This is a genomic window from Pseudomonas sp., assembly GCF_036404235.1.
Taxonomy (GTDB): Bacteria; Pseudomonadota; Gammaproteobacteria; order Pseudomonadales; family Pseudomonadaceae; genus Aquipseudomonas.
In genome coordinates, this window is the sequence record NZ_DASWOT010000037.1 from 1 (window position 1) to 52,902 (window position 52,902).

Here is a 52,902-nt window from a genome sequence, read left to right on the forward strand (position 1 = left end):
GAAGGATTTGGAATAGGAACGGCGCGTTGGCTGCATGAAATACCCGCTTAAAAGGCTAGAACTGGTGCCCACTTAAATTTAAGGGCACACCATGTCTTGGCGTTGCGGGGCTGGGTAGATGACTTGGCCGGACGCATACGCTGCTGCGAACCGACCCGGCAAATAACCAGTTCGACCGCCCTCGACCGGATCAAGTTCTCGATCTGGTCGTTGTCGGTGGGCACAGCAGAATCTTGCAGGTAGCGCGTCTTCGCTGCCCCAGCGTTTCAGGCTGTAATCCAGAGCTTTGGCCGTGGCCACGTCCTCGGGCACAAGTTCACGCTGCGCCAGCATCCACTAATGCAGCTTTCCAGCGATGGGCACGGCTGTTTCCTGGCGAAATCGCCAATGGGGTCAGTCGCTCATTTCCTTGGTGTGTCGCTCGACTTCATACAGCCCGCCAATCGAGCCAAACGCCTGCTCCGCCAATTGGCTTTTATTAGCTACATGCCAGTCAAAGAACTAATAGCTAAAGCGCCCCTACATTTACTCGTCGGACTGCTCTTTCCGGCGCTTTTCTTCCAGAACACGCTCACCTTTTCTGAACGCATCTCGCATGTCCTTGGCATTTGGCTCCTTGTACACCTCCTGAGAGCTCCGGCTTTTTTGATGTAAAGCTTTCTGGATAACTGTTGGTGCAACCTCCCCCTCCTCCAGCCGATATCCGTAAGCATGACGATGACCATGCTCGCTCGTACCCACCCTCTTAGCATGCTGAAGCCCAATTCGCTCAACAGCAGCGATGTGCTGGCGGTTGAAATTTTTAACCGTTTCCGGCTCGCCTTCAGTGTTTGTAAAGGCGTATGGGTGAGAAGCCGTCAGTGGTGGGTTCACTCGGTGCTTCAAGTACATGAGGTAGCTTTCCATAAAAAGCTTGGCAGCAGTTAACGGAAAAAACGCAACCTCAATGTAGCCATCCGCTCCATTTTTAAGGAGTGGATTCTTCCATCCTGCATGCAAAGCAAGGTTTTTGCCAAGACGGTTGCGAGGCTCCATTCTGAATTTCCTATTCAGATAATCTCGGCGATTCGAGTAGCCCTCCTCGAACTCAACGCGGCCGTCAACTGGATGCCAAATTCGAACAATCAGCTCCTTGAGCTCAGGATCATAGATAATGTCAGACAAGTACAAGTGAAACGGCTCAGATTTCCTCAACCCGCCGTAATGCATGAGGATTGTGATTGCTTTACCTTTCCAATCGATAAAGTCATCTGGGCTCGCTTTCGGATCCGCACAGCTCCTTACCCAACCGTTTGTAAGTAGGTTGTGAATTTCCGACTCAGGAAAGCGCTTGGCGTCTCGCCCATGAGATTTTGAACGACGCGCTGCCTGAACCATGCGAGCCAAGGCATTCGCCTTTGCGGCATTTTCATAGTCGGGGAGATGATTCAAAAATGCATTGGACTTCTTGTGATAGTAGGCACACCAGTTCATTCGCTCTTCATCAGTGGTGGCTCTGACAAGCGGATTGGCACGCCTCGCTTTATAGGCAGGCTCTTCCGCAAGCCAGTCTGTATATGAGGTGATATGACCGAGCAAGGTATGCTCGACCTCAGCACTTTTCGGCAGCCAGTAGAGCCCGCTGGGGTCGGTCTGTGTTTCGACATTGATTGTCCCCATCCGCAGCGCCAACACGAAGCTATCCAATAAAGGCAGGGCCTTATCGAAGAGCCCCTCGTTTGCTCGGATGTAATCCAGAAGAAGCTTGATCGCGTAACGGCTACGCTCTCTCCAAGACGGGCTGAGCTTCTGTTTTCTGGAGGATGCAAGATAGCGCAGATGCGAAATGAGCACGCCGTCCTGAGTCCAGATGCCTGGAAGCTCAATCTCCCGCCCGGTGTCATCGTTGATGTAGCGGGTGTTGATGTTGAGGGCGAAGGCCATGCGTGAACTCTTCTGGGAAGGTACTGAACACCTCAAGTGTAGCTACGGAGCATGCGGGGTGAAAAGATCTGCAGCGAGATGAACCAGATTCGAGAGCCGAGTCCTAGGGCTGGGTCTGAGTCTGTTGCTCGCAAGCGCCAGGAGCGCGAATGCCTCCTGCCCCATCAAAAGACGATCTTAGATGGTAGCTATCTCACTGCCATCAACTGGTAGGCGAGTGGTGCTGCTACGGCTCACCATTTCTCGTTGCACACTCCATTCTGTGGGGAAGGCACCAAGCCTCAACCACAATGGCTTCTGGCTTCTGGCTTCTGGCTTCCGGCGCAAAAGGACTGATGCCATGAACGCTTCATACAAACGCTGATTGTGACCATTACAGAGGTGGCCACTCCAGGAGTGAGGCAAGCCACAGGGATGAAAAATTGGGTTGCTGATCGCAGTGACGGTAGGCGCAGGGAATCAGATTTGCCCTGTAGAGCGGGCTCTGGGCGCTTTAGTATTGAGTAGATAGTATGCGGTGATATTCATTTTCCTACTTGGAAAAAGCTGCCTCCTCTTGGACGTTTTGGGGTAATTCGGGGGTGAGGGAGTAGTGGGCTTGGGATATTAGTATTGAACTGGTACCGGTGATTATGGCGCGGCATGCAGCAGGCCGGAGGTCGACGGATCAAGCGCAGCCTGTCCATCGACGCCAGCGGTGTACGTTTCATGAGCGATGAAGCGGAGCAGAAGTTGACCCAAGTGCGCCTGCTCACCGATTACATCGGTCGCAAAAAAGCAGAACTCCATGCCTGGAACGAAGCGCAAGGTAATGTCGCGCAGGTCTCGGCCAATCGTCGTCGCATGACCAACCTGGGAACCTTTCGTGCATACGCGCAGGCTTACCTGAAAAGTCACCCGGACATTCATCCCGACATGACCTGCATGGTTCGGCAAATGGAAACCACCGCCCAAGGCGTACCGCTGGAGATCTATTGCTTTACCCGCACCACCGACTGGGCCGACTACGAGCGGGTTCAAGGGGATATTTTCGATTACCTGTTGGCGGTGCTGCCAGAGTTCGGTTTGAGTCTTTATCAACAGCCGAGCGGCACGGATCTGCGAGCGGGCCTGGCGAAGGCAGCGACACCTTAAAGGTCCGTTCCCGTTTCGTTGTGAACTGCCACGACAAAACGCAAACGGCCCCTAAAAAAACGCACTAACAAAAAGCCCAGCGTCCGCTGGGCTTTTGAAGTACAGCACAGGCACCCTGCACTTAGTAGCGTTGATACTGCGAGCCGAATTCTTTGCGATTTTCAGCAACGATCACGGTACTGGAAGATTTGCTATCGAAAGGTTTGACGCTGTCCTTAGCTGCTACTTTGGAGTCGATGACGCTAGTGCTCAAAGTATCGACGATAGCGCGTTGAAACGGTTTTTCAGGGCTGGCGAAGACCGCGGTAGAGGCCAGAACTGACAAAGCGAAACCAAATGCGATAGAAGTTTTCATGATCAGTTGCTCCAGTAATTTGGGGTTGAATCTTTTCGGTGGAGCGACTTTATGTGCTTGGCCGACGTTTGAAAAACCACTGTAGTGAATCATGGGTATCGATGCTGCTGATATCAGACAAGCGCCGCTCTAGCGCCTGTGTTTCGCAGCGTGCAGCACATCCAGCTGACGAAAAACCTTTGCAATTTGGCTCTCGAAGGGGGTGACAAAAGCCATTGACAGTCGACATAAAAAAACCCGATACCCCCCGCGCAAATAGAGGGATATCGGGCAGTGCATCCAGGAGCATTCAGATGCCAAAGGGAGTCGATGAACGCAAGCAGCATGACGCAGCGCGATTAACTTGCGATTAAGCCACTTGGGTCAGTTTGGCAACGGCTTGGTTGAGCCCTTTCTCGGAGAAGTCGCCGCCCATGTTCAAGCCTTCCGCGTGAATAAACGTGACATCGTATATACCGACAAATCCTAGTATCTGACGCAGATACGGCTCTTGGTGGTCAAGCGTGCTGCCCGCATAAATCCCGCCGCGAGCCGTGAGTACGTATGCGCGCTTGCCAATCAACAAACCTTGTGGCCCGGTCTGGCCGTACTTGAAGGTCAAGCCCGCGCGCAGCACATGGTCGAACCATGATTTCAGTGTGCTGGGGATGGCGAAGTTGTACATCGGCGCGGCCAGTACCAACACATCGGCGGCAACCAACTCTTGCGTCAGCTCATTGGAGCGATCCAGCGCGGACTGTTCGCCAGCGCTGCGTTGATCAGCCGGCTTCATCCAGCCGCCCAGCAGATTGAGATCCAGATGCGGCACTTGATCCACCGCCAGGTCGCGAACCGTGACCTCATCAGTCGGATGTGCATTGCGCCATTGACTGATGAATTGCTGGGTTAACTGGCGAGAGACGGAGTCTTGTTGACGAGCGCTGCTTTCAATGATAAGGACGCTGGACATGGGGTTCTCCACCGAGGAGGTGTGTAAGTCGATGGAGTGAAGATTATGCGCGGCTCTATCGATTAAAAAGCGTAAAAACCTGCTACTAAACATCCAATAAATTGTTTTATCCACGAGGGAGCAGTACGCTCCCTTTCAGTCCAGACGACGTTATTGAGGCTCGCACTTGAGCTTGATGTAGAGCTTGATGATTTCGCGGTTGAACTTTGCGGTGACGTCTGCGCTGCTCTTTGCCGCGACCTGAACCCGTCGCGTGCGCGGCGCTTCGGGACCGTTGCGAAATACCACGCTGCATTTAGCGGGGACGGTGCCGTAGTTGTTCAGCGTGATATTGCCAATGTCGTACGCGGTGTCGTGGCTGCTGTAATCGATCTGCACGCCGTTTAGGTCCTTGTCGACATCGATGGGATAAGCAAACGCGCTCAGCGGCAACATTGCCAGTAGCACACAACAGAATTCTTTCATTCGGCAGCCTCCATTAAGAGATGCCAGCTTAGGACAACAGGAACGAAAGATGAAAGCGCCCCGCGTGACCCTTGATCAATGGCGAACATTGCAGGCTGTGGTCGATCATGGCGGTTTTGCCCAGGCCGCCGAAGCGCTGCACCGTTCGCAGTCTTCGGTGAGTTACACCGTCGCGCGGATGCAGGAGCAGTTGGGTGTACCGCTGCTGCGCATCGATGGCCGCAAAGCCGTGCTGACCGAGGCAGGGGGAGTGCTGTTACGGCGCTCGCGGCAACTGGTTAAACAAGCCAGTCAGTTGGAGGATTTGGCCCATCACATGGAGCAGGGCTGGGAAGCCGAAGTGCGTCTGGTGGTCGATGCGGCCTACCCCAATGCTCGCTTGGTGCGGGCGTTGACGGCGTTTATGCCGCAGAGCCGTGGATGTCGCGTTCGTCTGCGCGAGGAAGTGTTGTCCGGCGTGGAAGATGTACTGCTCGAAGGGGTGGCCGACCTGGCCATCAGCAGCTTCAGCATTGCCGGGTATCTGGGGACCGAGATGAGTGCCGTCGAGTTCGTCGCCGTGGCCCACCCTGAACATGCGCTGCATCAAATGCACCGTGAGTTGAATTTTCAGGATCTGGAGAGCCAGTTGCAGGTGGTCATCCGCGACTCCGGCCGCAGCCAGCCTCGTGATGTCGGTTGGCTGGGTGCAGAGCAACGCTGGACCGTCGGGAGCCTGGCGACCGCCGCGACCTTCGTCAGCAGCGGCCTGGGATTCGCCTGGCTGCCAAAACACATCATCGAGCGCGAGCTCAAAGAAGGCGTGCTGAAGATCCTGCCGCTGGACAAAGGTGGCAGTCGTCATCCGCTGTTCTACCTTTACTCCAGCAAGGACAAACCGCTGGGCCCGGCGACGCAGATTCTCATCGAGCTGATCCAGACCTTCGACACCGCGCCGCTGGACGCACCGTTTATGGCGCAGCAACTGGCTTGATTGGCTGCGATTAGCGGGTGACACACCTTCAGCCCAGCACTGCTTCTCGCTCAAAACAAGGACGTACCCAGATGGCATTTTTCGAGCACGACGGTTGTTCACTGCATTACGAAGAATACGGCCATGGCGCGCCGGTATTGCTGGTGCATGGCCTTGGGTCCAGTTGCCAGGATTGGGAATACCAGATTCCGACGTTGTCGGCCCATTACCGGGTGATCGCTGTCGATGTGCGCGGCCACGGGCGCTCCGACAAACCCAAGGAGCGCTATAGCATCCCAGGCTTCAGCGCTGACATCCAAGCGTTGCTCGAACATTTACAGCTCGGTCCGGTTCACTTCGTCGGCCTGTCGATGGGCGGGATGATTGGCTTTCAACTGGCGGTCGATCATCCACATCTGCTCAAGAGCTTGACCATCGTCAATAGCGCTCCTGAAGTAAAAATCAAAACTGCCAACGATTTCTGGCAATACGCCAAACGCTGGACGCTCGCGCGGCTGTTCAGCATGGAAACCATTGGCAAAGGACTGGGCAAAAACCTGTTCCCCAAACCCGAGCAATCCGACCTGCGGCACAGGATCGCCAAACGCTGGGCGCAGAACGACAAACGTGCCTACCTCGCCAGTTTCGACGCGATTGTGGGCTGGGGGGTGCAAGGGCGGCTATCGCGTATCGATTGCCCTGTGCTGATCATCTCAGCCGACAACGACTACACCCCGGTCCAGTTGAAGGTCGATTACATCCAGTTGATCGGTGATGCTCACTTGCAGGTCATCGACAACTCCCGGCACGCGACGCCCCTGGATCAACCAGATGAATTCAACCGGATACTGATGGCCTTCCTCGCGGCTCATCCAGATTAAGTCGGCGAAGGCATGGCACGCTGTCAAAATCCGCGCAAACGTGCTTCTCTTACGTCCTGTTTTTTGCCGTCGAAAATCACTTTTCAGGACTTCTGCCTCATGCTGAAAAAAATTGCTCTCTGCGCCGCCGCTGTACTGTTCACCTCAAACCTGATGGCCGCCCCGGCCCCGCATGTGGTGCTGGACACCAGTTTCGGCCAGATAGAAATTGAGCTGGAACAGGACAAGGCGCCGGTCAGTACCAAGAACTTTCTCGGCTATGTGGACAGCAACTTCTATAACGGCACGATATTTCATCGTGTGATCCCGGGCTTCATGGTGCAAGGCGGTGGTTTTACGCCGCAGATGATGCAAAAAGACACCAAAGACCCGATCAAGAATGAAGCCAATAACGGTCTGCATAACGTGCGCGGCACCCTCGCCATGGCCCGTACGTCCGATGTGAACTCAGCCACCAGCCAGTTCTTCATCAACACCAACGACAACGCCATGCTCGACAACGGCGTGCGCGACTTCGGTTACGCGGTGTTCGGCAAGGTGGTCAAAGGCATGGACGTGGTGGACAACATTGTTCACGCACAGACCACCACCAAAAGCGGCATGCAAAATGTGCCCATCGATCCAATCCTGATCAAATCCGCAAAGCGCATTAACTGAAACCAAGCTTGGTGCGTCTGCCGCATGAAACCGGCCTGAGCCCATCGTGGTTTCATGCGGTCTGACCAGGTCTGCCCTCAGCAAGGAGAGCCCGCCTAACCCGCGGGTGTCATAGCCAATGTTCTATCGCCGTTTCGAACAACTGATCGATATCTTCCGCGAAGCCCCCACCGCCGCGCCGCCCAATAAAGTGCTGTCGTTCTACGTGTACTACCTGCGTCAGGTCTGGCCAAGCTTTGTGGCGTTGTTGATAGTCGGGCTGATCGGCGCATTGATCGAGGTGTCGTTGTTCAGTTACCTGAGCCGCATTATCGACCTGGCACAGGGCACACCGAACCCCAACTTCTTTCGTGAACATGCCACTGAACTGATCTGGATGGTGGTCGTTGCGCTGGTGTTGCGGCCTATCTTCGTTGGCCTGCACGACTTGCTGGTACACCAGACCATCAGCCCCGGCATGACCAGCATGATTCGCTGGCAAAACCACAGCTACGTGCTGAAACAGAGCCTGAACTTCTTCCAGAACGACTTCGCCGGGCGTATCGCCCAGCGCATCATGCAGACCGGCAATTCGCTGCGTGATTCTGCCGTGCAGGCCGTGGACGCGCTCTGGCATGTGCTGATCTATGCCATCAGTTCGCTGGTGTTGTTCGCCGAGGCTGATTGGCGGCTGATGATTCCGCTGTTGAGCTGGATCGCGGCTTACATCATTGCGCTGTGGTACTTCGTGCCGCGTGTGAAAGAACGCTCGGTCGTGTCGTCCGATGCCCGCTCCAAGCTGATGGGTCGCATCGTCGACGGCTACACCAACATCACCACCCTGAAGCTGTTCGCGCATACCAATTCCGAGCAGCAATACGCCCGCGAAGCGATCAGCGAACAGACCGAAAAAACTCAACTGGCCGGTCGTGTCATCACCTCGATGGACACCGTGATCACCACGCTCAACGGTATTTTGATCGTGTGGACTACTGGCCTTGCGCTGTGGCTGTGGAGCCAGTCGCTGATCTCGGTGGGCGCAATTGCACTGGCCACAGGTCTTGCGATCCGCATCGTCAACATGTCCGGCTGGATCATGTGGGTGGTCAACGGCATTTTCGAAAACATCGGCATGGTGCAGGACGGCTTGGAGAGTATTTCCCAGCCCGTCGGCGTCATCGACCGCGAAGCCGCGCCGACCCTGGAAGTGAAACACGGTGGCGTGAAATTCGAGAATCTGGACTTCCATTACGGTAAAGGCAGGGGCGTGATCGCAGGCCTGAACCTGGACATTAAACCGGGTGAAAAAATCGGTTTGATCGGTCCTTCCGGCGCAGGTAAATCGACGTTGGTAAACCTGCTGCTCAGGCTGTATGACGTACAAGGCGGCAGGATTCTGATCGATGATCAGGACATTTCCCACGTTGCTCAGGAAAGCCTGCGCTCGCACATCGGCATGATTACCCAGGATACCTCGCTGCTGCACCGATCGATTCGCGACAACCTGCTGTACGGCAAACCAGATGCCACGGACGCCGAGCTATGGGAAGCGATGCGCAAGGCCCGCGCTGATGAGTTCATTCCGTTGCTGACCGACTCCGAAGGACGCACCGGGCTTGATGCCCATGTCGGCGAACGCGGGGTGAAGTTGTCGGGTGGGCAGCGTCAGCGGATCGCGATTACTCGAGTGTTGCTCAAGGACGCGCCGATCCTGATCATGGACGAAGCGACCTCGGCGCTGGACTCCGAGGTTGAGGCAGCCATCCAGGAGAGCCTGGAAACCCTGATGCAAGGCAAGACCGTGATCGCCATCGCGCACCGGCTGTCGACCATAGCGCGGATGGATCGCCTAGTGGTCCTGGAAAACGGACAGATCGCCGAGACCGGCACCCATGCCGAGCTGCTGGCGCACAAAGGATTGTATGCGCGGCTGTGGGCGCATCAGACTGGCGGGTTTGTTGGGGTCGATTGAGAGGCAACCAGGTATCGAGGCGGCGGGTGTCCGGGGACTGATTTTATTTTTCGCACTTTTTCAAAAATCAATCTGGCCCTGCTCGGAGCAAGCAGGGCGACACCCATGATCGCATCCAAGCAAAGCCGGCAGAGTAAGCAGTAAGCCGGCCTCAGCGCTTCAATTCTTCCCATCGCCCAGCAGTCACTCGTTACCCTGCCCCAACGCGTCCACAATCGCGGTGCCTTGCGCTTTTTTATTGACGCTGCTGCCGACTGTGTCTGTCGAAAGACGGACGCTGCTGAGGGCCGCAAGGCGGTCATTGCCGGTGGTTTTAACGATGCCGCTGCCCCACTGTGCCGTGACAGTCGCCAGCCAGGCGAACAGGAACACGACTACCGCTTGCAAGGCCCACTTTCCGATGACTGACACGATGCTTCTCCTGGCTGAATGAGTTGGCACCAGTTTGACCCTCAAACTGTTGCAGTCAGGTTGCATTCAAGTTTCGAACCAATATCAGCTGACGAACTGTGAAACCTCAGCGATCCCGACCGAAGGCTGGTCAGGCAGGCTTTTACAAAGTGTACGGATAAATCCGTGATTAGCTGTAAAGGGGAAACGCGGCCAATCTGTGGCTAGATAGGCGCCCTTTTCTCACCCATAACAATAAGGCACGCTCCATCATGTCCTCTCGCGAAAACACCGGAATGTTCCTCGGCCTGATCGGGGTGGTGATCTTCAGCCTGACGCTGCCCATGACTCGCATCGTAGTGCAGGAGATTCATCCGCTGCTCAACGGTCTGGGTCGAGCCCTGCTGGCGGCGATCCCGGCAGCGGCGCTGTTGCTATGGCGGCGAGAAAAGTGGCCGACTTGGGCGCAGTTCAAAGCGCTGATGGTGGTGGCGCTGGGGGTGATCATCGGCTTCCCTGTGTTGTCGGCCTGGGCGATGAAAACCCTGCCTGCCTCTCACGGCGCTTTGGTCAACGGCCTACAGCCTTTGTTGGTGGCGATTTATGCGGCGTGGTTGTCCCACGAGCGCCCTTCAAAAGCATTCTGGGGATGTGCGGCATTGGGCAGTGCGCTGGTGCTGGCTTATGCACTGATCAGCGGTGCCGGCAATATCCAGACGGGCGATCTCTGGATGCTGGCGGCGGTGGCCATTGGTGGCTTGGGTTATGCCGAGGGTGGGCGACTGGCCAGGCAGATGGGCGGCTGGCAGGTGATCTGTTGGGCGCTGGTATTGTCGAGTCCGATTTTGCTCGGACCTGTCACCTACCTGGCCTCCCAACATCAAGGCCCTATTTCGACGGGCACCTGGTGGGCGTTCGGCTACGTGTCGATCTTCTCGCAATTCATCGGTTTCTTCGCCTGGTACGCGGGCCTGGCCATGGGCGGCATCGCACGGGTGAGTCAGATTCAGTTGGTGCAGATTTTCTTCACCATGGCCTTTTCAGCGCTGTTCTTCGGCGAGCACATTGACCCGATCACCTGGATATTTGCAGCAGGCGTCATCGTCACAGTGATGTTGGGACGCAAGACAGCGGTCATTGCGCCCAAGCCCCTCGGCACGACCCTTTAGATCAACGCGTCCGCCTGGAGCAGGGTTTCCAGGCACTGTTCCTGAATACCGTAGAAGGTTTTCAGTTCCTGGATTTTCATCAGCAATTGGGCCCGATCAACTGGTGAAGCGCGCTTGACGGCCAGAATCATCTTGTTTTTGTTGGTGTGTTCCAACGAGATGAATTCGAAGACTTTGGTCTCGTAGCCACAGGCTTCCAGCAGCAATGCACGCAAGGCATCGGTGACCATCTCGGCCTGTTGGCCCATGTGCAGACCGTATTGCAGCATCGGCTTAAGCAACGTCGGACTCTGGATCTGCAAGCGGATCTGTTTGTGACAGCACGGCGAGCACATGATGATCGACGCCCCGGAACGAATCCCAGTGTGGATCGCGTAGTCGGTGGCGATGTCACACGCGTGCAAAGCGATCATCACATCCAACGCGCTTGGCGCCACCGAACGTACATCACCGTGCTTGAACACCAGCCCTGGATGCTCAAGCTGCGCGGCTGCGTTGTTGCACAGCGTGACCATGTCCTCACGCAACTCGACGCCCGTCACGTTTCCTTGTGCCTGCAAGGTGTTGCGCAGGTAATCGTGAATGGCGAACGTCAGGTAGCCCTTGCCCGAACCGAAGTCGGCGACGGTGATCGGCTGATCAAGCTTGATTGGCGAAGACGCCAGGGCGTGGGAAAACACCTCGATGAACTTGTTGATCTGCTTCCACTTGCGTGACATGGCCGGGATCAACTCATGCTGTGTGTTGGTCACGCCCAGATCAGTCAGAAACGGGCGGGTCAACTCCAGATAGCGTTTTTTCTCGCGATCATGATCAGCCGAGGGTGCTTCGCGCTGCTGCTGGGCCTTGTTGCGAAACAGCGTGCTTTTGCCCTTTTTGCTGAACTCCAACTGCACTTCGTCAGTGAGTAAAAGCAAGTGCGCATTCTTGAACGATTCGGGCAACAAACCTGCGATCAGCGCCTGCGCTTCGTTCAGGGGGTGATTCTTGGTGATGTCGCGTGTCTTGTACCGGTAGACAAAGGACAAGCAGGGCTGATCCTTGACCGTCAGCGGCTTGATGATCACCCGTTGCAGCGCAGGCTCGGCCCCGACGTACTTGGCCAGCACCAGCTTGATCAGCGAGTTTTGCGTCAGGCAGGTCTCGAGCAAACTCAGAAACTGAGCACGGTGATCCGGCGCGGGCTGGGTATTGGGTGCAGTGGCGGACATCGGGTGGAGCCTCAAGGCGCTGAAAATACGAGGCCGGTATTTTAGGCGGGTTGAGCCGCCGGGGTTGATTTAATTGTTGGCCGACGATGCGCCATAGATCGGAATCATGCGCAAAACCCGCGCTGGAAGGATGAGCGGCTGGCCTTCACGCAGATCGCGATGCTCATCTAATGTGGTGGGCAAAGCCTCATTCCCTTTATCATGCCCGCCATGATCAAAGACCCCTTCGCAAGACTCGGCCTGGACCGGGAAGTTCTCACCGTCAGCCAACTCAATGGCCGCGCCCGTGTGCTGCTCGAAGATGTGTTCGCCAACATCTGGGTGGAGGGCGAGATCTCCAACCTTTCGCGCCCCGCCTCCGGCCACGTGTACTTCACCCTGAAAGACACGGGTGCCCAGGTGCGTTGTGCGCTGTTCCGGCAGAACGCGGCGCGGGTGCGCCAGGCGTTGAAGGATGGCCTGGCGGTCAAGGTGCGCGGTAAGGTGTCGCTGTTCGAAGGTCGCGGCGACTATCAACTGATTCTCGACACGGTCGAACCCGCAGGCGATGGCGCACTGCGCCTGGCCTTCGATGCGCTGAAGGAGAAACTCAGCGCCGAAGGCTTGTTCAGCGCCGAACGCAAAGTCGCGCTGCCACTGCATCCACAGCGTATCGGGATCATCAGTTCGCCGACCGGCGCAGTGATTCGCGACATCATCAGCGTATTCCGCCGTCGTGCGCCCAGCGTTGAACTGACCTTGATCCCCACCGCCGTGCAGGGCCGCGAAGCCATTGGGCAAATCGTGCGCGCGCTTAAACTGGCCGACGGCCGAGGTTTCGATGCGCTGATCCTGGCGCGCGGCGGCGGGTCGCTGGAGGATCTATGGTGCTTCAACGAGGAAGCCGTGGCGCGAGCGATTGACGCCTGCGTGACGCCGATTGTCAGCGCGGTGGGTCATGAGACCGATGTGTCGATCAGCGATTTTGTCGCCGACGTTCGCGCACCAACGCCCTCCGCCGCCGCAGAGTTGTTAGCGCCTGACTCCAGCGATCTGCAGCGTCGGGTAGACAGCCTGAAACGGCGCCTGATCAGCCGCATGCAAGACCGGCTGATGCGCGAGAAACTACGACTGGACGGGGTTTCCCGTCGTCTGCGTCACCCCGGCGAACGTCTGCGCCAGCGGGCCCAGCGCCTCGATGACCTGGACATGCGCATGCGTCGGGCCTTCGAGCAGCAAATGCACAAGCGCCAGGTGCGCATGGGTCATCTGCAAAGCCGATTGGCGGCGCAACATCCGGGACGTACGTTGGCATTCTTGCGTCAGCGCCTGGACGTGCTGGCCGAACGTCTGCCGAGGGCAATCAAAGACACGCTCAAGACCCGCCGCCTACAGCTGCAAAATCAGGTACAGACGTTGAATGTCGTCAGCCCGCTGGCAACACTGGGCCGTGGTTACAGCATCCTGCTGGACGAAAAAGGCCACGCGATCCGCCGTGCCGAGCAGACCAAGACCGGACAGCGCCTGACGGCAAAACTGGGTGACGGCGAGCTGTTGGTGCGCGTGGAAGACAACCATCTGACGCCCGTGACTTTCTCTTTACTGGATTGACCTATTGATGCCGGATTTTATCGTTCGATCGTTGATTACCACTGCGTTGGGTTTTTGCCTGGCGTTGCCTGCTTTCGCCGCCACGCAGCCGGACAGCTACATCACACGCGCGCTGGATAAACCGGTGCCCGGGGGAGTGGCCGTCGTCGACCTTGGTTCTGCTACCGACGCACCAAAAGCTTCTTATCAGGGCAAACCTGTGTTGGTGATCAAGGAGCAAGGCAATCGCTGGCTGGCGATCGTAGGGGTGCCGTTGACCGTCAAGCCGGGCAGCCAGCAACTGGTCGCCAAAGACGCGAGCGGTAGCCGTAATCTGGCGTTTGTCGTGGGCAGCAAGAAGTATCCAGAGCAACGCATTACCCTGAAAAACCAGCGTCAGGTGAACCCCAACCCGGACGACGTGAAACGCATCGAAGGCGAGCAGGTGGTACAGATTCAGGCCTATCGCAGCTTCAGCCCGGGAACGCCAAGCAACCTGTTACTGGACAAACCGGTGGATGGCCCGTTGTCGAGCAAATTCGGGGTGCGTCGGTTCTTCAATGGCGAAGAGCGCAACCCACACGCAGGGCTGGACTTTGCAGTACCTACCGGAACGCCTATCAAATCCCCGGCCGCGGGCAAAGTGATCCTGATCGGCAATTATTTCTTTAACGGTAATACCGTCGTCGTCGATCACGGTCAGGGCTTCATCAGCATGCTCTGCCACATGTCGAGGATCGACGTGAAAGTCGGTGATGTTGTGCCGCGTGGCGGGGTTGTGGGTCGTGTCGGTTCAACCGGACGTGCTACCGGGCCGCACTTGCATTGGAACGTTAGCCTAAACGATACCCGGGTTGATCCAGCTATTTTTATTGGTGCGTTTCAGCCCTGAGGTTCATGGCTACCGATCAAACAGCATCGCGGGCCATCGCGCTCTACAAAGGACATGACCATTGCCTACTAAGAGACCGCAGGCCCGCAATGACGTTAGCCCAGCAGCGGTCGATTCTGGATGCAAGCCGGAATTGTCAAATGCCCAACACACCGCGCAATAAATAAACAAAAATTCTGAAAAACCAGCTAATTAATCTCACTTATTGAAGATAAAAAAGAACTTCTCCCAATTTTTACCAACTGCTTGCCAGCTTTCACCTCATTGGTTACGGTTGACTCCATGAAAACGTCTCAGACCCTCATTCTATTGCGTCAACATCGTTGCCTCAGTCTCGTCAGTGCGCGACTGCCAGGCTGAATCGCAGTGCCTCGACCCTCGTCTTTCGTTTCAATCGGCTGGCCGCCTTTTCTCGGCCCTCAGTACAAAAAAGGATTGCTCACATGACCATGCTCAAAGATCCCTCGACGAAGTACCGCGCGTTTCCGGTTATCGACTTGCCTGACCGCACCTGGCCCTCCAAAGCCATCACCGAAGTGCCGATCTGGTGCAGTTCCGATCTGCGTGACGGTAACCAATCGTTGATCGAGCCCATGGATGCAGTCAAAAAGCTGCGTTTCTGGAAAACCCTGGTTCAGGTCGGCGTGAAGGAAATCGAAGCATCGTTCCCGGCCGCATCGCAAACCGACTTCGATTTCGTGCGCACCCTGATCGAAGATGGCCACATTCCGGACGACACCACCATTCAGGTGCTGACCCAAGGCCGTGAAGACCTGATTGCGCGCACCTTTGAGTCTCTGCGCGGCGCGAAGAAAGCCATCGTCCACCTGTACAACGCCACCTCCCCTTCCTTCCGCCGCATTGTCTTCAATCAGGACAAAGCCGGCGTGAAAGAAATCGCAGTCAGCGCCGCCAAGCTGTTCGTCAAATACGCCGCTCAACAGCCAGAAACCCAATGGCAGTTCGAATACTCGCCTGAAACCTTCAGTGCCACTGAACTGGAGTTCGCCAAGGAAGTATGCGATGCGGTGATTGAGGTCTGGAACGCGACGCCGCAGAACAAGGTCATTCTCAACCTGCCGGCCACCGTTGAAGTGGCGACACCGAATATCTACGCCGACCAGATCGAGTGGTTCAGCCGCAACATTAACCGTCGTGACAGTGTGATCATCAGCCTGCACACCCACAACGACCGGGGCACTGGTGTCGCTGCAACCGAGCTGGGCCTGATGGCCGGCGCGGATCGTGTCGAGGGTTGCCTGTTCGGCAATGGCGAGCGCACAGGTAATGTCGACCTGGTGACCGTGGCGCTGAACATGTACACCCAAGGCTTGAACCCACAGCTGGACTTCTCTGACATCGACGGCGTGCGCAAGGTCGTGGAAGAGTGCAACCAGATCCCGGTTCACCCTCGTCATCCATACGTCGGCGATTTGGTCCACACCGCATTCTCCGGCTCTCACCAGGATGCAATCCGCAAGGGTTTCGCTCAGCAGAAAGACGACGCTCTGTGGGAGGTGCCTTACCTGCCTATCGACCCAGCCGACATCGGGCGCAGCTACGAGGCGGTCATTCGGGTCAACAGCCAGTCAGGTAAAGGTGGCATCACTTACTTGCTCGAACAGGAATACGGCATCTCACTGCCGCGCCGCATGCAGATTGAGTTCAGCCAAGTGGTTCAGGGCGAGACCGACCGCCTGGGCCTGGAAATGAGCGCACAGGAAATTTATGCGTTGTTCAAGCGTGAATACCTGCAAGCCAACAAGCCGTATGCGCTGATCAGCCATCGCCTGCAAGAAGAGAACGGCACCAGCGCGGTAGATGCTGAAGTCAGCGTCAACGACGAAACCCAACGCTGGAAAGGCAAAGGTAATGGCGCGCTGGAAGCACTGGTGTCGAGCTTGCCAGTTGGCGTGGAAATCATGGATTACAACGAACACGCAATTGGCGCAGGCACTACGGCCAAAGCCGCTGCCTACATCGAGCTGCGGGTCAATGGTGATCGTGCGGTACATGGCGTCGGTATCGATGAAAACATCACCACCGCCAGCTTCCGCGCGTTGTTCAGTGCATTGAATCGCTCGCTGGTTCAAGCTGAAGCCAAGGCGGCATAACGCACCAATGCTGTAGATACCCTGTTCCCGGTCAAGCTCGGTTGATCGGCTGTAGGAGTGAACGTGTTCGCGAGGCGGTGTCTCAGGCGCACCGCGCTGGTCGCCTCGCCAACAAGTTGGCTCCTACAGATCAGCTGTAGGAGCGCGGTTTGCCTGTCACACCGCGTACACAGGTTTTACGACGGGTTCCCCGCCGGTCGCGGGACAAGCCCGCACCTACAAGTCGTCATCGCTAATGTTTTGACCAGACTTGTTCGCGAGGCGGTGTCTCAGGCGCACCGTGTTGGTCGCCTCGCCAACCAGTTGGCTCCTACAAAGGCCGCGGGACAAAGGCTAAAAAAAGGCCCTGAAGCGAATAACTTCGGGGCCTTCTCGTTTGTGAGGTGCATCAGGCAGTCGTGTTGAGGTTGCCTTTCATCAACTCGAGCAGTGCAGCCTGTTGTCCCGCCATCTGCGCCATAGTCCCTGAAACCTGTTGCTGAATCGCCATGACCTGCTGGCTCTTCTGCGGCTCAGGTGTCTTGCTGTTCTGAGCGTCAGCCAGTTGCTGTTGTTGCTCCAGCAAACGCTTTTGCGTCTCTTTGATCTGATCCTGCAACTGTTTGATCGCCTGCTGTGAAGGCGATAAGCCTTCTGAGGACCCTGCCTTGCCAGTCTCCTCAATTGGCTTATAAACGTTGCCACGCAAATTGACGCTGATCGAAGTAACGTCACTGGTCTGCGAGTCGTCCGTTTTTACGCCTGTCGTGAACACGCTGGAATACGAACCCAGGGAACTCGTGTTAATGGTGGTCATGGCTGAACTCCTGTTTTATTACAGGCGATATCGGCCAGAGCGCGCGAAACTGAAGCGAACCCGTGAATCGTTACGCATATAGCCGACAGAAAACCCCGCGCAACCAAGGCGGGGCTTCACATCAGCGCAGGAGGGGTCAGGCTGTGGTGTTGATGCTTCCGGATTTTTGCAGCTGCACCAACGCAGCTTCCTGGGTGGCCAGCGAGGCGCTGGTGGTCGCGATCTGGCCCTGAATGGCCATTACCTGCTGCGACTTCTCCTCATCCGACCCCTTGCTCGCCTGAGCAGAGGCCAGTTGCTCTTGCTGCTCCTGAAGTCGTTTTTCGGTTTCCTTGATTTGCTGCTCCAGCTTCTCGATCGCCGCGTCGCTGGTGCTGCTCGACGAACTAGACGATCCGCCAGCACCTGCCCCAGCGCCTGTTTTTGCAGTGGCATCGGTAGAGCCGCTGGTGGCCGTAGACACGGTGGAGGTTGTATCGCTATCGCTGTCAGTCGCGGTGGTGGCATCTTTCTTCACGGCGGCAGTGAACGTGCTGGAATAAGAACTCAGGGAAGAAGCGTTGATAGTGGTCATGACTGAACTCCGGTTTTGGTACAACAGCTATCGACCGCTAAACCCGCAACTCCATTGCATTACTGTATCTCGAATGTATCAGCGTCGAGACATGCCGGGAATTTGCTCCGGTAAGCCGCCAGGCTGTCCGCCGATAGACTGACCTGAAACACCCCATCGGCCGCACCAACGTTTAGCAGGCTCTCGCCCTGAAAATCCAGGACCTGACTATCGCCTGCGTACGCGAAGCCCTTGCCGTCAGTACCGATACGGTTGACCGCCGCCACGTAGCACAGGTTTTCAATCGCGCGCGCAGGCAGCAAGCGGTTCCAGTGCAGGCGGCGTGCGCCTGGCCAATTAGCGGTGTACAGCAACAGATCAGTGTTTTGCGCGTCGCGACTCCAGACCGGAAAACGCAGGTCGTAACAGATTAACGGACGGATTCGCCAACCTTTGAGTTCGAACTGCACCTGACGCTCGCCGGGGGTGTAATGCTCATGCTCACCCGCCATACGAAACAGATGACGTTTGTCGTAATACAACAGTTCGCCATCGGGGCGCGCCCACAACAAGCGATTACGGTAACTGCCGTCCTGCGCGCGAATGATGACGCTACCAGTGAGCACAGCATTCAGACGTTTGGCATGAGCCAGCATCCACGTGCGGGTCACGCCTTGCTCAGGCTCGGCCAGCTTTTCGGACTGCATCGAGAAGCCGGTGGTGAACATCTCCGGCAGGATCACCAGATCAACCTCCTCCACCTCCGCCAACAGTTCGTCGAAATGAGCATGATTGGCTGGGCAGTCATGCCAGGCCAAGGTGGTTTGCACCAACGCCAGGTTGAGATTGGGCAGCGAACTTAGATCGCGCATAGTTTTTCCGCTGCCTGACGCAGCGTTTCCTCACGTTTGGCAAAGCATAGTCGGATCAGATGCTTGCCTTCAGGTGGAGTCTGATAAAAGACCGAAATCGGAATGCTGGCAACGCCATGCTCACGCGTCATCCACAACGACATGTCGACGTCATTCAAATCTGGGCGAATCTGTGAGTAATCGACAGTCTGGAAGTAGGTGCCGCCCACGCGGTTGAAAGTAAAGCGCGACGACTCCAATTGATTGCAGAAGAAATCACGCTTGGCCTGATAGAACGCTGGCAGCTCTTCTACGTGTTGGGGAAACTCGGCCATGAAATCCGCCAGCGCCCATTGCAGCGGCGTCACACCGCAAAACGCAACGAACTGGTGAATCTTGCGCATCTCTGCCGTCAATACAGGCGGTGCCACAAGGTAACCGGTTTTCCAACCCGTCACGTGGTAAGTCTTGCCGAACGAGCTGACCACAAAAGCGCGCTGATAAAGCTCTTCATGGGCCAGAACGCTGGCGTGCTTCACCCCATCGAACACCAGATGTTCGTAGACTTCGTCGCTGACCAGGTAGATGTCGCGATCTCTAATCAGCGCAGCCAACTGGTCCAGTTCACTACGGGTAATCAGCGCACCGCTGGGGTTGTGCGGGCTGTTGATGATGATCATGCGCGTGCGTGGGCTCAGGGCAGAGCTGAGTTTTTCCCAGTCAATGGAAAAATCCTCGTCCTTCAGTTGAACGTGTACACAGCGTCCACCTGCCAATATGACCGACGGCTCGTAGCTGTCATAACTGGGGTCAAACACAATGACCTCATCCCCCGCCCGCACCACTGTCTGGATTGCACAGAAAATCCCGTGGGTCGCGCCAGGAGTAATGGTCACTTCAGTATCAGCGTTGACCTGACGGCCATAAGAGCGGGCGATTTTGGCCGCCACTTGCTCACGCAACGCAGGTAGACCTGTCATCGGTGCGTATTGGTTGTGGCCGTCCATGGTGTGACGGCAGAGTGCCTCGCGCAACGCGTCCGGGCCGTCGAAATCAGGAAACCCCTGAGAAAGGTTGATCGCGCCGGTTTCGGCTGCAAGCTGGGACATCACGGTAAAGATGGTGGTGCCAACGTTCGGCAATTTACTGGTGATCATAGGGGTTCCTGCTCCACGCCCGGCTCCTGGACGGCACGGGGACTCGCAGAATAGCCCATACCCGACGCACAAAAAAAGGCGCCATTAGCGCCTTTTGATGAAAAAGCCTGTTACCGAATCAACGCTTATCCTTGCGCCGCTTCTCAGCTTTCTTATGGTGCGACATCATCCGGCGCTTCTTGTTGACCTGACGGTCAGTAAGCGTGTTTTTGTTGCCTTCGTACGGGTTCTCGCCACCTTTGAATTCAATGCGAATCGGCGTACCGACTAGCTTCAAGACGCGGCGGTAGGTGTTTTCCAGATAGCGGACGTAGGATTTGGGTACTTTTTCGACCTGATTACCGTGAATCACGATCAGCGGCGGGTTGGCACCACCCAAGTGCGCGTAACGCAACTTGATGCGGCGGCTGCCAACCATCGGCGGAGCGTGCTCGCCGACAGCGTCCTCAAGAATCTGCGTCAGGCGGTTGGTCGGCCAACGCGTCACAGCAGACTTGAATGAGTTCTGCACCGATTGATACAGGTTGCCCACGCCAGTACCGTGCAGCGCCGAGATAAAGTGGATATCGGCGAAGTCGACGAAGAACAACCGGCGTTCAAGCTCGGTCTTCACGTAATCACGCTCGCTCGGCACCATGCCGTCCCACTTGTTCAGTGCAATAACCAGCGCACGACCGGCTTCAAGTGCGAAGCCCAGCAGGTTCAGGTCGTGGTCGACGACGCCTTCGCGGGCGTCCATCACGAAGATCACGACGTTGGCGTCTTTGATCGCCTGCAGGGTCTTCACCACCGAGAATTTTTCGACTTCCTCGTGGATCTTGCCGCGCTTGCGCACACCGGCGGTGTCGATCAGCGTGTACTTCTCATCGTTACGCTCGAACGGGATATAGATACTGTCGCGCGTGGTACCCGGCTCGTCATAGACGATGACACGGTCCTCGCCGAGCATGCGGTTGACCAGCGTCGATTTACCCACGTTGGGACGACCGATGATGGCGATCTTGATGCCATCTTTCTCGCTCGGGCCAGGGATGCGCTTGGCTTCTTCGCCTTCAGCAACGTCCTCCGGCTCACCGTCTTGTTCGTCGTCATCTTTCGGGAATGAGCTCAGCGCGATTTCCAGCATCTGAGTAATACCGCGACCATGAGCACCAGCGACCGGGATCGCGTCGCCCATGCCCAACGGGCTGAACTCCGCACGCGCCAGTTCAGGGTCAATATTGTCGACCTTGTTGGCAACGACGTACGAAGTCTTGTTACGTTTGCGCAGGTGCTCGCCGATCATTTGGTCAGCCGCGGTGAAACCGGCCTTCGCATCGACAAGGAACAGCACCACGTCGGCTTCTTCGATGGCCAGCAGAGACTGCTCGGCCATCTTTTCGTCCATACCGTGCTCGTCACCGGAAATACCACCGGTGTCGATCAGAATGTAGCTACGCCCTTGCCACTTGGCCTCACCGTATTGGCGATCACGGGTCAGACCGGACAAGTCGCCGACGATGGCGTCACGAGTCCTGGTCAGGCGGTTGAACAAGGTGGACTTGCCGACGTTCGGTCGACCCACCAGGGCGATTACGGGAACCATGCGGCTCTCCACTTCGTTATTTCAGAAAATACAAAAGCCGCTGCAAGGCAGCGGCCGGAGTTCGGAGCGACACTCAAGGTGTCGCGAACCTTGCCGGAGCAAGGCTGCCAGCGGGACTCCTCACTGCAAGCCCCTCTAGCATAGACAGCCATTACTTGATCGTCAGTGCTTCCAGCTTGCCGCTGTTGCCAAAGACGTAAATGGTGTTGCCAGATACCAGTGGACGTGCGCGCAGACCGTCGCTATCGATACGTTCGCGGGCAACGAAATGACCATCGACCTGACTCAGCAAATGCAGATAGCCTTCCATGTCACCCACCGCGACATAGCTGGAGAACACCTCTGGCGCGCCGAGTTGACGACGAGCCAGCGAATCGTTGCTCCACAATGCGGTCGATGAACGCTCGTCAATGCCTTCAACAGTGCCGTTGGCCAAGCTTACATACACGCTGCCGAAACCTTGAGCGACGCCAGAATAGCTCGACGCATCACGCTGCCAGAGAACACGACCGCTTTCCAGCTCCAGCCCAGCAACACGACCTTGGTAAGTCGCGACGTACAGCGTACTGCCTGAAAGCAACAGACCACCGTCGATATCAACCACACGATCCAGCTCTGAACGACCTTGTGGAATCGCTACACGCTGCTCCCACACCGGAACGCCATTGGTGGTATCGAGCGCAACGACTTTACCCGTCGACAGGCCCGCGACCGCCAAGTGGTTGGTGACAATCGGCGCACCGGTGCCACGCAGGGTGAGAACCGCCGGGGTGCTTTCGTAAATCCAACGCTGGGTACCCGTGGCGGCGTCGAAGCCGATCACACGGTCATCCTGGGTCTGAACCACGACCACATCACCATTGGTCGCGGATGCGGCCAAGACTTCACTGGTCACACGGGCGTGCCACTTTTCTTCGCCAGTGGACTCGTCGAGAACGATCACTTCGCCTTTCAGGGTACCGACCATGACCACGCCGAAGCCAACGCCCACGGCGCCGGAGACTGGTTTTTCGAGCTCTTTCTTCCAGACCACATCGCCGCTGGAGCGATTGACCGACATGACGATACCGGTGGTATCGGCGGCGTATATATTCTCGCCGTCGATAGCCGGGATCAGCATGTTGTAGGTGTCGCCCTGTCCGTCACCGATCGAGCGGCTCCATTGCTTTTGCAGAACAACTTCTTCTTTGAAGTCGGTCAGCTCGGCCGGAGGTAATTCCTTTTTGCTGTTACTGCTGCAACCCGCGGCCAAAACGGCCAGAGCCAGCAATGCTGCATGTTTCCAACGAATCACGTCACGCATCCCCTTTCGCCAGATCGTCGAGCTTCATTTGTAGACCACCAACCGCTGCTTCTTGCGACAGCGCGGCCTTGGCTTTTTGGTAGGCGGCATGTGCATCGTCAGTGCGACCCAACTGAACCAGCAGATCACCACGCAGTTCTTCACGACTGGCCAGGAACGCCTTGTCGGCTTGACCGTCGAGCAGCTTCAAAGCGTCTTCAGGCTTGTTTTGAGCAGCCAGAACACGCGCCAGACGCTGACGAGCAATTTCACCAAGCGTTGGATTGGCGGGTTTGTCAGTCACGCCCTTCAGCTCGGAGACCGCATCATCCAGCTTGCCAGTGTCCACCGCCACCCTGGCAACGAACAGGCTGCCGTACTGAGCATAAGCAGAGCCACCGAAGTCGCTTTTCAGCTTGCCGGCGATTTCAGCCACACGGCCCGCGTCAGCCTGACCACTTGGCGTCAGCGCGGTTTCCAGCAATTGCTGATAGAGCGCCGAAGCACCTTGCGACTGATTGGTCTGATACTTTTGCCAGGCTTGCCAGCCCACCACCACGATCAGCGCGAGGAGACCGCCAGTTACCAGAGGCTTGCCATTACGCTGCCACCAGTCCTTAGCCGCCACCAGCTGTTCATCATCGGTACTCGACACCCCAATACTCCTATTCGCTAAATCGGCTGTTTATCAGCTTCAGCCCTGCACGACGCAGGTGGCCAGGTGCTCGGACAGAGCATCCCAGGCAATATTTTGTTGTTCTCCCTGACCGCGCAAAGGCTTGACGCCGACTTCCTTGCGCGCCAGTTCTTCGTCGCCCAGTATCAGCGCATACAGCGCGCCGCTTTTGTCGGCTTTCTTGAACTGGCTCTTGAAGCTACCGGCGCCAGCGTTGACTTGCAGACGCAGGCTCGGTGCCTGATCACGCAGACGCTCGGATAATGTCAACGCGGCCAACTCGGCAGCTTCACCGAAGGCACACACGTAAACATCGACCGTGCGCGAGATTTCTTCCGGCACCTGCTCCAATGTTTCAAGGAGCAATACCAGGCGTTCGATGCCCATGGCGAAACCAACGCCCGATGTCGGCTTGCCGCCCATCTGCTCAACCAGACCATCATAACGGCCGCCCGCACACACAGTGCCCTGAGCACCTAACTGATCGGTCACCCATTCGAAAACGGTCTTGCTGTAATAATCCAGGCCACGAACCAGCTTCGGGTTGATCACGTATGGGATGCCAGCGGCGTCCAGACGGGCTTTCAATCCGTCAAAGTGAATACGCGATTCGTCGTCCAGATAATCTGCCAGCTTCGGTGCGTCGACCAGCACAGCCTGAGTCTCAGGGTGCTTGGTGTCTAGCACGCGCAGCGGGTTGGTTTTTAAACGGCGCTGGCTGTCTTCGTCCAACTGATCCAGCCGGGCGGAAAGAAACTCGACCAACGCATCGCGATAACGCGCACGCGCCTCGCTGGTGCCCAGACTGTTGAGCTCAAGCTTGACGGCATTGCGAATGCCCAGCAGGCCCCACAAGCGCCAGGTCAGCACGATCAACTCAGCGTCGATATCCGGACCTTCGAGGTTGAACACTTCACAACCGATCTGGTGGAACTGACGATAACGGCCTTTTTGAGGGCGCTCGTGACGGAACATCGGCCCGATGTACCAGAGTTTCTGAACCTGTCCGCCACCGGTGATGCCATGTTCCAACACCGCGCGGACACAGGCCGCAGTGCCCTCCGGACGCAAGGTCAGGGAGTCGCCGTTGCGGTCGGCGAAGGTGTACATCTCTTTTTCGACGATGTCAGTCACTTCGCCAATGGAGCGTTTGAACAACTCCGTGAACTCGACGATAGGCATGCGAATCTGGCGATAACCGTAGTTATCCAGCAGGCGCGAGACGGTGCCTTCAAAGTAGCGCCACAATGGCGTCTGGTCCGGCAGGATGTCGTTCATGCCACGAATGGCTTGCAGAGACTTACTCACAAATAATCCTTAGAAACGGGTTGGCGGCGCTGTCAGCTACGTAAGATCAAGGCGGCTTCGGCCTCGACCTTCTCGGCCGCTCTCTGACGGATCAAGCGTTCAAGCTCATCCACCAGATTATCGTTGGTCAACTTTTGCGACGGTTTGCCGTCGATGTAGATCAGGTTCGGCGTACCGCCAGTCAGGCCGACATGCGCCTCTTTGGCTTCGCCAGGACCGTTCACTACGCACCCGATCACCGCTACATCCAGCGGAACCAGCAGGTCTTCAAGCCGCCCTTCGAGTTCGTTCATGGTCTTGACCACATCGAAGTTCTGCCGCGAGCAGCTCGGGCAAGCGATGAAGTTGATGCCACGCGAGCGCAAATGCAGGGACTTGAGGATGTCGTAACCGACTTTCACTTCTTCGACTGGATCGGCAGCCAGAGAGATGCGGATGGTATCGCCAATGCCTTCGGCGAGCAGCATACCTAGGCCGACGGCCGATTTCACTGTGCCTGAACGCAAACCACCGGCTTCGGTGATGCCCAGGTGCAGCGGTTGCACAATTTGTTTGGCCAGCAGACGGTAGGCTGCAACGGCCATGAACACATCGGAAGCCTTGACGCTGACCTTGAAGTCTTGGAAATCTAGGCGATCCAGATGCTCGACATGACGCAATGCGGACTCGACCAGCGCAGCCGGCGTTGGCTCGCCGTACTTCTTCTGCAGGTCTTTTTCCAATGAGCCGGCGTTCACTCCGATGCGAATCGGAATGCCACGATCACGCGCGGCATCAACCACCGCGCGCACGCGGTCTTCGCGACCGATATTGCCAGGGTTGATGCGCAAGCAATCAACCCCCAGTTCGGCGACGCGTAATGCGATTTTGTAATCGAAGTGAATATCGGCGACCAACGGGACCTTCACCAGCTGTTTGATCCGGCCAAACGCTTCGGCAGCATCCATGTCTGGCACGGAAACACGCACGATATCCACGCCGGCAGCTTCAAGGCGGTTGATCTGCGCCACGGTAGCCGCGACGTCATTGGTGTCGCTGTTGGTCATGCTCTGCACTGCAATCGGCGCGTCACCGCCGACCGGTACGGAGCCGACCCAGATTTTACGAGATTCGCGACGCTTGATCGGTGATTCGCCGTGCATGACTTATTGCCCTAGCTTCAGGCGAACAGTTTCGCCACTGGTGAAAGGTGCGACATCTACCGGCTGGCCGTTGTAACTCACCTGCGCGCCACGAGCGAAGCCAAGACGCAGGGTAAAAGGAGGTTTGCCACTGACGTCGATGCTGTCGCCCTTGCGCTTCAATCCACTGGTAAGCACTTTGCCATTACCGTCTGTGACCTGAGCCCAGCAGTCGGCAGTGAACTGCACCTGGACCTGGCCTGCACCGGCAGCAACAGGCGCAACGTCAACAGGCGCTGCAGATGCGGGCACTGGTGAAGCGGGAGCTGGAGCAGGCGCAAGGGCAGGCACAGGCGCTGTATGCGCTGGCACGGCTGGCGTTACGCCGCGAGCAGGCGCAGCTGCGGGCAGCGGAGTCGATGGTGCAACAGGCGCCGTAGCGGGTGCTTGGACCGCCGGTTCGTCATTGTTCAATGGCAGCGGCGCGGAGTTGCCGTTCTGCGAGTCCGCAACCGCCTGATCTTCAGGCTCGTCCAGCGGATGGATTTGAGTGGTGCCATCGGCGCTTTCGACTTCGACATGCTCCATGCCGATGCTGGTTTGGTCCTTCCCTCGCATCGCGGCCTGATCCTGCCACCAGAGGAAACCGCCGCCGACCAAGGCAACCAACAGCAGCAGGCTGACGATACGCAAAATGTTGTGGGACAGGCGCACAGGCTCTTCGATACGGCCCAATGCATGCACGTTGCTGCCTTTGCCGTCGGTACCTGTGTACTGGTCGAACTGGCTGACCAGTACGGCCTGATCCAGATCCAGCAGTTTTGCGTACGCGCGGATGTAGCCTCGAGCAAATGTATGCCCAGGCAGTTTGTCGAAATCACCTGTTTCCAGATTGCTCAAGGAAGTCACGGTGAGGTTCAACCTCAAAGCCACATCTGGCAGCGACCAGTTTTTGCTCTCGCGAGCCTGGCGCAGTGTCTCTCCAGGATTGGTGCGAGTGGCTGCTACAACTTCGGGATGCGCCGCTTTCATCATTGCTCCGACAGGTATTGCTGATATTCCGGCGTACCGGGATAGAGTCTTTTTAATTGCAGGCCATAACTGGCGGCCTTGTTGCGGTCATCATAGATTTTCGCCAACCGCGTCCCCAACAACAGACTACGTGCATTTTGCTCGCTGAGTTGGCTAAAACGGTCGTAATAGTCACGTGACGGCACATAATGCCTGTCTTCGTAAGACAACTCAGCCATTTCCAGCAATGAACGCGGTTGCTGGCGGTCCAGACGCAAGGCTTTGGTGAAATGTTCGCGGGCCGCCTCACGGTCGCCCAGCATCATCGCCGTCATGCCCAGGTTCTCGAAAACTCGCGCACGCTCGGCGTACAGGTTATCCGTGGCCGCCTGCTGGAAGCGTTCATACGCCTCCTTGTAGCGCTTCTGCTCGTAAAGAAAACTGCCGTAATTGTTGAGGATTCGCGCGTCTTTAGGACGAGAGGACAACGCCTTGGCGTAATACTTGTCGGTCAGTTCAGGCTCCTGCTCGGCCTGGAACACCAGAGCAAGCGCAGCGTTGGCGTCGGCATCGGAGCTGTCCAGCTCCAGTGCGTTCTTGAGAGGCGCCTTGGCGCGTTCGATTTGACCTTGTTGCAGGTAGCCCAAACCCAATTGCACATAGGCCTGACGCGCTTCGTCACGCCCCTTGCTGGTACTCAGCGGATCGACGTTGCCGGACGAAACACAACCGACCAGCAACGTGGCAAGACACAGCAGCAGCGCAGCGCGCAGGGACATAGAGATCCTCTCAGTCAATTTTCGCGGTCAGATACGGGACGCGGCGACCTGAACCCCTTCGGTCTCGGCACTGAGCTCGCGCACGGCGATGTAGCGCTCACTGCGACGAGTGCGATCCATGACCTGCCCGACCAACTGGCCACAGGCGGCATCGATGTCCTCACCGCGCGTAGTGCGCACGGTGACGTTATAACCGGCTTGATGCAACTGATCCTGAAAACGACGGATAGCGTTATTGCTTGGACGCTCATAACCCGAATGGGGGAATGGGTTGAATGGAATCAGGTTGATCTTGCAAGGCGTGTCCTTGAGCAGCTCGATCATCTCGACCGCGTGCTCGACCTTGTCGTTGATGTCCTTGAGCATGGTGTACTCAATGGTCAACACGCGTTTCTCACCCAGCGACGACATATAGCGACGGCAGGATTCGAGCAGCATTTTCAGTGGATACTTCTTGTTGATGGGTACCAACTGGTTGCGCAACGCGTCGTTCGGCGCGTGCAGCGAAAGAGCCAGTGAAACGTCGATGTGCTTGGACAGCTCATCGATCATTGGCACCACGCCGGAGGTAGACAGCGTCACCCGGCGCTTGGAAATGCCATAACCCAGGTCATCCATCATCAGATGCATGGCGGAGATGACATTGTCGAAGTTCAGCAATGGCTCGCCCATCCCCATCATCACCACGTTGGTGATAGCGCGGTCGATAGTCGCCGGGACACTGCCGAAAGATTTGTTGGCAATCCACACCTGGCCGATTACTTCGGCGGCGGTGAGGTTGCTGTTGAAGCCTTGCTTGCCGGTGGAACAGAAACTGCAATCCAGCGCACAACCTGCCTGGGACGAAACACACAACGTGCCGCGCTTACCCTGAGGGATGTAAACGGTCTCCACGCAGCTGCCGGACTCAACGCGAACCACCCATTTACGGGTGCCATCGGTGGAGATGTCCTCGCTGACGACTTCAGGACCGCGAATTTCAGCCTGACGCTTGAGTTTTTCACGCAAGGCCTTGCTGACATTCGTCATGGCGTCGAAATCATCGACGCCAAAGTGGTGAATCCACTTCATTACCTGACCGGCGCGGAAGCGCTTTTCTCCGATTGAATCGAAGAATTTTTCCATTTCCGGCTGGGTCAGACCCAACAGGTTTGTTTTGCCAGTCAATGCTGTCATGAATTCACCCTCACTCATTGGCCAGAAGCTTAGCGAGTGGTTACTTCGGTAGCGGCGAAGAAGTACGAGATTTCACGAGCAGCGGCCGCTTCGGAATCGGAACCATGAACAGCGTTGGCGTCGATGGAATCGGCGAAGTCAGCACGGATGGTGCCAGCAGCAGCTTCTTTAGGGTTGGTAGCGCCCATCAGCTCGCGGTTCAGGGCAATGGCGTTTTCGCCTTCCAGAACCTGAACGACAACCGGACCGGAAATCATGAAGGCAACCAGATCGCCGAAGAAGCCACGAGCGCTGTGCTCAGCGTAGAAACCTTCTGCTTCGGCCTTGGACAGCTGCTTCAGCTTCGAAGCCACAACACGCAGACCGGCTTTTTCAAAACGGGTGGTGATCTCTCCGATAACGTTTTTAGCAACGGCGTCAGGCTTGATGATCGAGAAAGTACGTTGAACAGCCATGGTGTAACTCCAGAAACAGTGATTAAAGCGAAAAATTAAACCCGCGAATTATACGCGGGTTTGGTGGTAATGCCTAACTGCATACGTTACGAAGCTTAGTCGGCCTCTTCGATCCACAAGGCTTGAATGGCTTCGAGGACCTTTTCGCCACCGCGGTCCGGGACGTCGTCGAAATCAGGCAATGCGATGACCAAATTGCGTAGTTTGACGAAGTTCACGGACAGCGGATCGACATCCGGATGGCGCTCGGCGAGCTGGATCGCGATTTCCTGCACATCAACCCACTTAAGACTCATGAGAATTCCTTGAATCAGTGCGGCGCTTCGGCCGCGTGATTGAGCGAATACTTCGGAATTTCAACGGTCAGGTCTTCATTTCCGACGACTGCCTGACAGGACAAGCGAGATTGGGACTCCAACCCCCAGGCCTTGTCCAGCAAATCCTCCTCTAGCTCGTCAGCCTCATTCAGCGAATCAGACCCTTCACGAATGATGCAATGACACGTGGTGCAGGCGCAGACGCCACCGCACGCACTCTCGATTTCAATATGGTGCTCATGAGCAACTTCAAGAATAGAGGTGCCAGGCGCAGCTTCGACTACCAGCCCCTCCGGACACAGCACGGCGTGGGGCAGAAAAATGATCTGCGGCATCAGTTATTCCTCAATCTCATTCAGGTTGCGCCCTGCCAGTGCGGCTCTCACCGTGGAGTCCAGGCGACGGGCAGCAAACGCGTCGGTTACTTGCGACAGACGCTTGGTCTGCTGCTCAATGGCCGGAACGTCGGTGCCCTTCACCAATTCACGTAGCTCATCCATCTGCAGATCGATGACCAGACGCTCTTCGGCGTCGAGCAACCGCTCACCGTCAGCATCAAGCGCACCCTGAACGGCCTCCAGCAAACGCTCGGCATCCACTTGTTGCTCACGCAACACACGGGCAACCTTGTCATCGCTGGCGTGCTGGAAGGAATCCTTGAGCATGCGGGCGATTTCGCCATCGGTCAGACCGTAGGACGGCTTGACCTGAATACTTGACTCAACACCAGACGCCAGCTCCCGCGCGGCGACACTGAGCAGACCGTCGGCGTCGACCTGGAAGGTGACACGAATTTTCGCGGCTCCGGCGACCATGGCGGGAATCCCGCGCAATTCGAAGCGCGCCAACGAGCGGCAGTCACTGATCAATTCACGCTCGCCCTGCAATACATGAATCATCATGGCCGACTGGCCGTCTTTATAAGTGGTGAAGTCCTGGGCGCGAGCAACGGGGATGGTGGTATTACGTGGAATCACCTTTTCCATCAGACCGCCCATGGTTTCCAACCCCAAAGACAGCGGAATAACATCCAGCAGCAACAACTCGCCACCGTCACGCTTGTTGCCTGCGAGTGTATCGGCTTGAATCGCCGCACCGATAGCGACCACTTGATCAGGATCGATTTCAGTCAGCGGCTGACGACCAAACAACTCTGCAACCGCATCGCGAACACGCGGCACTCGGGTTGAGCCACCAACCATCACCACCGCCTGGATTTCCTCCAGCTCGACACCGGAATCACGCACGGCACGCCGACAAGCTTTTAGGCTACGGGCGATCATGGGTTCGATCAGGGTATTGAAGGCATCGCGAGTCAGGACCGCCCGCCATTGACCATGGACGACGTCGACTGAATCACTATCAGTCAGCGCTTCTTTTGCAGCACACGCAGTTTGTAACAAACTGCGCTGCGCTGACGGGTCGAGGTCGTCGGAAAGCCCCGCCTCACTGATGATCCAGCTGGCAACCGCATGGTCGAAATCATCACCGCCCAGTGCGCTGTCGCCACCCGTGGACATGACCTCGAACACTCCGCCAGTAAGACGCAGAATCGAGATATCGAACGTGCCACCGCCAAGATCATAAATAGCGACGATGCCTTCGGCGTTTTGATCCAGGCCGTAGGCGACGGCTGCGGCTGTCGGCTCATTGAGCAAGCGCAACACATTAAGCCCGGCCAGCTTGGCCGCATCCTTGGTTGCCTGACGCTGTGCGTCATCGAAGTACGCTGGCACCGTAATCACCGCGCCGACCAGCTCGCCACCCAACGTCGCTTCAGCGCGTTGACGCAATACTTTGAGAATATCGGCAGACACTTGCACCGGGCTTTTAGGCCCTTGAACAGTGTCAATGAACGGCATATGAGATTCGCCGCCAACGAACCGATAAGGCAGCTGCTCGCCCAATTGCTTGACGTCGGCGATGCCACGCCCCATCAGGCGTTTGACCGAGATAATGGTATTGAGCGGGTCGATGGCAGCGGCGGTCTTGGCTGACTGCCCGACTTCCACGCGATCAGCGTGATAACGAACCGCAGACGGCAGGATGACCTCACCATCGGCGTCAGCCAAGGGTTCGGAGACACCGCTGCGCAGTGCAGCAACCAGCGAGTTGGTAGTGCCGAGATCAATCCCGACGGCCAAGCGGCGCTGGTGAGGTTTTGGACTTTGGCCTGGTTCGGCGATCTGCAGTAGAGCCATTGCTTTTCTGATTTCACAGGCGTGCAGCCATAGACTGCACGGGGTTAATCGTCGAGGCGCTCTTCCAGCTGGCGCACTTCGTAGGAGAGCTTGTCGAGGAACTGCATACGCCGCATCAGCCTTTCAGCCTGCTCGCGTTGTGCAGCATCGTCCCAACAGGCCGCGAAGCTTTCATTCAGTTCTTCCTGCGCAACTTTCAATCGACGCTTGAACACCGCGATACCGTCCAGATCAGCCTCGTCCTGCAGATCTTCAAGCTCTTCGCGCCACTGCATCTGCTGCAAAAGAAAATCGGGATCATGCACGGTGACTTCCAGCGGCACCTCGCCACCCTTGATCGCCAACAAGTAACGGGCCCTTTTGGTCGCGCTCTTGAGGGTTTGATAGGCGTCGTTCAGGCTCGCCGAACGCTCCAGCGCGATGCGTTGCTCACGCTCGGAAGCGTCTGCAAAACGGTCTGGATGCACGCTACGGGCCAGCTCACGGTAACGCGTCGCCAGCAGATCCAGATCCACGCGAAATCCCGGCTGTAGATCGAATAAAGCGAAATGACAAGGAGTACCCACGATAAGCCTCAGACGTTAAAGCTTTCGCCGCAGCCGCACTCACCGCGCGAGTTAGGATTGTTGAACTTGAAGCCTTCGTTCAACCCTTCCTTGACGAAATCAAGCTCGGTGCCGTCGAGGTAGACCAGGCTCTTGGGATCGACAATCACTTTGACGCCGTGCAGTTCGAAAACGGTGTCTTCGCTCTGCGCTTCATCAACGAACTCAAGCACGTAAGCCAGACCGGAACAACCTGTAGTGCGAACACCCAGGCGAACGCCATCACCCTTGCCGCGGCCCGAAAGGGAACGCTGCACATGTTTAGCGGCAGCTTCTGTCATGCTGATAGCCATCGGAACTCCTTATTTCACGAAAGTTACTGAACGCAGGCTTCGTGAAGAACTGCTTAAAGCAGACCTTTCTTCTGCTTGTAATCGCGAACCGCAGCCTTGATGGCGTCTTCTGCGAGTACCGAGCAGTGAATTTTCACGGGTGGCAATGCCAGCTCTTCGGCGAGCTGAGTGTTTTTGATGGTCTCTGCTTCGTCCAGAGTCTTGCCTTTCATCCACTCGGTTGCCAGGGAACTGGAAGCGATCGCAGAACCGCAACCGTAGGTCTTGAACTTGGCGTCTTCGATGATGCCCTGATCGTTAACCTTGATTTGCAGACGCATAACATCGCCGCAAGCTGGCGCGCCGACCATGCCGGTGCCAACATCAGGATCTTCCGCGTTCATCTTGCCGACGTTGCGCGGGTTCTCGTAGTGGTCAATGACCTTCTCGCTGTAAGCCATGATACTTATCCTCTCAACAGGTGAGCCGCTCTTTGGGCCACGCTAACCATTGATCAAACGTGGCTCGCATGGAAGGCGACTTTAGATTAGTGCGCCGCCCACTCGATCTTGGAGATGTCGACGCCGTCTTTGTACATGTCCCACAGCGGCGACAGGGCACGCAGTTTGGTCACGGCCTCGCACACTTTCTGGGCAGCGTAATCAATCTCTTCTTCGGTGGTGAAACGGCCGAAAGTGAAGCGAATCGAGCTGTGTGCCAGCTCGTCGTTACGACCCAGGGCGCGCAATACATACGAAGGCTCAAGGGAAGCCGAGGTGCAGGCAGAACCAGACGAAACGGCCAGATCCTTGAGTGCCATGATCAGCGACTCGCCTTCTACGTAGTTGAAACTCAGGTTTAGGTTGTGTGGAACGCGGGAAGTCATGCTTCCGTTGATATACAACTCTTCCAGGTTTTCAACCTGCTTGTAGAAACGATCGCTCAACGCCTTGATGCGGACGTTCTCTGCGGCCATTTCTTCTTTGGCGATCCGAAACGCTTCGCCCATACCAACGATCTGGTGAGTCGCCAGCGTACCGGAGCGCATGCCGCGCTCGTGACCGCCGCCGTGCATAGTCGCTTCGATGCGGACACGGGGCTTGCGGCTCACGTACAAGGCGCCGATGCCTTTTGGACCGTAGGTCTTGTGAGCAGAGAAGGACATCAGGTCAACCTTGAGGGCCGCCAGGTCGATCTCAGCCTTACCGGTGGACTGGGCCGCGTCGACATGGAACAACACGCCGCGCGAGCGCGTCAGCTCACCAATGGCAGCAATGTCATTGATAGTGCCGATTTCGTTGTTCACATGCATGATCGAAACCAGAATGGTGTCGTCACGCAAGGCGGCTTCAACCATCGCAGGGGTGATCAGACCATCTTCACGGGGATCGAGGTAGGTAACCTCAAAACCTTCACGCTCCAATTGGCGCATGGTGTCGAGGACAGCCTTGTGCTCGATCTTGGAGGTAATCAGGTGCTTGCCTTTAGTGGCATAAAAATGCGCAGCGCCCTTGATAGCTAGGTTGTCGGACTCGGTAGCACCGGAGGTCCAGACAATTTCGCGCGGGTCGGCATTGACCAGGTCTGCGACCTGACGACGCGCATTTTCGACAGCTTCTTCGGCTTTCCAGCCAAAGACGTGCGAACGCGATGCAGGGTTGCCGAAGTTTCCGTCAACCAGCAGGCAATCGCTCATTTTCTGCGCAACACGCGGGTCGACCGGGGTCGTCGCGGAATAATCGAGGTAAATCGGCAATCTCATTGAATATCTCCTATCGGGCAGGCGCGCCGCGCGTTCATCTGCGTTCACTCAACGGCGGATGTTTCAATCTTGTCCAGCTGCGGCGTCTTGCTGTTGCAACGACGCTGATCCTGACGCTGAGCGACTTCTTGTACCTCACGGCGAGTGACAAGGTCGGCCAGACTGATACCGCTTAGAAATTCGTGAATCTGCTGGCTGAGGTCACACCACAAATGGTGGGTCAGACAGGTATCGCCAGCATGGCAATCACCGAGCCCTTGGCAGCGAGTGGCATCGACCGATTCGTTCACCGCATCGATAACCTGGGCGACCTGAATACCTTGCATGCTGCGCGACAGCTGATAGCCACCACCAGGCCCACGCACGCTTGACACCAGATTGCCGCGCCGCAACTTGGCGAACAACTGCTCAAGGTAGGAAAGGGAAATACCCTGCCGCTCGGAAATATCGGCCAGAGACACTGGCCCATGCTGCGCGTGTAACGCCAGGTCAAGCATGGCAGTTACAGCGTATCGGCCTTTTGTAGTCAGTCGCATGACGTGTACCGCGGAGGTTCGGAATGAGCGCGAGTATGCTATTTCCGAGTGTTTAAGTCAACTATAAGACCAAGCGAAATAGTCGGGATTACCCGCAAAATAGCGGCGGCATCATAGCAAATACAGAACCCGATTGGCACATTTGCGTTTTTTGCATGAAATTCGTCACTGACGGCCGTCAGCTCGCCTTGCTTTCGTCATGATCCTTGACGCAATCGAACACGTCTTTATGGAGCTGGGGGAGCTCCTGTTCCCGATAATCGCCACCGAGCTTTTTGAGCGCATTCCCCATATCTTCCAGGCGTACATCGACCGCCTGCAGATGGTCGAGCAACTGGCCGATGGCCTTGGCTACGGGGTCCGGCATGTCCTCGCTGACACCATAGGCGTCAAAGCCAAGCTTTTCAGCCATGGCCTTGCGCTTAGCGTGGGCCTCATCATCAGACTTGACGATGATCCTCCCCGGAATTCCCACCACTGTTGCACCCGCCGGAACAGCTTTGGTCACGACCGCATTGGAACCTACTTTCGCACCTGCACCGACCGTAAACGGCCCCAGCACTTTGGCGCCCGCACCCACCACCACCCCCGACTCAAGGGTCGGATGACGCTTGCCTTTGTTCCAACTGGTCCCACCGAGAGTAACGCCTTGATAAAGGGTGACGTCATCGCCGATCTCAGCGGTCTCGCCAATTACAATGCCCATACCGTGATCGATGAAAAAACGTCGGCCTACCTTGGCGCCCGGATGAATTTCAATCCCGGTAAACCAACGCCCAAAGTTCGACACCATACGGGCCGGCCACTTGAACCCATTGATCCATAACCATCGAGACAATCGATGCAACCAGATTGCATGCATGCCGGGATAACAGGTCAGCACCTCGAACGCATTACGGGCTGCAGGGTCTCGATGAAACACACTTTGAATATCTTCTCGCAGACGCTCGAACATCACTGATCCTTACGCTTATAGGGCTCACCGTTGGCCGTTTTCTGGGTTTCGGTGAGGATGCCACGCAATATACTCATCTCAGATCGGTTTACCGCAGAGCGCCCGTAAAGCCGACGCAACCTGGCCATCAGATGACGAGGCTTCTGCGGATCGAGGAAGCCTATGGTGACGAGCGTGGACTCAAGATGCTCATAGAATTTTTCCATCTCATCCATTGTTGCCAACTCGGCACTGCGCACCGACCCCACCTCGAACTTTGCCTCCTTGCGGGCCTGCCCATCAGAAGCCAACCACGACATCCGCGTCTCATAGCTCAGCACCTGCACAGCCGCTGCCAGGTTCAGCGAACTGAACTCAGGGTCTGACGGGATATGCACATGATAGTGACAGCGCTGCAGCTCTTCGTTGGTCAGGCCAGCGTATTCGCGCCCAAACACCAAGGCGATTTCTTCGCCCAGCGCTGCGTGTTCCACAGTCTTGATACCTGCCTCGCGGGGGTCCAGCAGTGGCCAGGGAATGCGGCGGTCCCGCGCACTGGTGCCCAATACAAGATTGCAACCATTCAGGGCATCTTCAAGGGTTGCTACTACTTGCGCATTTTCAAGGATGTCACTGGCACCTGAAGCTCGCGCATCAGCCTCGTGATGAGGAAAAACCACTGGATCGACCAACACCAGACGCGAAAGCCCCATGTTTTTCATGGCACGAGCAGCACCTCCGATATTTCCCGGATGACTGGTACCGACCAGGACAACACGAATATTTTGCAGCACAGGTGAAGTCTCACTAGCAGGTGAAATGGGGGGCGAATGTTACAGAAGCACCCCGATTAACGCCATGAACGCTTGCTTCGCCGGTAGCGCATCCACTTAGCGAACCCAGCCCGTAGGCTGCACTTTATGACAATGGCGACGGCCAACCCAACGCCCGAAGAGGAACTCGCGCTGGAAATCATCCGGGATAACCCATAGAATGTTCGGCTCTCTTTAACGACCTAGGTGATACATCCATGCAGCCCATGCTGAATATCGCGCTGCGCGCCGCCCGCAGCGCCAGCGAATTGATTTTCCGCTCCATCGAGCGCCTGGATACCATCAAGGTCGACGAAAAAGACGCGAAAGACTACGTAACCGAAATCGATCGCGCAGCAGAGCAGAGCATCATCACCGCCCTGCGCAAGGCTTACCCCACTCACGGCATCCTGGGCGAAGAAAGCGGCCTGCATGAAGGCAGCGGCGAAGGCACTGACTACCTGTGGATCATCGACCCTCTGGACGGTACCACCAACTTCGTGCGCGGCGTACCGCATTTTGCCGTCAGCATTGCCTGTAAATACCGAGGCCGTCTGGAGCACGCCGTCGTTCTGGACCCGGTCCGCCAGGAAGAATTCACCGCCAGCCGAGGCCGTGGTGCCGCGCTCAATGGCCGCCGCCTGCGCGTTAGCTCTCGCAAAAGCCTCGAAGGCGCCCTCCTCGGCACTGGCTTCCCGTTCCGCGACAACCAGATGGACAACCTGGAAAACTACCTGGGCATGTTCCGCAGCCTTGTTGGCCAGACCGCAGGCATCCGCCGCGCCGGCGCTGCGAGCCTGGACCTGGCTTACGTGGCAGCCGGTCGTTTCGACGCGTTCTGGGAGTCGGGCCTGTCCGAATGGGACATGGCAGCAGGCGCTCTGCTGATTCAAGAAGCAGGCGGCCTGGTCAGCGACTTCAACGGTGGCCATGACTTCCTCGAGAAGGGCCACATCGTTGCGGGCAACACCAAGTGTTTCAAAGCCGTACTGACGTCGATCGCCCCACACGTCCCGGCCTCGCTGAAGCGATAAGCTTAAGACGCACAAAAAAGCCAACTTCCAAAACAACAAAAGCACCCGAAGGTGCTTTTGTTGTTTTCAGTACATCGGGCCGAGTTATTGCCCCGCCTGACTCAATTCCAGTTGCCCGTCTTTGTTGACCGGGATCTGGCTGCCGGGATCACGGTCCATGCGAACCTGACCCACTTTATCCTTCAATTTGTACTTCACGTTATAGCCAACGACCTTGTCGCTGATATCGTTGACCGTGTTGCAGCGGGTTTCAGTTGTGGTGTAGGTATCGCGGTTCTGCATGCCTTCCTGAACCTTGTTGCCAGCGTAACCGCCACCAACCGCACCCGCGACCGTTGCGATTTTCTTGCCGTTACCACCACCAACCTGATTACCCAGCAAACCACCCGCCACAGCCCCCAACACGCTACCTACAATCTGGTGTTGATCCTTGACCGGCGCCCGATGGGTCACCGCTACATCCTTGCAGACCTCACGCGGAGTTTTGATCTGTTCCTTGACGGGCTCGACGGCGAGCACGTCCGCGTACTCAGGACCGCTTTTAACGAGGCTATAGGTGGCAACAGCACCCCCGGCGGTCACGCCGACAGCACCCAATACAGCACCAACTAGCAACGATTTGTTCACTTGAACCTCCAGAGGATCTTCAACGCGATTGCTCACGCTACTCCCAGCCTTGGAACATGAAAAAAGGCGCGAGTTCAACACTCGCGCCTTTTGGGATGACGGACGTAGAAGAATAATCCTACGGTCGATCGTCCACTTTCTCTGTAGCCACCGGAGGCAGTAAGTCTTCACTGCGCAGGTTCAGCCAGATCAACACCACGTTGGCAATGTAAATCGACGAGTACGTACCGGCTAGCACACCAATGAACAATGCCACTGAAAACCCGTGCAAGCTGTCGCCACCAAAGACCCACAATGCAATGATTGCCAACAAGGTAGAGACGGAGGTTGCGATAGTACGCAGCAAGGTCTGAGTAGTGGAGATGTTGATGTTCTCGATCAACGACGCCTTACGCAGCAGACGGAAGTTCTCACGAACCCGGTCGAATACCACAATGGTGTCGTTGAGCGAATAGCCAATGATCGCCAACACTGCCGCAAGCACCGTCAGGTCGAAAGTTACCTGGAAGAACGACAGAATCCCCAACGTCACCACCACGTCGTGGATCAGCGAAATAATCGCACCGACCGCGAACTTCCACTGAAAGCGGAACGCCAGATAAATCAGTACGCCGCCCAGGGCCAGCAACATGCCGATACCGCCCTGGTCCCGCAGCTCCTCACCCACTTGAGGGCCGACGAACTCTACGCGTTTGACCGTTGCCGGGTTATCCGCGCCGTTCTTGCGTAGCGCTTCGGCAACTTGCGAACCCAGCTGTGGGTCTTCACCCGGCATCCGAACCAGCAGGTCGGTTGTCGCGCCAAAGCTTTGTACGATCGCTTCGCGATAACCGGCAGATGCCAACTCCTCACGAACCTTGCCCAAATCGGCAGGCCGCTCGTAAGTCAGCTCGATCAGCGTACCGCCGGTGAAATCCAGACCAAAGTTGAGCCCTTTATGGAACCAGCTGAACAGCGCCAGTACGGTAAGAAGCATGGTGACGGCGAACGCAATATTGCGAACGCCCATGAAGTTGATGGTACGTTTCATGGCAGCCCCTTAAATCCACAACTTCTTGAAGTCACGACCGCCATAGATCAGGTTGACCATTGCGCGGGTCACCATGATGGCTGTGAACATCGAGGTAAAGATCCCGAGCGACATGGTCACGGCGAACCCTTTGACCGGGCCGGTACCCATCGCATAGAGAATGCCGCCGACCAGCAACGAAGTCAGGTTGGCATCGAGAATCGCAGTATAGGCACGATCAAAACCTTCGTTGATTGCACGCTGCACGGTCATCCCGTTGGCGATCTCTTCACGAATCCGCGAGAAGATCAACACGTTGGCATCCACCGCCATACCCATGGTCAAGACGATACCGGCAATACCCGGCAGGGTCAGCGTTGCGCCCAGTAACGACATCAGCGCCAGCAGCATTACCATGTTCAACGCCAATGCCACCGTTGCGATCAAGCCGAAGAAACGGTAGATAGCCAGGATGAACAGCGAAACGAACAGCATGCCCCACAGCGATGCATCGATACCTTTGGTGATGTTGTCAGCACCCAGGCTCGGACCGATTGTGCGCTCTTCAGCGAAATACATCGGCGCCGCCAGACCACCGGCACGCAGCAGCAGAGCCAGCTCTGAAGCCTCACCCTGACCGTTCAAACCGGTGATACGGAACTGGGCACCCAGTGGCGACTGAATGGTCGCCAGGCTGATGATCTTCTTCTCTTCCTTGAAGGTCTGCACCGGCACATCTTTCTCGACGCCGTTGACCGTTTGTTTGGTGTAAGTAGTGAGCGGCTTCTGCTCGATGAAGATAACCGCCATGCTGCGACCGACGTTGGCGCGGGTGGCGCGACTCATCAAATCGCCGCCGTGACCATCAAGGTTGATGTTCACCTGCGGACGACCATGCTCGTCGAAGCTCGCCTTGGCGTCCGTGACCTGATCACCTGTGATGATCAGATTACGCTCGACTGGTGCTGCTGGGCGACCACCCTCACGGAACTCGAACATTTCCGTGGTGGCTTTGCTGTCATCGGGACCTGCACCCAAGCGGAACTCAAGGTTCGCGGTCTTACCCAGAATGCGCTTGGCTTCGGCCGTGTCCTGCACGCCTGGCAACTCAACCACAATACGGTTGGCACCCTGACGCTGAACCAGCGGTTCGGCTACACCCAACTCGTTGACCCGGTTACGCACCGTGGTCAAGTTCTGCTTGATCGAGTACTCGCGAATCTCGGCGACCTTGGCCGGCGTCATGGACAGACGCAGGATTGGCATTTCACCACGATCGCTCGGGGTAATTTCGAAATCAGTGAAACTCTTGCGAATCAGCGCACGGGCTTGCTCGCGCGAATCAGCATCGCTGAAGCCCAACTGAATGCCACCATCCGCTTGCGGCAGGCTGCGATAACGCAGTTTCTCTTTGCGCAGCAGGCTCTTCACTTCGCCTTCATAGACATTCAGACGAGCGCTCAGCGCTTTATCCATGTCCACTTCGAGCAGAAAATGCACGCCGCCAGACAAGTCCAGCCCCAGTTTCATCGGGCTCGCGCCCAGATTGCGCAGCCATTTCGGAGTCGTCTGGGCGAGGTTGAGTGCAACGACATAGTCGTCACCCAGCACCTTACGTGCGACGTCTTTGGCTGGCAGCTGGTCTTCTTGTTTGGTCAGACGCAACAAACCGCCCTTGCCATTCTCGGCCAGAGTCGCGCCCTTGACCGCGATGCCAGCATCGGTAAGCGCCTTGCTTACACGATCCAGATCAGCCTGATTGACTTGCAGCGCAGTGCTCGCGCCGCTGACCTGAATGGCCGAGTCATCAGGGTAGAGATTGGGTGCGGAATAAATAAAGCCGATCACCAGCACTGCCAGGATCAGGATGTATTTCCACAGAGGGTATTTGTTCAGCATCACGCCGCCTGCTTATAACGCGGGGCGCCTTGCGCGCCCCGTCGATTGGTAAAAGACTGGAATCAGATGGCTTTCAGGGTGCCCTTTGGCAGGGTGGCGGCAATGGCGCCCTTCTGGATCTTCAATTCGACAGTGTCGGACACTTCGATAACAACGAAGTCGTCGGTCACTTTGTTGATCTTGCCGGCGATGCCGCCAGAAGTTACAACTTCATCGCCTTTCTGCAAGTTGCCCAGCAGGTTTTTTTGCTCTTTGGCACGCTTAGCCTGTGGACGCCAGATCATCAGGTAGAAAATGACCAGAAAGCCGACCAGGAAGATCCATTCGAAGCCACCACCCATAGGACTTGCGGCGGCAGGTGCTGCCGCGTCCGCGAAAGCGGAAGAGATGAAAAAGCTCATTTAGCACTCCAGTTGCGTAATTTTAATTAGAAGCGAAAAGACCGGCTGTCACTCAGTCCAGCGGCGGCGTTGCAAGCCCGCGTTTGGCATAGAAGGCATCGACAAAGGCGGCCAATGTACCTTGTTGAATAGCCTCACGCAAACCAGCCATAAGCAGCTGGTAATGCCGCAAATTGTGGATCGTATTAAGCATGCTTCCCAGCATTTCTCCGCACTTGTCCAGGTGATGCAGATAAGCGCGGGAGAAGTGCTTGCAGGTGTAGCAGTCGCAAGTCGGATCCAGCGGCGAATCATCGTGACGATGAAACGCATTACGGATTTTCAGAACACCTGTATCGATGAACAAATGACCGTTACGGGCATTACGGGTCGGCATCACGCAGTCGAACATATCAATCCCGCGGCGCACACCCTCGACCAGGTCTTCAGGCTTGCCTACCCCCATAAGGTAACGAGGTTTGTCAGTTGGCATCCGCCCAGGCAAGTAGTCCAGCACCTTGATCATCTCGTGCTTGGGCTCGCCTACCGACAGACCTCCGATGGCCAGCCCGTCGAAGCCAATCTCATCCAACCCCTCAAGCGAACGCATGCGCAAATCTTCATGCATACCGCCCTGAACGATGCCGAACAGTGCTGCTGTATTCTCGCCATGGGCGATTTTCGAGCGCTTGGCCCAGCGTAGCGACAACTCCATAGAGGTCCGAGCCACGTCTACGTCAGCAGGATACGGCGTGCACTCATCGAAGATCATCACGATGTCAGAGCCCAGATCACGCTGAACCTGCATCGACTCTTCCGGCCCCATGAACACTTTCGCGCCATCGACCGGCGAGGCGAAGGTCACGCCCTCTTCCTTGATCTTGCGCATCGCACCCAGGCTGAACACCTGAAAACCGCCGGAGTCGGTCAGAATCGGGCCATTCCACTGCATGAAGTCGTGCAGATCGCCATGACGTTTAATCACTTCAGTGCCTGGGCGCAGCCACAGGTGAAAGGTGTTGCCAAGGATGATCTGCGCGCCAATCGCCTCAATATCGCGAGGCAGCATGCCCTTGACCGTGCCATAGGTGCCCACCGGCATGAACGCAGGTGTTTCGACTACGCCACGCGGAAAGGTCAAGCGACCACGACGAGCTTTGCCATCAGTGGCCAGCAGCTCGAAAGACATACGACAGGTGCTACTCATGCTTGGTCCTCTGGAGCCGAGCTCTCGGGAGCTGATCCCTTAGGAGCGGTCGGCGCAGGATTGCGGGTAATGAACATCGCATCACCGTAACTAAAAAAGCGGTACTCGTTTTCCACTGCCGCCGCGTAGGCCGCCATGGTTTCCGGGTAACCGGCGAACGCCGAAACCAGCATCAACAGGGTGGATTCAGGCAAATGAAAATTCGTCACCAGCGCATCGACCACATGAAACGGCCGGCCGGGGAAGATAAAGATATCGGTGTCACCACTAAACGGCTTGAGCTCGCCGTCGCGCGCGGCGCTCTCAAGGGAGCGCACGCTAGTGGTCCCGACGGCAATCACCCGACCGCCACGCTCACGACACGCAGCCACGGCGTCGACCACCTCCTGGCTCACCTCCAACCACTCATTGTGCATGTGGTGATCTTCAAGGCGCTCGACACGCACTGGCTGAAACGTACCCGCCCCCACATGCAACGTCACGAACGCCGTCTCGACGCCCTTCTGCGCAATGGCGTCCATCATCACCTGATCGAAATGCAGCCCCGCCGTCGGCGCAGCCACCGCACCGGCACGCCGTGCGTAGACCGTCTGATAACGCTCGCGATCGGCGTCGTCATCCGGGCGATCTATATAAGGAGGCAACGGCATGTGCCCCACCCGCTCCAGCAGCGGCAAGACCTCTTCGGCGAACCGCAACTCGAACAATCCATCGTGACGCGCCACCATTTCGGCTTCGCCACCACCATCGATCAAGATTGACGAGCCCGGCTTCGGCGACTTGCTCGACCGCACATGCGCCAACACACGATGACTGTCCAGCACGCGTTCAACCAGAATTTCCAGCTTGCCGCCCGACGCCTTCTGACCGAACAGCCGAGCCGGAATCACCCGCGTATTGTTGAACACCATCAAATCGCCGGGGCGCAGATGCTCCAGCAAATCAGTGAATTGACGGTGTGCCAGCGCGCCACTCACCCCATCAAGGGTCAGCAAACGGCTGCTGCATCGCTCGGCCAAGGGATGGCGAGCGATCAAGGAATCAGGGAGTTCGAAGGTAAAGTCAGCAACACGCATGATGGGGTTCGTCTAGCAGGGCCGGAAAGTTTAGCGGAAATAGTGAAAATTGACCATAAAACATGATTGACCAACGGTAGGTACCTCTCTATACTCCGCCGCCATTGAGCCCTGATGGCGGAATTGGTAGACGCGGCGGATTCAAAATCCGTTTTCGAAAGGAGTGGGAGTTCGAGTCTCCCTCGGGGCACCATACAAATCCTTGTAAATCAAGGACTTAGAGAAGGGGTAGAAAGAAATTTCTACCCCTTTTTCTATCCAAAAATCTATCCTTTTCCCCTTTCTTCAGCCTCACTTAAGCCTCGCTCAGCCATGCAAAGGGCCGACATTCTGGTAGCACCTTACACCCTCAAGATCAGTGCAAAATCGCACTCCACCTGACCATCTGCTTGCATTTGTTCTGACCACCGACGGCATCAACACGTTACAACAATGATCGACAGAGAACGACAGAAGCGGTCGATCGAATCCCGCCCTAAAGCAGCCATTCATTCGGCCTGTAGGTATCGAAACTCCGTGTGTTAAATTGACATTTTTCTAAGCGGGTTACCTTCACACCACATGGCAAATGGCAAATGGCAAATGGCAAATGGCAAGCCATTCCAGTCGGTTAGGTAAAACGCTAGTCTCCTCTACAACCGCAGGCAAACCATTATGGAAAACTCTTCTGACACGCAGAGAGGGTATGTGGGGTTAAAGACATTGATCTTCCGGTTTGCAAGGTCGGAAGAACCGCTAGAGATCCGGCTATTCGCTGTGCAGAAATCAATCAGAGTTCGACGGGCGATTTTCTTGGGAGGTAACCCATCAGATCGCAGTAAATGACTGCCGAAAGTTTGAATCGCTGATTCATACAAAGCTGCTGCCACTCCGACAAAAAAGACGCGAGTTCTTCAATATTTACCCGGACGACGCAATTCTTGCGATTCAATCCATACTCAAGTTGGCGTCGGACGTAACTGTACTAACCATCACAGAAATCCAGAAAAAACTCCCCGACATGTCAAGAGCAGGTGCTCTCCCCCGCAAACAATCTACCCGCACAAGTATCGCGGGAAGCGGCATTTCCCCGACAATCACATACCCGGTGGCGGGATTCTTTATCGGCAGCACTTTCCCCAATTTCTTCGTTTTTGGTTCCAGCCGAATGGGGAAAGATGCCAGGACTGGCTCAATAATTTTTACCGCTGTGCTGGCAGGCGGTGTTATCGGCCCGTTAATCATCGGGCAAGTGGTAGCAACAATGCCGCCATTAGCGCCGTTCTGGCTGTTGGCAGGCTACAGCTCGCCGGTCGCATTCTGTGGACTGCGTGTGTTGAGAAATCCCGGTGGCCCAGGAAAGCAGGCAGAACAGAACTAACCCTTTTCTGAGTAACGGGCGCTGCCTTCCTTATTACGGCGTGCAGCGCGCCAAGCTTTTGGCTCTATGCTGCTCAGAGCGTGGATATCGCCAGTCACAGGGCGGCATCTAAACCGCCTCTACTAGCCTCAACGCGGGACATTAAGCAACCAAAACATCCGCCTGCAGCTTCCGTAACCAATAGGGCAGGATCTTGGCGTTAAATAGGCGGGCGTAATCAGGATGACTGAGCGGCGTAAAATCTGCTTGTATGTCTGCTCGATACTGCTGAGGTGAAACGCCAATATATTTACGAAATAGGCGGGCCAATTGCTGACCGTCACGTAAACCGCCGCGACGAGCAATCTTATCCACCGGCAAGTTGCTGTCGATCAACGCCTGACGCGCCATTTCCAATCGCAGTAACAACAAAAAAGAATACGGCGAATACCCCACCTCGAATGTAAAATGACGACGAAAATTCCGTTCGCTCATGCACAGGTTTTTCGCCGAAAGATGCATGCTCAAATCCTGGTCCAAATGCCTCAGCCACCATATACATATTCGATAAACAATGGAGTCTGCGCGCATGAGTACCGCACTTAACGCTGCCAGGTGGCTGGTTTCCGGAAGGGGCCGACTTCGATGAGTTTTTTGCGCGCCTGACACCAGTCCGGCGAACTCTTCGCGCAGCAAAAGCAACGCCATGTCACTGGTATTAATGCACTCGCTCGTGGTATGAAAAGGACCATCTACTTGCAGCCGTCTGCCCGATCCCACCTGAACAGCCGGATAACGAGCACGAAGCGTAGCTGCCAATGCAGAATGCGTCGTGACCTGTCGCCTGTCTAACAGACCTGTAGCCGCTAGCCAAAAGACTCCGGCGCCAATCGCCACCACCCGTCGCGCATGGGGACATATCTGTTTTAACCAATCGAGCATTAACGTAGGCAATATGGACACCGAAGCCAGCGACCCATGAGCGATAATCAGCATGTCAATATCGATAGGTATATAGGTAAAAAACGGTTGCGTTTCGACCTTGATCAAGGATGTAGAGGGGGAAACAAGTTCCCCACCTTCCAGAGAGTAGACCTGCGCTACATAAGTAACCGCTCGCCCATTGGCAGCAGGACGTTCGTTTAGCGAACAGAGGATCTCCAGCAGTTTGACGACATCGCCCACAAAACAACCAGGATAAGCCAGGATAACGACCGACCGGACGACGGTCTCTATATTGAAGTCGAACGCCATATGCTCAGACAGAATCACATTATGTATTAAGCTCTTATAGAGCATTCCATTAGTCCCCGATCACTCAGAACAACAAATCCGAGGTGCAAATGACCAGACCGACTTGATGGCTGGTTTGATTGCATACGTGCTTGAGCCGACGTTACCAGAACAGGAGAAAACAGATAGCAACCGATTGACAGATCATCGTTTCACGTAGAACGATTGAAACGATGATTTCTCGAAGAAAATAGCGGACAGCCTTTCTCGCCATGCTCAAATCGAACTTGCCACATTCAATAAAATGCGGCCAACCCTTGCACACATGAAGTGTATAAAACCGAAAGCAATAGCGTACTTTATGCTACGTTCAGACGCCCCGCATCACAATTTAATGTCACGCGGGCCGACCGTCGCAGCTTAAAAAGCCGAAACTTAATTCGGGCTATGACCTGATGTTCTCGATTTAATGCACGTCAAAAATATAGTCATATCTCAATACCAGGTCAAGGTAAAAAAGCATCACGAAAACAGCCTATCAGAATTTATTTAAAATCGGGAACGATAATAATTGACCCAGGTCAAAGGATGCGATTTCAGAAACGCTCTGAAAAATAGAAGATCAATCCTATCGATTTCAATCGATTGGCTTAGCACTCTCTATACCCAACAAGCTTTTTCAACAAAATATAAATTCTTCTAGATCTCCAAAAAAACACAAACCGATCTAATGGAAGCGTATTTGTATCAAAACTGTAATAATCCCAATCTCCCCATCGTTGATCTGGGTTTGAACCCACACCTCCCTGAGGCAAAGCGCATATTGGCTATTTATGCAGCTATCATGGCTGGATATGCAGGGGTTTAACCCGTCCGGAAAATAAGGCCTGCGATTATCATAGAGAGGAATATTGGTGAATCACCAAGTCCGCCCTACTCTCTAGCCTAGCGCTTTTCAGGAAAAACCATGTCCAGAAAACTTCTCATCAATGTTGTAGCCGTCTCGGCGCTCGGTCTCAGCGCAATATTTTCCCTGAATGCATACGCTGTGACTGCGACTGATAACATGACCGTAACTGCGTCAGTCGCCGCAGTGTGTTCCGTAACAACTGCCCCATTGGTCTTTACTGCCTACACTGGAACTGAGGTTTCTGGCACTTCGAATCTGACCGTTACTTGTACCAATGGATCGGACTACACCATCGGACTGAGTGCAGGAGCGGGTGTCGGCGCGACGACCTCGACACGCTCTCTGACCAATGGTGCAGACAACGTGGCCTTAAGCTACGGTATCTATCAGGAACTGGCTCACTCCACCAATTGGGGTGAAGTCATCGGCACAGATACCGTTGCCGGCACCGGCATCGGCACTGCACAGACGGTTCCGGTCTATGGTGTCATCCCGGCTGGCCAGACTGCCACAACTGTCGGCAACTACACCGACACTGTGCTCGTCACAGTCAACTATTGATACGATGCCCAGTGCCCACGACCGGATGCTTTACCTTGTTTTGGGCGCTGACGCTCGCAGGGATGTGTAGTTTCTCCACACACCTGCACGCGCAAGCGTTGGAAATCGTACCGATCAGCCAACAATTGGCGCCTGGTCAACGTTCCGCCAGCTTCACCCTGACCAACCGTGCCGACAGCGAATCGATCGTCCAGATACGCAGCTTCGGCTGGAGCCAAAATACGCAGGGGGATGTTTTTCAGAATACCGACCAGCTCGTTATCAGCCCACCCTTCGCACACATCGCCCCCGGCCAATCGCAAACAGTCAGGATAATGCTGCGTGAACAAACCGCAGATACCGAGCGCGCTTATCGCATCGTCTTCGACCAACTGCCCGGCAAAATCAACGACAAAGTCGAAATGACCCTGCGATTGACAGTGCCGGTATTTGCCAAGGTCCTGGAAACGGCCAAACCGGATTTGCAGTGGCGCATTGAGTTACTGGCCGGTACGCCCACCTTGATCGTCATCAACCATGGCCTACAGCACGGCAAACTGCTGGGTCTGGAATTGAGCGGTTCCAATGGGCAAAACCTTAAATTACTGAATCAGGGTTTGCCGTATGTCCTGGCCGGAGCCGAGCGACACTGGTCCATCGCCGACGTGCAACGACAGCTGGGTAATGGTGCTCGGGTGCGACTGAGAACATCAGGCCCGGGCGGTCCTCATGAGCAATGGCTGGTTGTCGGCGGCAACATGTGAATTCGGCACGCCTGTTGTGCTTGCTGTTGTGTCTTGTCGGACCATTGACAGCATGGCAAGCCAATACCGCGAATGCCGATACAGGACTCTCGTCTGAGCGGCAAAGTCTGCTGCTCGATGTGTTCGTCAACGGCAGTAGCCGCAAGAGCGTCCTGGAGTTCATCCAGGTTCAAGGTGCCCTGCTTGCCAATGCCAGCGAACTACTGAGCCTGGGGCTGATTCTGCCCGACAACAGTCAGCAAGGTCTGGTTGATCTGGCCAGTATTGCCGGCTGGTCCTATCAGTTGGATCTTCCGGGGCAGAGCATTCGGCTCCAGATACCCAGTAGCGATCTGGTGCCGCACCACCTGACCCGTGGACAGACCCGTCCCAACGACCTGCCACTGAGGAGTGATCTCGGTGCGATGCTCAACTACGACACCCAAGTCACACGCTATGACGGCAAAATCAGTTCGAGCACGCTGGTGGACATGCGCCTTTTTGGTGATCGTGGCGTGTTTGAGACCGACGTCCTGCGCAACAACAATCCTTATCAGAAAAGCACTGTGCGTCTGGATAGTACTTATACCTATTCCGATGAGGTCAACTTGCGAACTTACAACGCTGGCGATTTCATCAACGGCGGTTTGCCCTGGACCCGGCCAGTGCGCATGGCTGGGGCACAGATGACCACCAACTTCGGGTTGCGTCCAGACTTGGTGACATTCCCCTTGCCAGGCATCAGTGGCGAGGTGGCCGTACCTTCATCCGTCGATGTGTTCGTCAACGGCTTGCACCAACTGACCAGCCAGGTCGACTCCGGACCTTTTGAAGTGTCTCAACTGCCAGTCAGCAATGGCGGGGGCGATATTTCGATGGTAGTCAAGGACGCCAGCGGTCGTCAGGTCAGTCAAACCCTGCCTTTCTATGCCAGCACGGCCTTGTTACAACCAGGACTGGACGCTCTGTCAGTGGAAGTGGGCTCAGTGCGTCGATACTATGCCAGTGTGTCGAATGACTACGCCGCTGGCGCCGCATCCATCAGCTATCGACGAGGCATAACCCCAAAGCTAACCCTGGAGAGCCACCTGGAGAGTACCTCTGGGTTAGCAATGGGGGGCATCGGCTCAAGCTTTCTGGTCGGCAATCTCGGCGTATTGTCTGCCACGGTGGCTGCCAGCGAACATGAGGGGAACACAGGCCTACAGTATGGACTCGGCTTCTCTCACTCCACTCCCAGGTTCAACTATGGCTTGAGCATCTTGCAGGCTGATCGGCTGTTTTCCGATATTGCCTCGGTCAACGGCGACGCAATGTCCCGAACCACCCTACGGGCGAACCTGGGGATTCCACTGCCAGGAATCGGTTCATTCGGACTGGTCTATGCAAAAAAGCTGGTCAATCTCTACGAGCAAGATGACTTCTACGATAGGCGTGACGATCAGCATACCGTTCAATCGCAAAGCATTCAGACCTCCACACTTTCGGCGACTTTTTCAACCCGTCTACCTTGGAAGACCTTCGGCTTTGTCACCGCCTTTCATGATTTCGAAGGGGCAAGTGGCAATGGTTTGTTCGTAGGCATTTCCATCCCCATAGGCCAACGGGCGACGGCCAGTGCCAGCAGCAGCGTCAGCGGCGGCAACGCCTATCAAACCGTCCAGGCCCAGCAGAACGCGGTACAACAAGGCGATGTGGGCTGGCGAGTCGCTCAACAAACAGGAGCCCAGAATCGCCAGACGCTTGGCGTGGAGTACAAAACCCCCTGGGCATTGGTCGGCGCAGAAACCGAACGTGCCAGCGACGGCGATGCTTTGCGTGCCACTGCACGAGGCGCGATCACTACCATGGACGGGCATTTGTTCGCGTCCAACAGCGTCAACGACAGCTTCGCCATTGTGGACACCGACGGCCTGGCGGGTGTGACGGTGCTACAGGAGAACCGTCCTGTGGGTCGCACCAACACGTCCGGGCTGCTGTTCGTCGAAGATCTACGAGCCTACGAAAGCAACCTGCTGACCATCGACGCTAACGACGTGCCCATGGACTCCACCCTGGACAATGTCGAACGTCGGGTCCGACCACGAGATCGATCCGGTGTGGTGATCAAGTTCCCGATCTCGCGCAGTTACGGCGCCACCTTGCGCCTGGTCGATCAACAGCATCAACCGATTGCACTCGGCAGCCAGGTCACTTTGAGTCATAGCGGTGCCCAAAGCGTTGTCGGTTATGACGGCCTGACCTTTTTCGATGGACTTGCCGCACACAATGAACTGCTGGTCGAACCCGCCGGCAAACCCCCATGCCACGTGACATTCGAGTATCAGCCACAAGCTGAAAACATCCCTGAAATCGGTCCGTTGACCTGTTTGACCGGAGCCAACCCATGAAACTTATAGCCTTGTTAGCCACCCTCATCATCGCGCTGTGCAGCCCCGCGGCCTTTGCCTATACCTGCTCGATTGCAGCGACCCCATTGAACTTCGGCGTAGTTGAAGGCGTCGCGCAACGAGTCCAACTAAGCACAGCCACCCTCACTGTGATTTGCCAGAGCGATGCCAGCGCGGCGAGTGTCAGTTATCAGATACTCCTCGACGACACCTCTGGTGGTGTAGAGCGCGAAATGACCTCGGCGACTGGCAAGACTCAGTATCAGCTCTATACCTCCAGCACCTATCAGCAAGTTTGGGGTAGCGGTGGTGGCGTCAGCGGTACGATTTCCGACAGTTACAACATTGCCGCCCACTCCAGCGTCTCACGTACCTACACCGTCTATGCAAGGATGCAACCTGGGCGACGCGACGGTCCTGGTTTCTATAGCGATGTCAGTGGGGTGAGATTGATCTACTGATTTATGCTTGATGGGCCAAGACTCGACTCTCTCCCGAAAATATGAAGCGCTAGGGAAGGAATCATGAAACTAGACAAGGCCGGCGTTAGGTTACGTGGTTGTGCAGCGTTCAGAGACTGATATCGCGAGCTACAGAACAGCATCCGAACGCCTTTGGATCGTAACTACACCCCCATCCCCAACGACTTTTCGTCCCCGTCCCTACAAACTCCTCCATTTTCTACTAGCCTGAAACCTGACTGATCCAAAGCCGTTGGACCACCCCCTCAACCTGGCTGATCGGATAAAAACAATAATGAAAGATCCCTATGCTTTTGGTTTTTACTGCGCATTGTTTGCCTTGGCGGCGATGACGGGCGCGGTCTTTTATGAGTCGTATACGGGCGCGGGTGTGTCGGGTTCTGCGCGGGCGTATGACGTCATCAATTCGGTTTCTGCGTTGGTGCAAGCGCTGGCGGTAATTGGTTTGGTCGGCTTGGCATTCAAGGCATATCGCGCTTGGAAAAACGAAATTATCCACAACAAGGCGCTCGGGATTATCTGGGAAGCCAATGTGGCGTTTCGGGAGATAGAGCTGAGTTTTAACGAGTGGTTCTTCGGCCCCAGCGCTGTGGATAAAGCCAACAGCGAAGGCGCGCGAATAACCTCGTTATTGAATGCCAGCCCATTTGGCAACAGTCTTCGGTCATTCAAGAAGCAGTGCGTTTTGCTCGACAAGGTGGTGATCAAGGACAACTGGCAGTGGGTCAATCACGCGACGGAGCTAGACATGCTGGCTCGGATGCTGAGCATCGATGCCTTCCGCCCTACCAGTAGAGCCAAGGAAACCGCCAATATCATCGACGTTCTTTACTCTCGCGAAGGTGAGGCGTTGAAACGCACCCAGGGCGAATGGGAAATGCTGATGAAGGTGATTGAGAAAGATCTGGCGGCGCTGGAGGCGCAATACACCGATTGAGCATCGCTAGGCTCTCATCCTGCAACGCAGCAGAACTGTTTTTATAAGCCTTCGGTCCAAAGGCTTACGCTGATCGGAATCGGACGGCGCAAGCCGTTGGAAGATCCTGCTACGCCCCCTCCATTCAAGGCTGCACATCTCGTATGTTTGAACACATCGACATTAACTACCTGCTTTCCACCTATGGCTATTGGGCAGTATTCATTGGCTGTCTGCTGGAAGGCGAAACTGTCCTTATTCTGGGCGGCATGGCGGCGCACCAGAACATCCTGACACTCTGGCAGATCATTGCCTA

Annotated in this window: 51 protein-coding genes, 1 tRNA gene and 3 pseudogenes; 18 read left to right on the forward strand and 37 right to left on the reverse strand. The window is 56.1% G+C overall.

Annotated elements, in window-relative coordinates:
- Positions 1-142: 142 nt before the first annotated feature.
- Both VGC62_RS04700 and gmtY read right to left on the reverse strand, forming a co-directional pair.
- Positions 143-501, reverse strand: a pseudogene (locus tag VGC62_RS04700) (IS66 family transposase); the annotation flags it as partial.
- 24 nt (positions 502-525) lie between these two features.
- Positions 526-1,923, reverse strand: a complete 1,398-nt coding sequence (gene gmtY, locus VGC62_RS04705) for a gamma-mobile-trio recombinase GmtY (protein WP_331185904.1) — start codon at positions 1,921-1,923, stop codon at positions 526-528.
- Positions 1,924-2,556: 633 nt separating this feature from the next.
- On the opposite strand from gmtY, the pseudogene VGC62_RS04710 reads away from it, so the two are divergent.
- Positions 2,557-3,057, forward strand: a pseudogene (locus tag VGC62_RS04710) (mechanosensitive ion channel family protein); the annotation flags it as partial.
- A gap of 121 nt (positions 3,058-3,178) precedes the next feature.
- On the opposite strand, the gene VGC62_RS04715 reads toward VGC62_RS04710, so the two are convergent.
- From VGC62_RS04715 to VGC62_RS04725, 3 genes are all read right to left on the reverse strand, one after another.
- On the reverse strand, positions 3,179-3,412 hold the full coding sequence (locus VGC62_RS04715) for a hypothetical protein (protein WP_331185905.1): 234 nt from the start codon (positions 3,410-3,412) through the stop codon (positions 3,179-3,181).
- Between the two features lie 349 nt (positions 3,413-3,761).
- Complete coding sequence (locus VGC62_RS04720) at positions 3,762-4,361, reverse strand: FMN-dependent NADH-azoreductase (RefSeq protein ID WP_331185906.1); 600 nt, start codon at positions 4,359-4,361, stop codon at positions 3,762-3,764.
- A gap of 150 nt (positions 4,362-4,511) precedes the next feature.
- Positions 4,512-4,826 carry a 3-phosphoglycerate kinase gene (locus VGC62_RS04725; RefSeq protein ID WP_331185907.1) on the reverse strand — a complete coding sequence of 105 codons (315 nt, stop codon included), beginning with the start codon at positions 4,824-4,826 and terminating at the stop codon, positions 4,512-4,514.
- Positions 4,827-4,875: 49 nt separating this feature from the next.
- Here VGC62_RS04725 and VGC62_RS04730 point away from each other — a divergent pair, with 49 nt between their 5' ends.
- The 4 genes from VGC62_RS04730 to VGC62_RS04745 all read left to right on the forward strand — a co-directional run bounded on the left by VGC62_RS04730 (position 4,876) and on the right by VGC62_RS04745 (position 9,267).
- Positions 4,876-5,799, forward strand: coding sequence for a LysR family transcriptional regulator (locus VGC62_RS04730; protein WP_331185908.1), 924 nt, complete (start codon positions 4,876-4,878; stop codon positions 5,797-5,799).
- Between the two features lie 71 nt (positions 5,800-5,870).
- Positions 5,871-6,659 carry an alpha/beta hydrolase gene (locus VGC62_RS04735; protein ID WP_331185909.1) on the forward strand — a complete coding sequence of 263 codons (789 nt, stop codon included), beginning with the start codon at positions 5,871-5,873 and terminating at the stop codon, positions 6,657-6,659.
- Between the two features lie 99 nt (positions 6,660-6,758).
- Complete coding sequence (locus tag VGC62_RS04740; RefSeq protein ID WP_331185910.1) at positions 6,759-7,316, forward strand: peptidylprolyl isomerase; 558 nt, start codon at positions 6,759-6,761, stop codon at positions 7,314-7,316.
- Positions 7,317-7,434: 118 nt separating this feature from the next.
- Positions 7,435-9,267 carry an ABC transporter ATP-binding protein gene (locus tag VGC62_RS04745; RefSeq protein ID WP_331185911.1) on the forward strand — a complete coding sequence of 611 codons (1,833 nt, stop codon included), beginning with the start codon at positions 7,435-7,437 and terminating at the stop codon, positions 9,265-9,267.
- 183 nt (positions 9,268-9,450) lie between these two features.
- Here the strand turns inward: VGC62_RS04745 and VGC62_RS04750 are convergent, their stop codons facing one another.
- Positions 9,451-9,678: a hypothetical protein gene (locus tag VGC62_RS04750; RefSeq protein WP_331185912.1), complete on the reverse strand. Its 228-nt coding sequence runs from the start codon at positions 9,676-9,678 to the stop codon at positions 9,451-9,453.
- 251 nt (positions 9,679-9,929) lie between these two features.
- Here VGC62_RS04750 and VGC62_RS04755 point away from each other — a divergent pair, with 251 nt between their 5' ends.
- Positions 9,930-10,826, forward strand: coding sequence for a DMT family transporter (locus tag VGC62_RS04755; protein WP_331185913.1), 897 nt, complete (start codon positions 9,930-9,932; stop codon positions 10,824-10,826).
- Here the strand turns inward: VGC62_RS04755 and VGC62_RS04760 are convergent.
- A complete protein-coding gene (locus VGC62_RS04760) occupies positions 10,823-12,037 on the reverse strand; it encodes an SAM-dependent methyltransferase (RefSeq protein ID WP_331185914.1) in 1,215 nt (404 codons plus the stop codon). The two genes, VGC62_RS04755 and VGC62_RS04760, sit on opposite strands and share 4 nt — an antisense overlap.
- A 210-nt stretch (positions 12,038-12,247) precedes the next feature.
- On the opposite strand from VGC62_RS04760, the gene xseA reads away from it, so the two are divergent.
- From xseA to leuA, 3 genes are all read left to right on the forward strand, one after another.
- The gene (gene xseA / locus VGC62_RS04765; RefSeq protein ID WP_331185915.1) at positions 12,248-13,627 is read left to right on the forward strand and encodes an exodeoxyribonuclease VII large subunit; all 1,380 of its coding nucleotides are present in this window, start codon (positions 12,248-12,250) and stop codon (positions 13,625-13,627) included.
- A gap of 7 nt (positions 13,628-13,634) precedes the next feature.
- Positions 13,635-14,498: a peptidoglycan DD-metalloendopeptidase family protein gene (locus VGC62_RS04770; RefSeq protein WP_331185916.1), complete on the forward strand. Its 864-nt coding sequence runs from the start codon at positions 13,635-13,637 to the stop codon at positions 14,496-14,498.
- Positions 14,499-14,941: 443 nt separating this feature from the next.
- Entirely contained in the window at positions 14,942-16,612 is a 1,671-nt protein-coding gene (gene leuA / locus VGC62_RS04775; protein WP_331185917.1) for a 2-isopropylmalate synthase, read from the forward strand.
- 388 nt (positions 16,613-17,000) lie between these two features.
- Here the strand turns inward: leuA and VGC62_RS04780 are convergent, their stop codons facing one another.
- From VGC62_RS04780 to trmJ, 23 genes are all read right to left on the reverse strand, one after another.
- Positions 17,001-17,408, reverse strand: a complete 408-nt coding sequence (locus VGC62_RS04780; RefSeq protein ID WP_331185918.1) for a hypothetical protein — start codon at positions 17,406-17,408, stop codon at positions 17,001-17,003.
- 136 nt (positions 17,409-17,544) lie between these two features.
- Positions 17,545-17,982 (reverse strand): hypothetical protein, encoded by a 438-nt coding sequence (locus VGC62_RS04785; RefSeq protein WP_331185919.1) that lies wholly within the window; start codon positions 17,980-17,982, stop codon positions 17,545-17,547.
- 59 nt (positions 17,983-18,041) lie between these two features.
- Complete coding sequence (locus VGC62_RS04790; protein WP_331185920.1) at positions 18,042-18,833, reverse strand: amidohydrolase; 792 nt, start codon at positions 18,831-18,833, stop codon at positions 18,042-18,044.
- Positions 18,821-19,969 carry a pyridoxal phosphate-dependent aminotransferase gene (locus VGC62_RS04795; RefSeq protein WP_331185921.1) on the reverse strand — a complete coding sequence of 383 codons (1,149 nt, stop codon included), beginning with the start codon at positions 19,967-19,969 and terminating at the stop codon, positions 18,821-18,823. Before VGC62_RS04795 ends, VGC62_RS04790 begins: the two co-directional genes overlap by 13 nt.
- A gap of 118 nt (positions 19,970-20,087) precedes the next feature.
- Positions 20,088-21,554, reverse strand: a complete 1,467-nt coding sequence (der, locus tag VGC62_RS04800; protein WP_331185922.1) for a ribosome biogenesis GTPase Der — start codon at positions 21,552-21,554, stop codon at positions 20,088-20,090.
- Positions 21,555-21,705: 151 nt separating this feature from the next.
- Positions 21,706-22,857 carry an outer membrane protein assembly factor BamB gene (gene bamB, locus VGC62_RS04805; protein ID WP_331185923.1) on the reverse strand — a complete coding sequence of 384 codons (1,152 nt, stop codon included), beginning with the start codon at positions 22,855-22,857 and terminating at the stop codon, positions 21,706-21,708.
- Complete coding sequence (locus VGC62_RS04810) at positions 22,850-23,491, reverse strand: tetratricopeptide repeat protein (RefSeq protein ID WP_331185924.1); 642 nt, start codon at positions 23,489-23,491, stop codon at positions 22,850-22,852. Before VGC62_RS04810 ends, bamB begins: the two co-directional genes overlap by 8 nt.
- A 39-nt stretch (positions 23,492-23,530) precedes the next feature.
- Positions 23,531-24,820: a histidine--tRNA ligase gene (gene hisS, locus VGC62_RS04815; RefSeq protein WP_331185925.1), complete on the reverse strand. Its 1,290-nt coding sequence runs from the start codon at positions 24,818-24,820 to the stop codon at positions 23,531-23,533.
- Between the two features lie 32 nt (positions 24,821-24,852).
- Positions 24,853-25,962, reverse strand: coding sequence for a flavodoxin-dependent (E)-4-hydroxy-3-methylbut-2-enyl-diphosphate synthase (gene ispG / locus VGC62_RS04820; RefSeq protein WP_331185926.1), 1,110 nt, complete (start codon positions 25,960-25,962; stop codon positions 24,853-24,855).
- 3 nt (positions 25,963-25,965) lie between these two features.
- Positions 25,966-26,973 (reverse strand): RodZ family helix-turn-helix domain-containing protein, encoded by a 1,008-nt coding sequence (locus tag VGC62_RS04825; protein ID WP_331185927.1) that lies wholly within the window; start codon positions 26,971-26,973, stop codon positions 25,966-25,968.
- Positions 26,973-27,731: a type IV pilus biogenesis/stability protein PilW gene (gene pilW / locus VGC62_RS04830; RefSeq protein WP_331185928.1), complete on the reverse strand. Its 759-nt coding sequence runs from the start codon at positions 27,729-27,731 to the stop codon at positions 26,973-26,975. The genes VGC62_RS04825 and pilW overlap by 1 nt, the downstream gene beginning before the upstream one ends.
- 27 nt (positions 27,732-27,758) lie before the next feature.
- On the reverse strand, positions 27,759-28,907 hold the full coding sequence (gene rlmN / locus VGC62_RS04835) for a 23S rRNA (adenine(2503)-C(2))-methyltransferase RlmN (RefSeq protein ID WP_331185929.1): 1,149 nt from the start codon (positions 28,905-28,907) through the stop codon (positions 27,759-27,761).
- Between the two features lie 29 nt (positions 28,908-28,936).
- On the reverse strand, positions 28,937-29,362 hold the full coding sequence (gene ndk, locus VGC62_RS04840) for a nucleoside-diphosphate kinase (protein ID WP_007916882.1): 426 nt from the start codon (positions 29,360-29,362) through the stop codon (positions 28,937-28,939).
- A gap of 95 nt (positions 29,363-29,457) precedes the next feature.
- A complete protein-coding gene (iscX, locus tag VGC62_RS04845; protein ID WP_331185930.1) occupies positions 29,458-29,658 on the reverse strand; it encodes a Fe-S cluster assembly protein IscX in 201 nt (66 codons plus the stop codon).
- A 14-nt stretch (positions 29,659-29,672) separates the two neighbouring features.
- On the reverse strand, positions 29,673-30,014 hold the full coding sequence (gene fdx, locus VGC62_RS04850; RefSeq protein ID WP_331185931.1) for an ISC system 2Fe-2S type ferredoxin: 342 nt from the start codon (positions 30,012-30,014) through the stop codon (positions 29,673-29,675).
- Positions 30,015-30,017: 3 nt separating this feature from the next.
- Positions 30,018-31,880, reverse strand: coding sequence for a Fe-S protein assembly chaperone HscA (gene hscA, locus VGC62_RS04855; RefSeq protein WP_331185932.1), 1,863 nt, complete (start codon positions 31,878-31,880; stop codon positions 30,018-30,020).
- A 44-nt stretch (positions 31,881-31,924) separates the two neighbouring features.
- A complete protein-coding gene (gene hscB, locus VGC62_RS04860; protein WP_331185933.1) occupies positions 31,925-32,446 on the reverse strand; it encodes a co-chaperone HscB in 522 nt (173 codons plus the stop codon).
- Between the two features lie 8 nt (positions 32,447-32,454).
- Positions 32,455-32,778, reverse strand: coding sequence for an iron-sulfur cluster assembly protein IscA (gene iscA, locus VGC62_RS04865; RefSeq protein WP_331185934.1), 324 nt, complete (start codon positions 32,776-32,778; stop codon positions 32,455-32,457).
- A gap of 53 nt (positions 32,779-32,831) precedes the next feature.
- On the reverse strand, positions 32,832-33,218 hold the full coding sequence (gene iscU, locus VGC62_RS04870) for a Fe-S cluster assembly scaffold IscU (RefSeq protein ID WP_331185935.1): 387 nt from the start codon (positions 33,216-33,218) through the stop codon (positions 32,832-32,834).
- A gap of 86 nt (positions 33,219-33,304) precedes the next feature.
- Positions 33,305-34,519 (reverse strand): IscS subfamily cysteine desulfurase, encoded by a 1,215-nt coding sequence (locus tag VGC62_RS04875; protein ID WP_331185936.1) that lies wholly within the window; start codon positions 34,517-34,519, stop codon positions 33,305-33,307.
- Positions 34,520-34,563: 44 nt separating this feature from the next.
- Entirely contained in the window at positions 34,564-35,055 is a 492-nt protein-coding gene (iscR, locus tag VGC62_RS04880; RefSeq protein ID WP_331185937.1) for a Fe-S cluster assembly transcriptional regulator IscR, read from the reverse strand.
- A 178-nt stretch (positions 35,056-35,233) separates the two neighbouring features.
- Complete coding sequence (gene cysE, locus VGC62_RS04885; RefSeq protein ID WP_331185938.1) at positions 35,234-36,010, reverse strand: serine O-acetyltransferase; 777 nt, start codon at positions 36,008-36,010, stop codon at positions 35,234-35,236.
- Positions 36,010-36,783: a tRNA (cytosine(32)/uridine(32)-2'-O)-methyltransferase TrmJ gene (gene trmJ / locus VGC62_RS04890; protein WP_331185939.1), complete on the reverse strand. Its 774-nt coding sequence runs from the start codon at positions 36,781-36,783 to the stop codon at positions 36,010-36,012. Before trmJ ends, cysE begins: the two co-directional genes overlap by 1 nt.
- A 236-nt stretch (positions 36,784-37,019) precedes the next feature.
- Here trmJ and suhB point away from each other — a divergent pair, with 236 nt between their 5' ends.
- A complete protein-coding gene (gene suhB / locus VGC62_RS04895) occupies positions 37,020-37,835 on the forward strand; it encodes an inositol-phosphate phosphatase (RefSeq protein ID WP_331185940.1) in 816 nt (271 codons plus the stop codon).
- An 84-nt stretch (positions 37,836-37,919) separates the two neighbouring features.
- On the opposite strand, the gene VGC62_RS04900 is transcribed toward suhB, so the two are convergent.
- The 6 genes from VGC62_RS04900 to queA form a co-directional block, all read right to left on the reverse strand.
- Positions 37,920-38,462 carry a glycine zipper 2TM domain-containing protein gene (locus tag VGC62_RS04900; RefSeq protein ID WP_331185951.1) on the reverse strand — a complete coding sequence of 181 codons (543 nt, stop codon included), beginning with the start codon at positions 38,460-38,462 and terminating at the stop codon, positions 37,920-37,922.
- Positions 38,463-38,580: 118 nt separating this feature from the next.
- Positions 38,581-39,492, reverse strand: coding sequence for a protein translocase subunit SecF (gene secF, locus VGC62_RS04905; protein ID WP_331185941.1), 912 nt, complete (start codon positions 39,490-39,492; stop codon positions 38,581-38,583).
- Positions 39,493-39,501: 9 nt separating this feature from the next.
- A complete protein-coding gene (gene secD, locus VGC62_RS04910) occupies positions 39,502-41,370 on the reverse strand; it encodes a protein translocase subunit SecD (RefSeq protein ID WP_331185942.1) in 1,869 nt (622 codons plus the stop codon).
- Between the two features lie 62 nt (positions 41,371-41,432).
- Entirely contained in the window at positions 41,433-41,771 is a 339-nt protein-coding gene (gene yajC, locus VGC62_RS04915) for a preprotein translocase subunit YajC (protein WP_331185943.1), read from the reverse strand.
- Positions 41,772-41,823: 52 nt separating this feature from the next.
- On the reverse strand, positions 41,824-42,939 hold the full coding sequence (gene tgt, locus VGC62_RS04920) for a tRNA guanosine(34) transglycosylase Tgt (RefSeq protein ID WP_331185952.1): 1,116 nt from the start codon (positions 42,937-42,939) through the stop codon (positions 41,824-41,826).
- A 14-nt stretch (positions 42,940-42,953) separates the two neighbouring features.
- Positions 42,954-44,033: a tRNA preQ1(34) S-adenosylmethionine ribosyltransferase-isomerase QueA gene (gene queA / locus VGC62_RS04925; protein WP_331185944.1), complete on the reverse strand. Its 1,080-nt coding sequence runs from the start codon at positions 44,031-44,033 to the stop codon at positions 42,954-42,956.
- 108 nt (positions 44,034-44,141) lie between these two features.
- On the opposite strand from queA, the gene VGC62_RS04930 reads away from it, so the two are divergent.
- Together VGC62_RS04930 and VGC62_RS27595 are read left to right on the forward strand one after the other, a co-directional pair.
- Positions 44,142-44,226: transfer RNA gene (locus VGC62_RS04930), tRNA-Leu, on the forward strand.
- 561 nt (positions 44,227-44,787) lie between these two features.
- Positions 44,788-45,393, forward strand: a complete 606-nt coding sequence (locus VGC62_RS27595) for a GIY-YIG nuclease family protein (RefSeq protein ID WP_414705745.1) — start codon at positions 44,788-44,790, stop codon at positions 45,391-45,393.
- A gap of 141 nt (positions 45,394-45,534) precedes the next feature.
- On the opposite strand, the gene VGC62_RS04935 is transcribed toward VGC62_RS27595, so the two are convergent.
- The gene (locus tag VGC62_RS04935; RefSeq protein WP_331185945.1) at positions 45,535-46,671 is read right to left on the reverse strand and encodes a GlxA family transcriptional regulator; all 1,137 of its coding nucleotides are present in this window, start codon (positions 46,669-46,671) and stop codon (positions 45,535-45,537) included.
- A 901-nt stretch (positions 46,672-47,572) separates the two neighbouring features.
- On the opposite strand from VGC62_RS04935, the gene VGC62_RS04940 reads away from it, so the two are divergent.
- The 6 genes and pseudogenes from VGC62_RS04940 to VGC62_RS04965 form a co-directional block, all read left to right on the forward strand.
- Complete coding sequence (locus VGC62_RS04940; protein WP_331185946.1) at positions 47,573-48,076, forward strand: spore coat U domain-containing protein; 504 nt, start codon at positions 47,573-47,575, stop codon at positions 48,074-48,076.
- A gap of 62 nt (positions 48,077-48,138) precedes the next feature.
- Complete coding sequence (locus tag VGC62_RS04945) at positions 48,139-48,819, forward strand: fimbrial biogenesis chaperone (RefSeq protein WP_331185947.1); 681 nt, start codon at positions 48,139-48,141, stop codon at positions 48,817-48,819.
- A 44-nt stretch (positions 48,820-48,863) separates the two neighbouring features.
- Positions 48,864-51,188 carry a fimbria/pilus outer membrane usher protein gene (locus VGC62_RS04950; protein ID WP_331185948.1) on the forward strand — a complete coding sequence of 775 codons (2,325 nt, stop codon included), beginning with the start codon at positions 48,864-48,866 and terminating at the stop codon, positions 51,186-51,188.
- Positions 51,185-51,649, forward strand: a complete 465-nt coding sequence (locus VGC62_RS04955; RefSeq protein WP_331185949.1) for a spore coat protein U domain-containing protein — start codon at positions 51,185-51,187, stop codon at positions 51,647-51,649. Before VGC62_RS04950 ends, VGC62_RS04955 begins: the two co-directional genes overlap by 4 nt.
- A gap of 295 nt (positions 51,650-51,944) precedes the next feature.
- Positions 51,945-52,607 (forward strand): hypothetical protein, encoded by a 663-nt coding sequence (locus tag VGC62_RS04960; RefSeq protein ID WP_331185950.1) that lies wholly within the window; start codon positions 51,945-51,947, stop codon positions 52,605-52,607.
- Positions 52,608-52,750: 143 nt separating this feature from the next.
- Positions 52,751-52,902, forward strand: a pseudogene (locus tag VGC62_RS04965) (DedA family protein); the annotation flags it as partial.

Excerpts from the sequence above, each read along its gene's own strand:
- VGC62_RS04725 (WP_331185907.1), bottom strand. The coding sequence starts at position 4,826 with ATGAAAGAATTCTGTTGTGTGCTACTGGCAATGTTGCCGCTGAGCGCG.
- VGC62_RS04720 (WP_331185906.1), bottom strand. The coding sequence starts at position 4,361 with ATGTCCAGCGTCCTTATCATTGAAAGCAGCGCTCGTCAACAAGACTCC.
- VGC62_RS04770 (WP_331185916.1), top strand. The coding sequence starts at position 13,635 with ATGCCGGATTTTATCGTTCGATCGTTGATTACCACTGCGTTGGGTTTT.
- VGC62_RS04960 (WP_331185950.1), top strand. The coding sequence starts at position 51,945 with ATGAAAGATCCCTATGCTTTTGGTTTTTACTGCGCATTGTTTGCCTTG.
- VGC62_RS04940 (WP_331185946.1), top strand. The coding sequence starts at position 47,573 with ATGTCCAGAAAACTTCTCATCAATGTTGTAGCCGTCTCGGCGCTCGGT.
- rlmN (WP_331185929.1), bottom strand. The coding sequence starts at position 28,907 with ATGACAGCATTGACTGGCAAAACAAACCTGTTGGGTCTGACCCAGCCG.
- cysE (WP_331185938.1), bottom strand. The coding sequence starts at position 36,010 with ATGTTCGAGCGTCTGCGAGAAGATATTCAAAGTGTGTTTCATCGAGAC.
- iscU (WP_331185935.1), bottom strand. The coding sequence starts at position 33,218 with ATGGCTTACAGCGAGAAGGTCATTGACCACTACGAGAACCCGCGCAAC.
- der (WP_331185922.1), bottom strand. The coding sequence starts at position 21,554 with ATGGTTCCCGTAATCGCCCTGGTGGGTCGACCGAACGTCGGCAAGTCC.
- VGC62_RS04875 (WP_331185936.1), bottom strand. The coding sequence starts at position 34,519 with ATGAGATTGCCGATTTACCTCGATTATTCCGCGACGACCCCGGTCGAC.
- suhB (WP_331185940.1), top strand. The coding sequence starts at position 37,020 with ATGCAGCCCATGCTGAATATCGCGCTGCGCGCCGCCCGCAGCGCCAGC.
- VGC62_RS04740 (WP_331185910.1), top strand. The coding sequence starts at position 6,759 with ATGCTGAAAAAAATTGCTCTCTGCGCCGCCGCTGTACTGTTCACCTCA.
- xseA (WP_331185915.1), top strand. The coding sequence starts at position 12,248 with ATGATCAAAGACCCCTTCGCAAGACTCGGCCTGGACCGGGAAGTTCTC.
- VGC62_RS04735 (WP_331185909.1), top strand. The coding sequence starts at position 5,871 with ATGGCATTTTTCGAGCACGACGGTTGTTCACTGCATTACGAAGAATAC.
- iscR (WP_331185937.1), bottom strand. The coding sequence starts at position 35,055 with ATGCGACTGACTACAAAAGGCCGATACGCTGTAACTGCCATGCTTGAC.
- VGC62_RS04795 (WP_331185921.1), bottom strand. The coding sequence starts at position 19,969 with ATGATCACCAGTAAATTGCCGAACGTTGGCACCACCATCTTTACCGTG.
- iscX (WP_331185930.1), bottom strand. The coding sequence starts at position 29,658 with ATGAGTCTTAAGTGGGTTGATGTGCAGGAAATCGCGATCCAGCTCGCC.
- bamB (WP_331185923.1), bottom strand. The coding sequence starts at position 22,857 with ATGCGTGACGTGATTCGTTGGAAACATGCAGCATTGCTGGCTCTGGCC.
- VGC62_RS04715 (WP_331185905.1), bottom strand. The coding sequence starts at position 3,412 with ATGAAAACTTCTATCGCATTTGGTTTCGCTTTGTCAGTTCTGGCCTCT.
- VGC62_RS04745 (WP_331185911.1), top strand. The coding sequence starts at position 7,435 with ATGTTCTATCGCCGTTTCGAACAACTGATCGATATCTTCCGCGAAGCC.
- secD (WP_331185942.1), bottom strand. The coding sequence starts at position 41,370 with ATGCTGAACAAATACCCTCTGTGGAAATACATCCTGATCCTGGCAGTG.
- VGC62_RS04945 (WP_331185947.1), top strand. The coding sequence starts at position 48,139 with ATGTGTAGTTTCTCCACACACCTGCACGCGCAAGCGTTGGAAATCGTA.
- leuA (WP_331185917.1), top strand. The coding sequence starts at position 14,942 with ATGACCATGCTCAAAGATCCCTCGACGAAGTACCGCGCGTTTCCGGTT.
- VGC62_RS04935 (WP_331185945.1), bottom strand. The coding sequence starts at position 46,671 with ATGCTCTATAAGAGCTTAATACATAATGTGATTCTGTCTGAGCATATG.
- hscA (WP_331185932.1), bottom strand. The coding sequence starts at position 31,880 with ATGGCTCTACTGCAGATCGCCGAACCAGGCCAAAGTCCAAAACCTCAC.
- tgt (WP_331185952.1), bottom strand. The coding sequence starts at position 42,939 with ATGTCTTTCGAGCTGCTGGCCACTGATGGCAAAGCTCGTCGTGGTCGC.
- VGC62_RS04790 (WP_331185920.1), bottom strand. The coding sequence starts at position 18,833 with ATGCGCGATCTAAGTTCGCTGCCCAATCTCAACCTGGCGTTGGTGCAA.
- VGC62_RS04825 (WP_331185927.1), bottom strand. The coding sequence starts at position 26,973 with ATGAAAGCGGCGCATCCCGAAGTTGTAGCAGCCACTCGCACCAATCCT.
- iscA (WP_331185934.1), bottom strand. The coding sequence starts at position 32,778 with ATGGCTATCAGCATGACAGAAGCTGCCGCTAAACATGTGCAGCGTTCC.
- queA (WP_331185944.1), bottom strand. The coding sequence starts at position 44,033 with ATGCGTGTTGCTGACTTTACCTTCGAACTCCCTGATTCCTTGATCGCT.
- pilW (WP_331185928.1), bottom strand. The coding sequence starts at position 27,731 with ATGTCCCTGCGCGCTGCGCTGCTGCTGTGTCTTGCCACGTTGCTGGTC.
- VGC62_RS04955 (WP_331185949.1), top strand. The coding sequence starts at position 51,185 with ATGAAACTTATAGCCTTGTTAGCCACCCTCATCATCGCGCTGTGCAGC.
- VGC62_RS04730 (WP_331185908.1), top strand. The coding sequence starts at position 4,876 with ATGAAAGCGCCCCGCGTGACCCTTGATCAATGGCGAACATTGCAGGCT.
- VGC62_RS04755 (WP_331185913.1), top strand. The coding sequence starts at position 9,930 with ATGTCCTCTCGCGAAAACACCGGAATGTTCCTCGGCCTGATCGGGGTG.
- fdx (WP_331185931.1), bottom strand. The coding sequence starts at position 30,014 with ATGCCGCAGATCATTTTTCTGCCCCACGCCGTGCTGTGTCCGGAGGGG.
- gmtY (WP_331185904.1), bottom strand. The coding sequence starts at position 1,923 with ATGGCCTTCGCCCTCAACATCAACACCCGCTACATCAACGATGACACC.
- VGC62_RS04760 (WP_331185914.1), bottom strand. The coding sequence starts at position 12,037 with ATGTCCGCCACTGCACCCAATACCCAGCCCGCGCCGGATCACCGTGCT.
- ndk (WP_007916882.1), bottom strand. The coding sequence starts at position 29,362 with ATGGCTGTTCAACGTACTTTCTCGATCATCAAGCCTGACGCCGTTGCT.
- ispG (WP_331185926.1), bottom strand. The coding sequence starts at position 25,962 with ATGCACGGCGAATCACCGATCAAGCGTCGCGAATCTCGTAAAATCTGG.
- yajC (WP_331185943.1), bottom strand. The coding sequence starts at position 41,771 with ATGAGCTTTTTCATCTCTTCCGCTTTCGCGGACGCGGCAGCACCTGCC.
- VGC62_RS04780 (WP_331185918.1), bottom strand. The coding sequence starts at position 17,408 with ATGACCACCATTAACACGAGTTCCCTGGGTTCGTATTCCAGCGTGTTC.
- secF (WP_331185941.1), bottom strand. The coding sequence starts at position 39,492 with ATGAAACGTACCATCAACTTCATGGGCGTTCGCAATATTGCGTTCGCC.
- VGC62_RS04785 (WP_331185919.1), bottom strand. The coding sequence starts at position 17,982 with ATGACCACTATCAACGCTTCTTCCCTGAGTTCTTATTCCAGCACGTTC.